The organism is Microcoleus sp. Z1_B2, assembly GCF_036700325.1.
Taxonomy (GTDB): domain Bacteria; phylum Cyanobacteriota; class Cyanobacteriia; order Cyanobacteriales; family Microcoleaceae; genus Microcoleus.
The window spans coordinates 5,448-63,118 of the sequence record NZ_JAUBOQ010000041.1 but is presented as its reverse complement, the minus strand read 5'-3'; the positions used below and the strand labels follow the sequence as shown (position 1 = coordinate 63,118).

Here is a 57,671-nt window from a genome sequence, read left to right as displayed (position 1 = left end):
TGCCACCGCCTAACCACGCCGCCACACCAGACATACCGAGTTGAGAAACAGCTACATTGGTACTAAACAAGCCAAAAAATTGAGGAACTGCAACTGTCCCAAAAGTTTGGGCCACGCCTACTGCTGTAGCACCAGCCGCCGCGCCTGCCCCTGCGGATGAAGTCACACCTTGGAATACTTCCTGACCTTCCAGCGCGACAGTTTTGTATTCTTTTAGCTGCTGAATTGATATGCCTTCTAGTCCCGCTAAAAATTTCATATCACTTTGGGAAGCTTTCTGGCCAATGCGTTCGATGAAAGCCACAAACCGCCCAATAGTACGATGCCTTACACGAATTTGCAGTTGACCGTAAACTTCTGCTAATCTGTTGGCTGCTTCCCAGTCTACTTTTAGATCGCTGACTGCTTTCTCGTGTCGATGTTGGGATCGTTCTCCTATTTCCTTGGCTTGATTGATGTTACCAAAGCCTTCAGTACCTTTCACAGCGCCATACGCAGCAGTAGCTAAAACAGCAGCGCCCATAATAAACGGAATTACAAAAATCATAAACTACTCCTTTTCTTCCCAGTAAATCAATCACCCAAAGACACGTTTAGCTCCCAGTTTTTATCCTCCATCTCTTGATATGAATATGTCAAATCGCCTCGCCTACCGATCTGAATTGTGTAAAACTCTGCTTTTCTTATACCATTCACTTCGATAGAAAATTGGCAGTGGTTATCAGATATTATTTTACCTATGCCTAACTCTCCAGTCGCAATGGTTTCTCCTTTATGATCTTTTACTAGCACCTGCCTACCACTTTTAATATCCCCGTAACCTCCTTTTCCATTACAAAACTGACCCACTCCACCGAAGAAGTCATCCTTGAGTGTTAGTGAGCCTTTAATATTGTGATTGAAGCCTAAAAAAGGTATTCCTTTAAAGGTTAGAGTTGCTAAGACAATAACTCCTACTACAATCAAACGTTTTTGACGATCTGGATTTTCATTAATATAATTTTGACCGATGTCTAACAATTCTTTAAATTTTCGTTCTCTAAGCAGCTCAATAATCGGAGTCAATAGATCAGTCAAATTTGCAAATTTATCTGTTGATAATTTTTTTGAATCTGAACTAACCTCTGCCTTTAGCTCAAACTCTCGATTCCAAGCCGGAAAATCCTCACCCGCCTGCTGCCCGTAAACCTTCACAGAAGCGATCGCCCCCGCCTTCAAATTCATCAACTCCCTGCGGACAATCCTGATAGAAGCCTCCTCATCAGGAACCCGATCGCCCTCCAGCATCACCTGCAAACAACCATCTTGCAAACTCGCAGTCGCACTAATCCCCTTATTCTGTAACGGAAAATTTAACAGAGATGCGATCGCCTCCACATCCCCAAGCTTAGCCCGTTCCTTCAAACTAAGCTGATTTGACTCCGTATTTTCACTAGAAATTGCCCGCCCCTCTGTAACATCCGTAACAGGCAACTTTTGCCCCGCCACTTCAAACTCTTGACTCCACGCCGGCACCTTCGCACCTGTCTGTCGCCCGTAAACCTTGACTTTCTCAATCGATGCAGCCCCCAAACCAGCGATCGACTTACTCACCCACACGGCCAAGACTTGCTGACTAGGCGCTTCAGCCGATTCCAGCATCACCTGTAAACAACCATCCTTAAGGGAAGCTGCGGCGGTGATGCCCTTGGCTTGTAGCTGGCGGTTCAGCAGAAGCGCGATCGCCTTTGCATCTCCCTGTTTCGCGAGTTCCAAAATATTCGGTTGTGTCATAACAGGTAGATACAACTAGCGCTGAGCCTAACATTTTCTGCTTTAAGTATAAATTATTTCCTAATTGCCCAAAATTTTCAAGCCATATAAAGTCATATTTAGTAGTTTTTTCCATCCCAAGGAGGTCATAAAAAGTCATATTTAGTTGGTTGCTACTAAAAAAGTCATATTTAGTTGGGTTATAATCTGGTCAACCCCTTGCATATACGTGACCGATGGACGTTGAAGAAGCCTTAAAATTTACAGACCATCTAGCTTTAACTACTACAGGAAAACACTTAGATAGTCTGCAAAAAGCTATACTGCGCGGCGCTTGGGACAATCAGAAATATAAAGAAATTGCACAGCATCACAACCGTTCAGAGAAATATGTTAAAGAAGTTGGCTTTAAATTGTGGAAGCTTATGTCAGTTGCATTAGGTGAGGAACAAGTATGTAAAGCAAACTTTAGAGCTAAATTGGAAAATTTACAAGCTTCTAATATTGTCTCACTTGTCGGGAATGGCTGCATCCATATTGGCAACATCTCTGCTGAAAGTTTGCACTCCCCAGAAGCCTCACAATCTGAACCGCAAGACCAGGATAAATTTAACGAAAAAATAAGCAATTCCGAACCTATACAGCAATTAGACTTATCCGACGCACCCGAAATCTCGACATTTTTCGATCGCACATCCGAACTTTCCACCCTAGAAAACTGGATTTTAAGCCGCACCCGCCTCATCACCATCCTCGGCTTATCCGGTATTGGCAAAACCGCCCTTACCCTCCAACTAATCCCGCAAATTCAACACGAATTCGACTGCATCATCTGGCGAAGCCTCCGCAACGCGCCAGCCCTCCAAACACTCCAAACCGACATAATTCAATCCTGTAGGGGCGGTGCCCCCGTGCCAGCCCCCTCCGAAGAAGAAGGGGCAACCACGGGGGGATTGCCCCTACAATATTTACGATCGCACCGCTGTCTCATCATTCTCGATGATGTGCAAACAATTTTCAGCAGCCAACAACTAGCAGGAAACTACCAACCTGGCTATGAAAACTACGGCGCATTCTTCAAACAAATAGCAGAATCATGCCACAACAGTTGCCTAATTTTGATTAGTTGGGAAAAACCCAGAGAAATTGCTGCCTTAGAAAGCAACCCAAAAAATTGTCAAACCTTGCAACTCAATGGTTTAGGCGAACCAGCGCGAGAAATATTTATAGAAAAAGGTTTACTTGAATCGGAAAACTGGTCAAAATTGATAGACATTTACCGAGGAAATCCCTTGTGGTTAAATACCATAGCCGCTGCAATTCAAGACTTGTTTAGCGGCAATATTTCTGAATTTTTATCCTATGATAGCCTAGTCTTAGGAGACTTAGAATATTTATTGCACCAACATTTTCAGCGTTGGTCAGACAGCGAAAAACAAGTAATGTCCTGGTTGGCAAATCAAAACAAAGCAGTTGAAATTTCCAAAAAACCAGCCCTTCTGGAATTGTCCCCTTCAGAATTCCTCAAAGCCGTCGAATCCTTGAGACGGAGGTCATTAATTGAAAAAGTCGAAAAGGGCGATCGCACCCTCTTCCAACTCCAACCAGCGATCGCAGAATACATAAAAACCAACATCAAATAACTTCAAAACATCCAAATATAAAAACAATCGCCCTTCTACAAAAAAGAGCGATCGCCTGTTTTTTTGGGAAGGGCGATCGCTTCAAATCAATAATCAAGCAAACAGCAAGTTTTCTACTAGAGTTTTAGGTTCAGGGAGAGATTTACCATCTACCTGATATTCTTCAACTAAAAGCTCTAATACCTCTACTGCATTCTGCAAAGCTTCTTCGTAGGTATCTCCATGAGTGTGGAACTGCTGAGATGGAAAATCAGGTAAGTGAACTAGGTAGCAGTTATCTTCATCCGACCATTGAATAACAATTATATAAGGTAATTTCATGATTCAGGTTCCTCTTCTTCAATTGCTTTCAATATTCCAATTTTTCGATTAACTTCTCTCTCTAAATACAGTTTCGCATCATCGCCATCATTTCCAGCAATGGTAATTGGTTCATTAGGTAGTAAGGGATGAACCCATCTTGTATGGCTGCCTTTTGCCGAACGATAAGTAAACCCAGCTTTTAGTAGCAGGCTTTTGAGCTCTCGAATCTTTTTGGGCATAAGCAGACATTAAAATTGTGGCAACGTGACGGAAATACTTTAATCCTATTCCAGAAAGTAGGGTTTGTCAAAACGTACCCTACTACATGAATTTGAAGTAGTTTCAGCCTCAATCCGCGTAAAAACTCACATCTTATAGCAGTTTTAGGAACAGGCAAGATGCCTGTTTCACAACACATGAATAATTTGCTTGTGGGGTGGGCTTCTAGCCCGCCCTGAAAGGATTATTGAAAAATTAGCAAAACTTGCATCCAAACAGCCCCATTTAGCCTTAAAATTAAAAAGACTGACTAGCCAACAATGCCCTATGTTTGAAGCCCTTGCCGATCGACTCGAATCCACCTGGAAAAAACTGCGCGGACAAAATAAAATCTCCGAGTCCAACATCCAAGACGCGCTCAAAGAAGTCCGCCGCGCCCTCCTGGAAGCCGATGTCAACCTCCAAGTCGTCAAAAACTTCATCTCAGAGGTAGCGGCAAAAGCACAAGGCGCAGAAGTCGTTTCAGGCGTCCGTCCCGACCAACAATTCATCAAAATCGTCCACGACGAACTCGTGCGCGTCATGGGGGAAACCAACGTACCCCTAGCCACCGCCGAATCCGGGCCCACAGTTATCCTGATGGCTGGTTTGCAAGGAACCGGGAAAACCACAGCTACCGCCAAACTAGCACTCCACCTCCGCAAGCAAAATCGTACCGCACTGCTAGTCGCAACCGACATTTATCGACCAGCCGCGATCGACCAATTGCTAACCCTCGGCAAACAAATCGACGTACCAGTATTTGAATTAGGCAAAGACATTGACCCCGTAGAAATTGCCCGCCAAGGCATCGAACACGGCAAACAAATTGGCATTGATACCATCATCGTCGATACAGCAGGTCGCCTGCAAATCGACCAAGACATGATGGCAGAATTGGGCCGCATCAAACAAACAGTACAACCCCACGAAACACTGTTAGTTGTTGATGCCATGACCGGCCAAGAAGCAGCAAATTTAACCCGCACCTTTCACGAACAAATCGGCATTACCGGCGCAATCTTAACCAAATTAGACGGCGACAGCCGCGGCGGTGCAGCCTTATCCGTGCGGCAAATATCCGGCGCGCCGATTAAATTTGTCGGCGTCGGCGAAAAAGTGGAAGCCTTGCAACCATTTTATCCCGATCGCATGGCATCGAGAATACTAGGCATGGGCGATGTCTTGACGCTAGTAGAAAGGGCGCAAGAAGAATTCGACATCGCCGATGCCGAAAAAATGCAAGAGAAAATGCTCACGGCAAAGTTTGACTTTACCGACTTTCTCAAACAAACCAGACTGTTAAAAAATATGGGTTCCCTCGGCGGCATCATGAAAATGATTCCGGGGATGAACAAACTCTCAGACGAACAAATGCGGCAGGGAGAAGTGCAGCTAAAACGCACCGAAGCCATGATTAATTCCATGACAGTTGAAGAACGCCGCAATCCCGAACTTTTAGCAAGTTCTCCATCCCGCCGCCGCCGCATCGGCAAAGGCGCAGGCTACGCAGAAAACGACGTAACAAAGCTCGTCAGCGATTTCCAGAAAATGCGTACAATGATGCAGCAAATGAGTCAAGGCAACTTTACAGGAATGGGAGGATTGCCGGGAATGCCGGGAATGCCGGGAATGGGCGGCCCCGGAGGAATGCAGCCCGGTTCCCGTGGCTATATGGGTGCCCAGCAGAAGAAGAAAAAGAAAAAAGATAAGCCTAAAAAAGGTTTCGGACAGTTGTAAAAAGCATCTGATATATTGCAAAATTGTCAACAATTTAGGGGCGGGCTCACCAACCATCTTTGAAACAAATCAAACAATCTGATAAACCCGCCCTCCCCCGCACGATGTCAACAATGTAGGGGCGGGTTCACCAACCATCTTTGAAACAAATCAAACAATCTGATAAACCCGCCCTCCCCCGCCAGAATTTACATCCATATTTTAGCCAACAAATTCACGGTACATTTGTAATTTGGGTGGGCGGTACCTTGGTATTTTTGGTTGGGTTGGGGCGGGTTTATTATATTGATTGATGTTTGTCAGAGATGGTTCGTGAACCCGCCCCTACAGAATTTATGTCTATTAGTTTTAGGTTTTTTGTGACCGATTTCTACCTAAAAAAGCGAACAATTGAATATGGTACAAACATTTACTCAACCAGAAACTATCTCTATAGAATTGCCAAATGCGATCGCCCTTTTTGTCACAGGCGAACAATTCGATATCCTAGCATTGGCAAATCCCGACTTGAGATTAGAAAGAACCGCACAAGGAGAATTAATAGTGAATCCACCCACCGGAGGCGAATCAGGCAGCCGCAACCTCAGTATCAGTACGCAAGTAGGCAACTGGTGTGAAGCAAACGAAGATTTAGGAGAAGGCTTTGACTCTTCTACCGGATTCATCCTTCCTAACGGTGCTCGCCTTTCTCCCCACGCTTCCTGGGTGAGTCGAGCTCGCTGGGAAGCATTAACTGCAAAAGAAAGAAAAGGCTTTGTTCCGCTGTGTCCAGACTTTGTAGTAGAATTGCGTGAAGCGAAGCTATCCCGTAGGGAATCGGCCTCGGATTCTCTCTCAACCCTCCAAGAGAAGATGCGCGAATATATGGAAAATGGAGCGAGATTGGGCTGGTTAATTGACCCGCAAAATCGGCGGGTAGAGATTTACCGACAACAAGCAGAAGTAGAAATATCGATCCAGCCGAGTTGTCTGGCGAAGACGTACTGCCCGGATTTGTATTGAATTTGAGGCGAGTGTGGCGTTAAACAGCATTCATACAGCGTTCATGCGCTCATCTGCCAACATCTGCGGTTGCAATCCCATCTACTCTCCCAAAGTTCCCTGATACTCATCCGGTACAAATTCCGTAACCACTTGGCCGCCACCACCGTCGCCTTTAACAATCACAGTTTGATTTTTCAACTCTCCCGCCGCCCTCGGCCCAGTCAAATTAAACACCGGATTTAGCTGCCGATAAACCACATTTCCTTCTGCATCAAAAGTCTGATTAGTTAAATACCACGTTACGCGATCGGTATTTAATTGAGCTTGACGTTTTTCCCCAATTCCTACCACATTGCCCGTCAAATAAAAAACTTTTTTCTCTAAATCTCCCCGCCCCGTATCCCCAGTCATCGTCACCTTTTCCACGCGGTGAAAAACCTTCACAGGCCCAGGCGACACCACAGATTGCGCCGGAAAATTCCAACTCATCAAACTGCTTTCTATTTGCAGCGGCGGATCAGAAGGCATCAACTGAGCGTTTTTTGTCAGCGTCGCAATCTTGGTTTTTAAGTCTACATCTACTTGGTCGGCAAAACCGCTGTCTGTTACTATTTTATCTTTGTATCTGTCAATTTGAGTAGGTTTGGTGCTGTTTACCTTTTGTTGATCCATAAACCACACTAAGTGCTCGGTTCGCAATTGCAAAACCGGATCTTTAACATTCGCCACCACAGAGCCGAATAACTCCATCCTCTTAGCCCTAGTGAAAACCCGCGCTTCCTTCGCTGAAGCCGTCACCTGTTTGTTCTCTCCCGTCAAATTGTTGCGGACAACTAAAACATCCTCCTTTGGCCGCCACTCCAACTCATTTCCCCGCAATACCACTCCATTTTTAAGGTCAGTAGCGACTATGTTACCTTTGAGAAAAACTTGATTTCCTTCCTGAAATACCTGGCCAGTTTCTCCCTGAATATCGTAAATTTCTTTGCCATCTTGAAACAATTTGCCTACAGGTTTCTGAACGTTAACTATTTTTTTGTCTTTGCTGTAAACGGCATTTTGTGAGTTGACTTTCCAGAACGTCTCGCCCTTTTCGTTTGCTTGTTCTAGAGTTACTTTGTTTAAAGTTAAAGTGCTGTTTGACTGTTGAGCAGTTTGGAGATCCTCAGCTAATTTGTTCTTTTGAGTCTCTTGCGGAACTGCACAAGCACCAATCCCCAAAATCAGTGCTGCTAAAAATAGCAGCCTCAATTTTGGGGAGTTGAGATTGGGAATTTGGGATTGGAGATGAATCATTGGGAATAGGGAATTGATAATAGGTAATTGGGAATGGGAATGGGGAATTGGTAATTGATAATTGGGTCGTGAAAAACACTTAATCAAAAATTAAAAATGTGTCATGCTTTGTCTAAATTTTTAACTTCTAATTCTCAATGATTCAACCCATTAATCATCACCTATTAACCCTTACCAATTACCCATTACCAAATCCCTATCTGTCGTCGTGTTCCTCCATCAAGCTCAAACCAGACAAAGGGCGGTAAGCATAATTAGGGCGCGATGTTTTTTGGATGTCGTCCTTAATCATTTCCAAATCGATATAGCGATCGGCTACATTAATCAAACTGTCGCTCGTCATCGATCGCAAACTCACCACCTCTACCCGCACACCGCGATAGCTCACAGCGTCTACAGCATAAGCCAAATCGCCGTCACCGCTCACCAAAACCGCCGTGTCGTAAGACCCGACTAAAGCCATCATATCCACAGCGATTTCTACATCCAAATTCGCCTTCTTAGAACCATCTGGCAACTGTACCAAATCCTTAGAAATCACCCGGTAGCCGTTGCGGCGCATCCACAGCAAAAACCCCTGCTGTTTCTCGTTAGTGCGATCGACACCCGTGTAGAAGAAAGAGCGCAGCAGCCGCGATCCCGCAGTTAAACGGCACAGCAGCTTAGTGTAATCAATCTCAATTCCTAACTGCAAAGCCGCGTAAAAAAGGTTAGAACCGTCAATAAAAATTGCCACTCTACCACGATTTTCTAGTACCTGTTCCGGCGTAAAAAGGTCGTTGCTTTCTATTCTATTCAACATGATTGTTATGCCTCAATTTTTATGAAAGATTGGTAAGGAAATAACTGCTAATTCGTAGTCTGTCATCACACCCAGAGCGCTGGCTGCCAACTATGAAGGTACTGTTTACAGCAGTTCGATCCGCTTAAAAACAGGTTGGGGTTCCCCCAGAGTTTGGTTTGCAGGCAAAGCGCCCCAGGCAGCATGAGCTGCAAAATTCGCTAAACTGTTAACTGTAACCCGATCGTTAAAGTCAATTGAAAAACCTAGCTGTTGATAGATAGCGCTGCTGATATTGGGAATAATGGGCGATAAAAGGTAAGATGCTAGTCTAACAGATTCCAGAACAGAATATAGCACTTGTTCAACACTTTCGATCTGTCCCTGCTTGTACAAACTCCAAGGTGCTTGCACGTCAATAAACTTGTTCCCGGCTCGCACTAATGCAAGCACGGCTTCGCAAGCCTTGCTAAAAGCCAACTCTTCGTAAAAACCCGCTACTCGATCGCCCAAATCCAGGCTCATAGCCTTGAGAAGGTTATCGCCCTCAATGTTTTCTCCCAACACATTTGGTACGCAGGCACCGCAATATTTGCGAGCCATGTTTAGGGTACGATTAAGCAAATTCCCCAAATCATTTGCTAGCTCAGCATTCAATATATTGATAAACCGAGTTTCGTTAAAATCGCCGTCCTCTCCGAACTCAATTTCTTTAAGGAAATAGTAACGTACTGCGTCAGCGCCGTATTTGTTGACCAATTCGACAGGGTTTAAAGTATTACCCTCCGTTTTCCCCATTTTTTTGCCGTCTTTGGTCAAAAACCCGTGTGCGAAAACGCGACCCGGCACCAGTAGATTCGCTGACATCAGCATTGCCGGCCAGTAAACTGCGTGGAAGCGAAGAATATCTTTGCCGATCAAGTGCAAGTCAACCGGCCACCATTTAGATAAAGCATTCTCCAAAATCGGGTCGCTGTCCGGATCTAGCAAGGCGGTGACGTATCCCAGCAAAGCGTCAAACCACACGTAGATGCTGTGACTGGGGTCAACTGGCATTGGCAGACCCCATGCGAGATTCACTCTAGAAATGGAAAAGTCTTGCAGTCCAGAGTTGACGAAACTGAGCACTTCGTTGCGTCGGCTTTCCGGCGCGATGAAGTCGGGACGTTCTGCGTACAATGCCAGCAGTTGGTCTTGATACCGTGACAGACGGAAAAAGTAATTTTCCTCGTCGCGCCACTCAACTTCCTTGGTGGTGTGGACAGAGCACCGATTTCCCGGCAACAATTCCCGTTCATCCTTAAATTCTTCACAGGAGACGCAGTACCAGCCTTGTTGCTGGTTCAAGTAGATGTCGCCGGAGTTCCAGACGCGCTGGAAAAATTCTTTGACAATGTACTCGTGACGCCGCGAAGTTGTGCGAATGAACCGATCGTACTGGATATCGAGTTGCTCCCAAAGCGTCTCAAACGCCGGAACCACTGAATCGCAGTGAGCTTGGGGCGATCGTCCCAAACTCTCGGCTGTCCGCTGAATTTTCTGCCCGTGTTCATCCGTCCCCGTAACCAGCAAAACAGATTTTCCCCGCAGCCGCTCAAATCGCGCTAGGGCATCCGCAGCCATAGTCGTATAAGCGCTGCCAACGTGAGGTAAATCGTTTACATAATACAGAGGCGTTGTTATCGCAAAGGTATTCTTAGTTTTATCAGTCGATTTCATTGAATGCTAAAAGAAAATTCCCTAAATTTCGTTTCGATCTTAACTCAGCGGTTAAATTTTTTATGGAGTGGCAATCAAGCCAAATTCACTGCAAGTTATTTGCAATTGTCTAACCCGGGCTATTCCCAAAAGAAATATTGCTTTCCTATCCACACTAATCTTTTTTAGTTGTTTTTGACGAACTCTCTAAAATGTCTTAATATTTTGACATTCTGCTGCCTTGGGAATCGACGCTCCCAGGGTGGACGCCTCATCTATTCATTGGTCATAGCCGCTATCCCTAGAGCGGTTTTAGCAGCCCACCCGGTTGGCAACAAAACTCGTCAGTTGGGCTGCTAAACCCGCCGTTCGACTAACGATCCGCGGCCACTTTCTGCGAAGGCCCGATCGCTCACCATCGCCATCTCTTTCTCGCGATCGCTGGAAAGTCGATCGCCCGCAACTCCTGCCACTTTCCGAGCCACTCATGGACACAGAAACCGGGTTGTTTACAAAACTCTCTTGTCAACTGCCAAGCTTTAGTTTCTTGCCCCAAAAAGAGTATAAAAGCCTAGTTTTTTTGTCACCAAACCCGGTTTTTAAAGGTTGTGAGTACATCCACAGACAATAAAACCCCAAGCCAATTAAGCTTGGGGCTATCAAATTAGGGTGCATCTAACAAAGGATTATCCGATCGCCCTCGATCCCCATCAGGAAAACCAACTCGATTTCCGCCAATAGCTTCTGACAAATAATCCGCCGCAGCTTCCACAACCGCGATCGCATTTTCGTAAACCATCCGCGTCGGCCCCAAAACCCCAACACTACCCACCGGCACCGATCCCCGGCGGTAAGTCGAAGAAATCAGAGTACAGCCACGAATCGGTTCTAAAGAATTTTCCGAACCAATACGCACCGTTACCCGCTTCCCTGGCGTGTCTAACTCCGGCGATTCAAAAATCAAAGGCCAAAGCAGTTCCTGCTCTTGTTCGAGCAATTGCACCAGGGTTTGAACTTGCTGCAACTGCGAAAACTCAGGCAAGCGCAGCGCTTCTGCTAAACCGCCGATCAGAATCCGCGTGTAGGTTGGATTGCTTTGGCGGCTGCTCAAAGCAGTCAGCATAGTTCCCATCCACTCAGCGTACAGCTCAAAGTCCCGGCCTAACTCGCTCCAGTCTACAGCCGAGAGTTCCGAGAGCGATCGTCCCCGCAACTTGCTGTTCAAAAAATTCGACAAAATCTGCAACTGGCGATCGACAATTTCGGCATCAGGCGTGTTACCTTCTGCATCCCTCGGCAACTGCACCAAAACCGACTGAGTTTCGTAGGCATCCGTCACCACTATCAGCATCACCTTTCCCGGCTCTAGCTGCACCAGTTGCAAGTGGCGCAAGCAAGCCATATTGGTTTGCGGTATGGTGATCATGGCTATGTAACCGCTGATAGTTGCCAGGATTTGAGCAGCGCCGCGGAGTGCCGCGTCCATGCGACCGTCCGACCAATTGAGTTGGTCTAGTACCTGTTCCACCTTGCGGGCCAGCGTATCAGACGGCTGAATCAACTGGTCTACATAAATTCGGTAGCCGGAGTCAGAGGGGACTCGTCCTGCCGAAGTGTGGGGCTGATAAAGCAGTCCAGCTTTTTCAAGAGTCCCCATCGCATTGCGAATTGTAGCTGGGCTGACGCTGAGGTTGAATTCGTCAGCCAAAGCTTTTGAGCCAACGGGTTCCGCTGTTGCTATGTAGTGGCGAACCGTTGCCCAAAGGATGTGTTGTTGCCGATCGGTGAGGTTAACGCGCACAGATATTTAAGCAGAATTAGAATTTAGAGTTGAAAGTCGCTATATTAATCGAAACGTCTGTACCAAAATGGCGATCGGGCAGACTTACCTCTTTAAACATAACAGATTTTAGGTTAAGGAAGAAGTCAGTTGTTATTGGTTATTGGTTATTGGTTATTGGTTATTTGTAAGTTTTAACGCCCCATGCCCCATGCCCCATGCCCCATGCCCCATGCCATCTAATCATGTTCTTTCAGAATATTTTGCAGGTAACTAGCCACTGCATCCGGCTGTTCCACCATTGCCAAATGGCCACAATCGGGAAGCTGAAGGACATTCTCGCCGCAACCTTGGAACATCCAGTGAAAGCTAGCCAAATGCAGCACGTATTTTGGTTCCATAATTTTGTCTTTAGTGCCAGCAATAAAATAAACAGGCTGCTTGAGTTGGGACACAATTTGTGGCAAGAGGTGAATCTGGGCTTCTGTGGTGGAGTCCAACAAAGCCCCCAAAGCTGCATCTGGATGAGCTCCCACGAAATCTATTAAGCGCTGCCGTCCCCAGGATCTGCCGATCGAGCGGGCTACAGAATCGCGGGCAAACACGTAATCTGCTAACGGCAACCGAGGCAGCCAGCCGGGACGCATTGTCACTAGCTGCTTGCCTACCGCTCGAAACCGCTCGAATTCTTCCTTAAGATAGATGCCGCCCCCTGCATTGATGCAGACCACGCCTTTAACGCGATCGGAGAATTTGCTGGCTCCCCAAAGGGCGATCGTACCGCCCAGAGAGTGTCCCACCAGCCAAGCAGAAGATATATCGAGTTTTTCGAGTAAAATTTCCAAATCGCGAGCGTAAGCTGCCGGAGTGTAGCAGGAATTTAGCGGTTCGGAATGCCCATGATGAAGGCCACCGTCGGATTGAGAATCGCCAAACCCCCGCAAATCGTAGGTAAGGCACTGATAGTTTGATGCCAAGCGATCGGTCAAAGGTTGCCAGTAGTGGCGGCTTAACAGCCAGCCGTGGACAAATACCAGAACCGGGGAAGTTGAAGTCGGAGCCGTCAAATCGTAAGCGTGCCGAACCCCTAGGATGTCGATTGTTGCCATACTTTTATCCTACCCGCTCCATAAGACCGATGTAAACCTATGTATAGCCTTTCTCAGAAAGAGAGAGTACGCCGAAATCCTGTGTTCTCAAGCTTTTTCAGTTCAATTGTTTACCTCATCTACCCAACAAGCGCTATAAGTTAAGTCAAAAATACTCAACTTTATCGATTTACCGCTTACTTCCTGGTGCAACGCGCGGTCGCTGACGCTACTTTTGTCCACTGCACGGGCAATCTTGGCATAGCTTGCCCTTTTATGCGATCGGCCGAGAATAAATATTCCTTCAAACCAGCGTTCTATGTTTTTTGCAGTATTCAAATTTCTCTCTGCTGTATGAGCGCAATTGCGACATAAATCAACGCGATTTTTTAAGGGTATTTTGTGGCAATAATTTTCCCAAAATTGGTCGATTTGAAAGTTGTTAACTCTCGGTGTTCCAGTGTCAAATTATATTTTTTTTGTAGGTTGCTTACAAAAAAAAATCGTACTTTCTACCTTCAACTATTCAACCAACTAAATTTTTAGCATACAACAATTTATTTAATCTCTTAATTCTCTAGCTAGCGTTACCTATCGCTAGTTTTGGGCGAGGTGATACATAATTTTATGGAGCGCATTTTTGCGGATATTTGCGACTTTTGCCTGTAGTCCCGCGATCTTATTTAAGTAAATAGGCGCTGTAAAACTTAAAAAGATTGACAACATCGTTTCGGCGTGTCCCATGTTTATGAGAACTGCTATCTACACTCGTTTGTACGAAAAATGTTGCCGAGCTTTTTATCCTATCTCACTGGAAAACGTCTGCAAACTAATGTCTATAGCAATCCTAAATGATTCGTGTAATTCTTGTAGGGGCTCTCCCCACGCCCGGTTGCCCCGATGCAGGCTGGGGTAGGCACGGGGAGGAGGGGTAGCACTACCCCTACATATTTTTACAAATGATGCGAGGATTGCTATACTTATAGAAATCGAGTTATTTAGGGAGCATCGGCAGCTTGCCCTAAAATCGCTCGCCTAGCAATCTTTGTCGCACCCCCTCAGCGATTTTCTGCCCCAGATATTCGGGAATTAAACTTTCATTGGGCCCCAACAAATAGAGAATTAGGCGAGTTCGCCCCCGCCAAACTAGCAAATTAGCATTTACGACCAACAAATCCTCTTGCCAGATGGCATACATAACTTTGTAAAAAAGTCCAGGTTGATTATCGGCTTCAATCAGCAAAGCTGGCAAGTGGAAAACCGGATCGACGTAGAATTCAGTTGCCACATCTTCTAAACCCGCGTCTAAATTAAATTCCACCGCCAACATCTCTTCAACCTCAAAATGCCCCGCCAATGCCTCTCGAACCGCCCTACAGACGTTTTCTGCTGTTTTATCTGCCAGTACCTTGCCACCGCGAGATACGACCAATTTGATAAATACCAGCATGGGCGGGTAAATTTGACCGTACAGACTCAGACTGTGAATTGTCAGCCCGTAGGCCGCGAGCACTCCAAAAATATCGCTCAGTAGAAAAGACTGGTTCCGGTAAGCAAAATGCAGGGCACTTTTGTTACCTTCGGCTCGGATTTCGATGACTGCTTGCCGAGTTTTGTAAAGCTGGTAAGCTAATTTGAGGTTTTGCAACTGGATTTCGCTGCTGACAAATTGCTCATAAAACTGCGGAAACGCTCGGTTAAAGCGCTTGAGAAGTTCTAGTGTAGATGGTTTTAAACCCGAAGCCATAATTGAGGAGAAGGTGCGGGAGATATACTAGGTATTGACTCTTCCATGCCTTATGGCAATGGGATTTTCGATTCGACGATTCGACTTAAATTGTGCCCGTCTCCTCACTAAAAGCAAAAGTCAAATCTGTCAATCGATTTTAGATTTTAGATTTTAGATTTTAGAGGCGACCCCACGGATAAATGCGGGGGCTTGAGGATTTTCGATTTTCGATTTTGGATTGATTCCACGGATAAATCCGGGGGCTTGTACCACCTTTGAAATTCGTGGTCAGAGAACTTATCACGAGAATGTCACCGTTGCGCCATTCCAGTGGTATTTTCCACCAAGGGTATAAGTTCCGGCGCGATCGGCGGCACTCAAAAGAAGCATTTCCCAAAATGCCTCTGTCCTGGTTCGGCAACAAATTTTACCTTAAAAGCGGGTTGTCTGGGCACTGGCTAGCAGAACAGTTCTACCAGACTTGACAGAATAAAAAAAGCGCAGACTCAATGTTGGACGACAAATCCCTGTTTTCGGCGTAAGATGAGTGTACCGTAAACTGTTCCTCAAGAGGCTACCGGCAATTGATCCTACGCCGATCGGAGTGGGTTTATCTGTCTGGTTCTCTTTCTCGTCGTCCAACTTCTACTACCTTAACCGCGCCTGCATGGGTTTTTGGAAAAACTTATTTAGTAGTTCTGAGTCTGCCTCTGTACCCCAAACAGCGGATTTTGAGGAAGATGTGGCTGTTGGGTTAGGCGATCCGCTTTCCCCAACGTTTCGCAAGCCCGCCAGCGGAAACGCTCGCATCTTTTTCAGTTGCGATCGGGACATTGACCTCTACGAACTCGAAGAACTTTGTAATGCAGTGGGTTGGTCCCGCCGTCCCCTGCGTAAAGTCAAAAAAGCTATTGTGCACAGCTTCCTAGTCGTCTCTATGTGGGAGATGCGGGGCAGCCAGCGACGGCTGGTGGGTTTCGCCAGAGCGACTTCAGACCATGCTTTTAATGCCACGCTTTGGGATGTGGTAGTTCATCCCGACTACCAGGGCAAGGGCATGGGCAAGGCGCTGATGAAATACATCATTAAAAAACTCCGCAGTGAAGATATCAGCAACATTACCTTATTTGCTGACCCTCATGTGGTGGATTTTTACCGCAATTTGGGCTTTATGTCCGATCCAGAGGGGATTAAAGGTATGTTTTGGTATCCTGATTAGCGAGCGAGGTGCAGGTCGGCGTTGATTTGTTGAGGATCTACAATACAATATTGACGCTGCCAACACCGACTGCACCTGTGCGCTGCCCTCAGTTACGCTTGGATGTATCCCGGCATCAGGGCAGTTATAAAGCTGTGCAAGTATTGTCAGTCGATTTGAGCAGATCGCGATAGGAGTCAGGGGCTGGTATCGATTTTTGGGTGGCGTCAAACCGCACAACCTGAAAAAAACTTCGCCTTAGCTCCATCGAGAGCTAAATATTTAATAAAGCTTGACAAGCAAGCGGTTTTGTGTGTTAATGGTTAGAGGTTAGCTAACTATAACACCGGGATGTAGCGCAGCTTGGTAGCGCGCCTGCTTTGGGAGCAGGATGTCGCAGGTTCAAATCCTGTCATCCCGATCGCACAATGTTAAATAATAGATTGAAGCATAACTGTCTCTGATGTTTACATTTCGTCAAAATGAAAACAAATTGAGGCAGTTTTTGCCGATCGTGTGAAAGCGCGAGTCTTTGCGTTAATGTGTTTCAGGATCGCTCCTGATGGAAAAAACATGAAATCATTAGTTCGTTTGGGCGCAATATTGGGAATTGTCGGCAGCACTCTGCTGGGCCCCTCCCCAATTGGCAAGATGTCTGCACTGGCACTGCCGGAGCCGCAAATTTTGGAAAAATTGCGCTCGGTGCCGGTATTTACGATTACAGACGCTCAGGGTGCGCCCCTGATCGCTTCTGTTCCCAAGCAGGGTGAGGGTCAAACTGGTAATGCTTCTGTGGCGGGAATTTTCATCAGCCAGAAAGACGCTCAAGCTTTTGTCGATCAACTGAAAACCAGAAATCCTCAGTTGGCGGCCACGGTGCGCGTGATGCCGGTGTCGCTGGGGGAAATTTATCAGCTCACTCAAGCAAATAAAGGTAAGCCGGAGGAAGTGCAATTTGCTTTCGTTCCCGCTCCGCAGCAGGTGCAGTCGGCTAAAACTGTACTTCAGCAGACTGGTCAACAAGTTAATGAGTTCAACGGTGTACCTCTGTTTTTGGCAAGAGGCGGCGCAGAAAATGGTTATTTGACGATTCAGCGGGGTCAGCAAGAGGTGATTCCCTTGTTTTTTAACAAGGAGGATTTACAGGGAATGGTCGATCGTTTTAAGCAGCAGCAGCCCAACGTGACAGCCACAATTAAGATTGAGGTGGTGAACTTGGAGAGCGTTTTGGAAGCTTTGCGTACTGAAAACGACCCGTTTTTGACCCAAATGATTTTGGTTCCGTCGCGGGAGTCCCTGGAATTTGTCCGATCGCTCCAACCTGCCGGTGCGGGCCAAAATCCACAGGTTGCTCCGGCTCCAGCTCGGCCGGCTCCAGCTCCGGCTCGCTAATAGTTAGTCAGCAGTCATTAGTCATCAGTCATCAGTTATTAATTAGTAGGTTGGGTTTCTCGACTCAGCCTACTATTTACTAATTACTAATTACCAGTTAGCAATTAACAATTACCCCTTCCAAAAAAGTATTATGTTTGTTTCTGGTTTAGAGCTTTGGCAGTGGGTGAATCAAGCTAAAACAGAGGCGATCGCCCATGACATTCCCCTAGCAGAAATCGACTGGCTGCTGCAAGAGCTGGCTGGTTTGGATAGGTTGGCTCTGCGTTTGGAGTCGTTTAAAGATTTGCCAAAAATTGAATTAAAGTTGTCTTTATCGGAACTTGCTCAATTGTGGCAGCGGCGCTTGCAGGAACGGGTGCCGGTGCAGTATTTAACGGGAGTTGCACATTGGCGGCATTTTTCGCTCAAAGTAACGCCGGCGGTGCTAATTCCGCGTCCTGAAACGGAATTGCTGATCGATTTGGCTGTGGAAGCTGTGAAAAGCCGTTTAGAAGCAGAAAATATCAATCAAAAATCTACTCCCCCCAACCCCCCCTTACTAAGGGGGGGAGAAGATTTAAACTTCTCCCAGCTTCGGGGGGGAGAATTTGCCAAATCGGATTGGGTGGATTTGGGAACGGGCAGCGGGGCGATCGCGATCGGCTTGGCTTCTGCGTTGACAAATGCTAGGGTTTATGCGGTAGATTGCAGTTCGGAAGCTTTGGCAGTGGCTCGACTGAATGCTGAGAATTTGGGTTTTGCATCGCGAATTAATTTTTATCAAGGTTTGTGGTGGGAACCGCTAGAATTTCTCAAAGGTCAAGTCAGCGGCATGGTTTCTAACCCCCCTTACATTCCCAGCAGCACGGTACTGACTCTGCAACCGGAAGTTTTGAAGCACGAACCTCATCTGGCATTAGACGGCGGTTTTGACGGGTTAGAGTGCATCCGGCATTTGGTAGAAACGGCTCCCGATTATTTAGAATCGGGGGGAGTTTGGCTGGTTGAGATGATGGCGGGACAGGCTGAGGCGGTAGCTGATATGCTGGAAAGTCATGGGAGTTATGGCAAAGTTCAAATATTTTCTGATTTAGCAGGGATCGATCGGTTTGCTTTAGCGTATCGACGTTAGGTTTCAAGAATATGTCGTACTTCTAAAATCTAAAATCTAAAATCTAAAATCTAAAATCTAAAATCTAAAATCTAAAATGGCATGACACAAGTTTCGATCGACTCCCTAGTTCAAGGGGCAATTTCTGGTAATCATATCGTCAGTTTTCCTACAGATACTGTACCCGCTTTGGCTGCGCGTCCCGATCGCTCGGAGTTGATTTTTGCAGCTAAACGTCGCAGTCAAGACAAACCCCTGATTTTGATGGCGGCATCGGCGAGGGCCTTGTGGCCCTACGTGCAGGGAAGTCCAGCAGAGTTAAAGTTGTGGCAGCAAGTAGCCGAATCCTATTGGCCGGGGGCGTTAACTTTGGTACTGCCGGCTTCGCCAAAAGTCCCGGCGGCCATGAATTCGATCGACCCAACTACAATCGGAGTACGAGTGCCTAACTTTCCCCTTGCCCTAAAGATTCTAGAGCAGACAGGCCCTTTGGCTACTACCAGTGCTAATTTATCCGGCCAGCCGCCTCTGGAGTCGGTGGCAGAAATTGAGGCTCAGTTTCCCGAAGTCTTGACATTAGTTCCTTCTGAATTAGCAACAGCGACAACAGCTTCGAGTTTGCCTTCGACTGTGGCTAAATGGACGGGCAGCGAGTGGGAAATATTGCGACAAGGCGCGATCGAGTTAGAATGCTAAAAGCTAAACTCCAAGGCAAAGCAATATGGCGCCGATCGGCTGGAGCAACTTTATATATTTAGGTATGGGACTGGGGCTGGGTTTGGGAAGCAGTTTGATTTGGCGCCTGCGGCAAAAAAGCTCGCAACAGCCCGAACCGGCGCCCAAAGTGGCCCCACCTCCTCAAGAAATTCACTTAGAGAAGTTTGATGCCCTTTCCGAGCAACTTAAGCAAACTCAATTGGCTTATCAGATGGCATCGGAGATGAGCCAATTTAAGGCGGGTTTTTTGGCTCGGACTTCTCACGAGTTGCGATCGCCCCTGAGCACTATGATTGGTACGCTGCAATTAATTCTCTCGGATTTGTGCGACGATCCTGCTGAGGAACGAGAGTTTGTCGAGCAAGCTCACGCCGCGGCACTCAAGCTGGTGAAATTAATAGATGAAATTATCTCTGTTGCTAAAACTGAACACGGCACTGAAAGGATGGATATTGAGCCGATTCAGTTAGCTAAGGTTTTTGACGAGGTTGATGATTTAACTTACTTGCAAGCTGCTAATCGCGGCATTCGTTTGGAGATATTGCCGCCAGATCCGGGGATTTATGTATTGGCAGATTTGCCGAGGTTTAGGCAAGTTTTAGTCAATTTGGTAGATACTGCTGTTGCTCAGATGGAGGAGGGGAGTATTTCTGTTTCGGCCCATGCTTCGCCGGAATCTGGATGCGTTCACATTTGGGTGGACGATCAGCGTTCAGTGAGTGCTTGGAGCGAGTCTTGGGATTTGCTGAAGCACAATTTGGAGTGTGATATTACCAAGAGCAGCGATAATTCTCAGGTGTCTTCTGGAATGAGGTTATTGATGAATCAGACTCTTTTAAGTTTGATGAGCGGAAAGTTGGAGGTTCTGGCTGTGCCTTCTGAGTCCGAAGAGTGCAATTTTAACCGGACTCAGTGTTCTATTCCTTTGGCAACTTTGTGATGAAGGAAGTTCGGCCACGGGCATCTCAATGAAAGCACCCAAGCTAGAAATTTGAGGCAGGAGTCAGGAGGCAGGAGTCAGGAGGAAAGAGGAAGAAGGAAGGAGCCAGAAGAAGTGTTTTTACAAATATGAGATGCTCCCGTTCGGCCACGAGCAATTACGGGATGTAACTGAGATATTGCACCATTGTAAGTAACAGGCTGGACGGCCTGTTCCACAAGAGATGAATTTTATTGTGGAACAGGCCGTCCAGCCTGTTCCTAAAAGGCTAATTGAGAATGGTGCAACATATGAAATGTAACGGAGGTGGGGAAGAGGGCAAAGGATTTAACAGATTTAACCGAGGTGTGGAAGAGGGAAGAGGGAATATGAAACAAGGAAATTATTTATAGGGAGTAAGGTGCGCCGAAGAGCACCCTACATATTATAGATTTTGGTGCCAATCTTGTGAGTATTTAACAATTAGCAGTTAGCAATTCGCCGTTGCTAATTTCTAATTCGAGATTCTCTTCGAGAAGCTGATTTTCAAGTACCATGGTGGTGCTAGCGTTTTGCTGAAAACCGATGCGCTCGTAGAAGCTTTGCTTGTAAGTTGTCATCAGGTAAACTCGCTCTACTCGGCACATCCGAGGGTGACTCAAGACGGTTTGCACTAATTTGCGGCCGAGTCCTGCACCTTGGTAATCCGGGTGAATGGCGACATCCCAGATGGTGGCTCGATAGATGCCATCTGAGGTGGCTCTGGCAAAGCCGATCGCCCGTGAGCCGTCCCACACTGTAACAACTGGTTCGCTGTTGGCGATCGCAATTTCCCAATCTTCTATCTTGCGTTCCCTCGCCCAAAAGGCGGCGGCTTTAAATAGTTCTTGGATCTGTACGATGTCGGCGCGATCGCGACCTATACAAAATTGAATGTGACTGGAATCCCTAGTCGTTGATGTCATGCTCAATCTGCCTTGAAGTTGTATCTCAACTGTGTTACTTTTACTGTTTTACACGAGTGAAAGTTAATTTTGCTTGGGAACGATCAATGGTTGAATTCCCCATTTACAAAACTATTTTTATTCATACATATTTTCTAACTAATTTCGGTGATCGTTAATACTTTTTGGGGTAAATTTTGAAAAAAAGTCTTTGACTCAAAATTCCCAACTTAGAACTCATACCATTTGATATTTGAGATTAGAGATTTTAGATGGGAATGACTGATTTTTAAGGGGTTGGGAGTTTGTCTACAGAGAAACCGGGTTTTTTCATAGCAATACTTCGTTACAACAGAAATGTTGTACCATTGTCAATAAGCTTTTTATGAACAGGCTTTCCGGCCTGTTCCACAAGAAAATTCACTCTTTGTGGAACAGGCCGGAAAGCCTGTTCTTGAGAATGGTACAATATCTCAGTTACAGCCCAGTGAAACGGTAAAAACCCGGTTTCGAGGCGTCGTTTATAGGTAAGCGATAGCTTGTGTCTTGCCTAATTGCTCAAAAATCATCTATCGAGAGAGGTGTTGACTCCACAAGAACACCCGAAGATTGTGCTGTGGAGTCAATTCTTTAATCTCTAATCTCAAATCAAATGAATCAGTTTTGCAGCCAGCGGGCGGCGTCTTTGGCGTGATAAGTCAAAATCAAATCACAACCAGCACGCTTGAATCCTGTCAAAGTTTCCATCACTACTCTTTCTTCATCTATCCAACCGTTGAGGGCGGCGGCTTTCACCATCGCATATTCCCCAGAAACGTTGTAAGCAGCAACTGGCAGGTTAGTTGCTTCCTTCACGCGCCAGATGATGTCCATGTAAGCTAAAGCGGGTTTAACCATGAGCATATCTGCGCCTTCGGCAATGTCGAGAGCAATTTCTTTCAGAGCTTCGCGGCCGTTTCCGGGGTCCATTTGATAGGTGCGTCGATCGCCAAATTGCGGGGCAGACTCTGCTGCATCTCGGAATGGGCCATAATAAGCTGAGGCGTATTTTGCCGCGTAAGACATGATGGGAATATCTTCAAATCCAGCGGAGTCCAATCCTTCGCGAATTGCTCCGACAAAACCGTCCATCATTCCCGAAGGGGCGATAATATCTGCACCGGCTTTAGCTTGAGCAACAGCGGTTTTCTTCAGCAATTCTAGTGTGGGATCGTTCAATACGCGACCGCTTAAATCTCCGACTTCCAAATAGCCACAGTGACCGTGAGTGGTATATTCGCACAGACAAGTATCGACCATGACGATTAAATCTGGTACGGCTTTTTTAACTGCTTCCGTCGCTTTTTGGACGATGCCGCAGTCGTGCCAAGCACCTGTCGCGTCGGTATCTTTGTCTGCGGGAATGCCGAATAAAATAATAGCCGGAATGCCGAGGTCGTAGACTTCTTTTGCTTCTTCTACTATTTTGTCTACCGATAGCTGGAAAACTCCGGGCATCGATGTGACTTCTTTAGCAAAAGCTTCCCCCGGTACGGCAAATAGGGGGTAAATTAAATCGCTGGTTGTCAAGATATTTTCGCGCACCATCCGGCGGAGTTGGGGATGGTTGCGGAGGCGGCGGGGGCGGTGAGTTGGAAACATAATGTTTTTTTTACGGTAGATAAAGCCCTGTTTTCTAGGACTCGTGGCGCTTCTTTAAAAGTCTAGAGCTTATTGTTGGCCGATCGCCCTTTACATAAGTAAACTTCTGTAAAACCCGCGATGTCCTTTGTTCGCAGTCAGGAATGCCAGTCCTTTCTAGCTTTTCTCGTTTGCAGACTCAGGCCTAACTGTGGTTGGATCGGTTGGTACGGATATCTCGCTGGCTTCATACCTATAACCAGGCTGCCCATTCGCGAGGATAGACTGTAAATTATAAATGTATCGAATAGTAACGGTCTTATGTACAAGCAACTAATTTCAAAGATGAAACCGCTTTTGAAATCACTATTTGCGATCGGTCTGGTACTGACGCTAGCCCTCGGTAACGCTGATGGAGCTCTGGCTGCCCGCAGCGGAGGACGCATCGGGGGCGGATCTTTTAGTGCTCCGGCGCGCAGTTACTCGTCTCCTAGTCGCACTTACGCGCCGTCGGGAGGGGGCTACTATCCGGGTGGTGGCTTTGGAGGTGGCTTTGGTTTCCCGTTCTTGCTGCCGTTTTTTGGCTTTGGGGGCGGGTTTGGCGGCCTGTTCTCGATTTTGATTTTTATTTCGATCGCTAATTTCCTCGTCCAAAGCTTCCGCCGCGCCGGGGGCGGAACTGACGAACTCGGCAACAGCGCCGCCACTACCACCGTATCTGTCGCCCGCTTGCAAGTTGGTTTGCTAGCAGAGGCCCGCGGTTTGCAAGCTGAACTCGACGCCCTCGCGCAAAAAGCGGATACCGATACAGCAGCCGGTCGCGCTCAAGTGCTGCAAGAATCTACTCTGGCGCTGTTGCGGCATCCTGAATACTGGGTTTACGCGGGCGCTGAATCTGTGCAAACTCGCTTGGAAGCAGCCGAAGCTAAGTTTAATCAATTTTCTTTGGCAGAACGCAGTAAATTTACTGAAGAAACGCTCTCGAATTATAACAATCAGCTCCGCCAAGCAGGGAGCAGCAATATCCTGCCAGGTTTGCAGGAAAATGGGGCGCTGGTTGCTTCTGATTTGAATTCAGAGCCTGGGGAATTTATTGTGGTGACGGTGATTGTCGGTACTCAAGGTAAATTGCAATTGCCAGCAGTGAAAAACTCTGAAGATTTGCGCCAAGCTTTGCGCCAGATTGGGGGAGTATCGAGCGAGCAGTTGCTGGCGGTTGAGGTGCTGTGGACTCCTCAAGCCAACGGGGACACTCTGACTGCTGACGATATGTTGGCCGGCTATCCTGATTTGCGATCGATTTAGTGAGCAAGACTGGGCGCGGAGCATTGTCTGCCGCGCCCCATCCCGCAGCAAAGCTGGGCGGGTTAACCCAATTGCTTTTGAGACGGGAATTTCGCGGGAGGTTGGGGAGGTCGATCGAATTAAAAAAGATTGTTTAACAAATGCTAGTATTGAGAGATCATGCTTGAGCATGATTTATCTGCTATTGGCAAAGCCTGCCCGATATGGGTTTTGCGAGGAAGTTAGGCAAGATAAAAAAAACTCTATTGAGCGAGGACTGCTTCGGAAGAAGTTGCGATCGCACGCCATCTAAATTTTATATAAAGAAGAAGCGATCGAGAGCTAAAACTTATGGCCGACAGCAGCAGAAAAAAAGCACTTTTTATTTTGAGCCAGTTAAATAATGACGATATCAACTGGATCGTTCAAAAAGGCAAAAAGGAAGTTCTAGATCCGGGGGGGATTTTGATCCATGAAGGGAGGCAGATAGATGCGCTCTACATTGTTTTGAAGGGGAGTTTGAGCGTTTTAATCGAGGCTGAGCGGACTAGAGAACTCGCTAAAATAGCCAGCGGAGAACTGGTGGGAGAAGTCTCTTTCATTGACGCTCGCCCTCCTTTAGCAACGGTAAAGGCAATAGAAGAAACTCACTTGCTGGCAATTCCTAGGCGGCAGTTAGTCATCAAACTTCAAAACGATATGGGCTTTGCTTCCCGGTTTTATTATGGAATTTCACTGTGTCTGGCAGACAGGATGCGCGGTACGATCCGACATATAGAATATGGTCGCAATATTGAATTAGATCAACCAGAATTTGAACGCGAGGATATCAATCCTAACGTTCTGGAAAATTTGGCGCTAGCTGAGGCTAAGTTTAATTGGCTGAGGGAAAATGTTAAAGCTTGAGGAATTTTAAGGGGTTTTTGCGCTGGGTGTGAAAACTGGCCGATTGAGAGGGTAATTGAGAGATGTACGATGTAACTCACATCTTGCACCATTCTGAAGAACAGGCAAGATGCCTGTTCCACAAAAAATGAGTTTTCTTGTGGGGAGTAGGGGTTGGGCATCCTGCCCGCCCAAAAAAGGATTATTGAGATTGGTGCAAGATGTAAGATGTAACATCTCAACTCAAAAAACAGATGTGGAAAACAAAATAGGGGCGGGTTTTACCGGAAATATCGATCGATAATTGCCGGAACTATAAAAACCCGCCTCTGTGCTTTGCAGTAGTTGCAACCTCGCGCGCTGAAACGCAACTACCAACCACACAATCTAGATAATGCCCGGCCCTTTGCCACGGGTGTCTGCATCCATTGTCAGTTTTCCTTCCTCGCCTTTTTTATCTTTGATTTCTGCGAGAATTCGAGCGCGTTCTGCGGCTTCGGCTTCTTCTTTTGCTCTCAAATCGCCCGGTTCGTTGATGTACATTTCCGGTTCGATCGCGTAATTGTTAACTAGACCTTCTTTGTCTACTGTATAACCATCTGTAGTGTGAATGCTTTCGTCATCGGTTTGGTCATCAGTTTTTGCACTTTTCTGCTTCGCTTCGGTGGTTGTGTGCATGAAGTTAGCGCCTTCCCGTTCTTGCCGCGCTGCTGTCTCCGCAGGAGTAATGCCCCTGTCGTAGTGGGGGGCTTCCATATTGGCTTCGATTTGTTCGTCGGCCGGTGTTGATTTGCTAACTTCTTCTTTGGGGGGTATTGGTTGGCGATTAGTCATGATTTATTCCTGAGTTATCTTTTCAAAAAAGGTCTTTGGCTTATGTTTAAATATTAATCCCAAGCTAGCTCATTCACAAACTATCTTTGGTTATAGTTTGCGAAAAATTGCTGTTAGGGAAAATACCTTTATTGCATCTTCCTGAAGACTGACTAAATTGTGTTTTTATTAAAACTTTAACTATCTGCAACTATTTGGCATCTATCTAAAGATAGGGAATTTTCAATTGGGCATCGGGCATCGGGCATTGGTAACTAATGACAACAGTCAACAGACAACTGTCAACTGTCAACTATCAACTATCAACAGACTTTACGATTCTTTAAAGAAGCGGATGATTTCGCGGACGTGGTTGAGAAATTGTCCGTCATCGGTGAGTTGGGCGATCGCACTTTCTGCATCTCTTCTCAGTTTAGTGTGCTCTGCCTGATTTGTCGCTTGCAAAGATTGTAGAGATGCGGATACAGTAGTTAGTTCTCTTCTGATAGCTTCCCGTTCCCGATTTTGGACAGCCACCCACGAATTCGGATTGTCGGAACTTAATTGATCGGTCAAGTCTCTAACTGTAGATTCTAATTGTGCAAAGCGGCTGCGGAGTTCGACAATATCTTCGCGGGGGTGCAAAAATTGGCGGCGGATACTTGTCAGCCGCTGGGCTAAATACTGATAACCTCGGATAGCTGGACGCAGTACAGTTAACAGCAGTGCAGCAGCGGAACTGAGATAGCCAATAGCACTAATTCCGGCGGCGGCTAGGGCGTAAAGTGCGATCGCGCTAAACAGGTGAAGTGCGATCGCCACAAAGAGCGATCGGCTAACTAATACAGTAACGTATTGGAGTTGTTCCCGATCGACAGCAATGTTTTTTTTAGTCGATTCTGCGGCTTGCGCTAAAACTTCTTTAGCTTCAAAATGGATATTCCAGGGAACTGTAACTATCAGCAACAGCCATTCAAAAATAGCAATGGCAATTACCCAATCAATAAAACTGCCGGCGGAGACGTGCAGCCATTGCAGAATGGCAAAAACTAGCAGCAAAAATATGCCTGTGGCGGCACCAAAACCTGCGAAAGTGTAATACATAGCGATCGCCTTGGTGGAATGTTGTTTTGATTGTGGGTAGGTGGTTTAGGTATGGAGGAATAAACTGTGACAGTTAAGTGAGCGTCCTATTAATCCCGGTTCATTAGTTATGAGTAACAATGCAGGGCAAGAGTGGCGAAAAACCTGTTTTTTCCCACAAATACTTGCTCTACCTCAATCGTGGAATGTTGTTTTGATTGTGGGTATGTTGTTTAGGTTTGGAGGAATAAGCTGTGACAGTTAAGAAATCGTCCTATTGAACCCAGTTTATTAGTGATTAGTAATACTCTGGGACACAAGGGTTTCCAAACGCCTGGTTTGTTCCAAGAACATACACGGGATTGAACCAATCCATAATAGTTAAAGGAAACGGTTTGTTGGTTTGGGAGCGATTAAAAGGGCGGGTTTTTGAGATTGTCAATTATTGGCAGATATTGTTCGTGAACCCGCCCCTACGGTATTAGGGATAATCGATCGGACATGATATAAGTCCTCAATAATTACTCATTGGCGATTAAGTAGAGCGACACAAACAAACTTGAAAATGTAACAAAATGTAAACAAATCACAACCTTTGGGATTGCTTCATTTCACTGGCAATGACATACTTATGTTTTTCGCAGTTCATCTAGTTAGGATCGCGAATTAAATAACTTACAATTTTAGTTGTTATTGTGGGATGGGCGTCCCGCCCGTCATGAGTGGACGGGCGGGACGCCCATCCCACTTTCAAGAGTGGAAGTTATTTAACTCTCATTCCTTAGTAATCAGGATGAAATCACATTCTCCCCAACTCATACCATTTGAGATTTGAGATTTGAGATGGGGAATAGTTGATTATGTATGGGTTTCCAGCTTGTCTACAGTTGCATTCATTTTTTGAACTGGTATCGCTAACGGCGTTACGCGGTGCTAGTGCTAGAAAAGCAGGAATCTCAAAACGCTCCCCTCTATCTATTTTTATTTTCTAGAGCTGCGAAATCACCTGTGGCTGAGATAAACTGATTTGGAAGTAGAGCGCGCGTTTTGCAAGTTGCCTCTGTGTAACCGAGACACTGATACTGCAACCTGCCCTCAGCCACAGCAAAATAGATGCCTAAATTAACTCTACATTCTCCGATTTCCATTAACAGGGCGTCTAAAATCTAAAATCAAAAGTGAGCAGCAAGGACAAACCAATGGCGAACTCAACTCTTGGCCTAGAACATCAACTTTACGATTATCTGTTATCTATTTCTCTGCGGGAGCCAGATATTCTCGCTTCACTACGGGAAGAAACGGCTAAACATCCTATGGGGATGATGCAGATTGCTCCCGAACAAGGTCAGTTTATGGAGCTCATGGTGCAGCTTATGGGAGCGACCAAAACCTTAGAAATTGGCGTTTTTACTGGTTATAGTGCGCTGTGCGTAGCTTTAGCACTGCCTCCTAACGGTCAAATTATTGCCTGCGATGTCAGCGAGGAATATACTACGATCGCACGACGCTATTGGGAAGCAGCAGGCGTGGCTAATAAGATTTCTTTGCAGTTGGGCCCAGCAATAAATACTCTCGACAAACTAATAGCCGAGGGACAAGCTGGAACCTTTGATTTTGCCTTCATCGACGCCGATAAAGAAAATTATGAGGCTTATTTTGAGCGATCGCTGCAACTTGTACGAAATGGCGGTTTAATTGTAATTGACAATGTTCTGTGGTCTGGACGAGTTGCCGATCCTCAAGTACAAGACGAAAGCACCCTCGCCATTCGTAGTTTCAACGACAAATTGCGTAACGATCCCAGAGTTACTCTCAGTGTTGTCCCCATTGCTGACGGGCTGACTTTGGCCCTGAAGCGCCGTTGGGCTACTCTGATGGAACCTGAACAGAATAATTAAAGAGTTATTTGCGGTTTGTGGTGGATTTCTAAGGATTTATACAAAAGCTATGAAGAAACCCGATTTCTGAGTGAAGCTTCTGAGATAAAACGGATATTTTTTTTCATAAACCCCGTTTATGCGTTCAGAACTGTTTTTATTTGCTGCAAACCGCGAAGAAATAACAATTTAAGAATATTATATCTAAACAACGTAATTAATTGATTTGAGGCGTAACTTCGGGTGTCTAATTTACAACTAAAATTACCAATTCACGAAACTTTTCAGTGTACTGTTCAAGGCGAAGGTTACTGGACGGGGACTTTAGTTGATTTTATCAGATTGGCCGGTTGCCCTGTGCGGTGTCCTTGGTGTGACACAGGCTACGAAAATGGGGGCAAAGGTTTGCCATCGGTGCCGCAGTCGATCGCCCAATTGCTCGCTCAATTGCAGTCTCCGAGGGTGGTCATTACTGGCGGCGAACCTTTTATACACCGGGATTTGCCTGAGTTAGTTGAAGCTTTGTTAGAAGCTGACAAACAGGTGAGTATTGAAACTTCGGGTGCTTGCTGGCAGGATGTTTCCCCGCAGGCTTGGATTACTCTTTCTCCGAAGGAACACGTCAATCCTAAATATCCGGTGCAAGAGCTTTTTTGGACTAGAGCTAATGAAATTAAGTTGGTGGTTAGCACTGGCGAAGAAGTTGCATTTTATCACAAGCATTTGGCAAGTAATGTGAATATTCCGATTTTCTTGCAACCAGAATGGAACTCAAAAAGTTCAGCGATTCCAATTATTTTGGAATTGCTGAAACAAAATCCTAGTTACAGGCTATCTTTGCAAACTCACAAATTTATTGGTGTGCAATAATTTGATATTTTAGCCAGAATTATTCGTCAGGTGGGCGGTGCAGAAGGGGGAGTGCATCGCCCTACAATATGTGGAAATATGTGCTAAAATTAAAGCAGCAATTTATGATAATTTGAACGTAATGGAAACAACTACGGAAACCCTAATGGGAAAAGTTATCACAACCCTAGTAATTACGAATCGGCTGGATGAAGGGAAAGCAGAAGATAATCTGATTCCCATCGAGCAAGTCAGGTCTGTTACTCTAGAAAATGTTTTGGTGGATACGGGCGCGACAACTTTGTGTTTGCCTAAAGATGTCATTGCCCGACTGGGTTTGAAAATCCTCAAGCAAGTGGTTGTTGAGACTGCAACGGGTATTAGTGAGGCGAGGATTTTTCAAGATGCCAAGATTTCTCTGTGCGGCCGCGAAGGGACTTTTGAGTGTTTGGAATTGCCAGAGGGGAAAACTCCACTTTTAGGGGTGATTCCGATGGAAGCGCTGGGAATTGAAGTGGATTTGAAAAATCAAAGATTGAAGGTTTTGCCCGACGGGCCGACGGAAACTTATTTGACAATTCTTTGATATTCTTGAGTTTGGATGCCAGCTATTCGATCGGCAGCGCTAAGATGGTTAAGCACTGTTTTGCACTACTCTCATGTCCCAACGCGCCGAAACCTCAAACAGCCAGCCAAGTGCATCCCGCAACGGGCATAATGTGACGAATTCTCACTCTCACAACCAAAATACGATTCGGGTTCGCGGTGCGAGACAGCACAACCTGAAAAATATCGATCTGGAACTCCCGCGCGATCGCCTGATCGTTTTTACTGGCGTCTCCGGTTCTGGTAAGTCTTCCCTGGCTTTCGATACAATTTTTGCCGAGGGACAGCGCCGCTACGTGGAGTCTCTCAGCGCCTACGCGCGCCAGTTTTTGGGACAGTTGGACAAACCGGATGTGGACGCGATCGAAGGCTTGAGTCCGGCTATTTCGATCGACCAAAAGTCAACTTCTCACAACCCGCGATCGACTGTTGGCACTGTTACAGAAATTTACGATTATCTCAGATTACTCTACGGCAGAGCCGGCGAACCGCACTGTCCGATTTGCGATCGCTGCATTGCGCCGCAGACAATTGATGAAATGTGCGATCGAGTCATGGCACTTCCCGACGGCACTCGCTTTCACCTTCTGGCACCAGTTGTGCGCGGAAAAAAAGGCACTCACCGCAAATTATTGTCGAGTTTAGCTGCGGAAGGATTTATCCGCGTCAAAGTTAACGGAGAAATTTTAGAACTTTCGGAAAATATCGAATTAGATAAAAATCATACGCACAATATCGAGATAGTTGTCGATCGGTTAATTAAAAAACCCGGTTTAGAAGAACGTTTAGTTGATTCTCTGGCAACTTGTTTGCGCCATTCTGAGGGAATTGCGATAGTTGAAGAGTTACCGAGTGATGAAAATTCCGAACCACAGGGGCCGATCGTATTTTCCGAAAACTTTGCTTGTCCCGAACACGGCGCAGTAATGGAAGAACTTTCACCCAGGTTATTTTCTTTTAATTCGCCCTACGGCGCGTGTCCGAACTGCCACGGTTTGGGGAGTTTGCGGACTTTTGCGCCGGAGTTGGTAGTTCCCGATGAGAAAGCACCTCTTTATTGTGCGATCGCGCCTTGGTCAGACAAAGACAATTCCTATTATCTCTCTTTGCTTTGCAGTATTGCTGATACTTGCGGGTTTGATATCGACACTCCTTGGTATCGATTAAAGCCCGAACACCAGCGGGTAATTTTGTACGGCAATGAACAAAAGCGCAGCGGAGAAAGTAAAAAGCGCGACGGCAACACTGATTTTAGGAGAGATTTTAATGGCGTAATTTCCATGTTGCAGCGCCAGTACGACGATACTGGTTCTGATTTGATTAAGCAGAAATTGGAACAGTATCGGGTCGATCGCTCTTGCGAGGTTTGTCACGGCAAACGCTTGAAACCAGAGGCGCTTTCGGTGCGGTTGGGACAGTACGGAATTGTAGATTTAACCAGTATTTCGATTCGCGAATGTCGCGAACGAGTAAATAATTTGGGATTGAGCGATCGGCAATTCCAAATATCCGATTTAGCCCTGAGAGAAATCAAAGCAAGGCTGCAATTTTTGCTCGATGTCGGGTTAGATTACCTGACTTTAGACCGCGCCGCAATGACGCTTTCTGGCGGAGAAGCCCAGCGAATTCGGCTGGCGACTCAAATCGGTTCTGGTTTGACGGGCGTGCTCTACGTTTTGGACGAACCCAGCATCGGACTCCACCAAAGGGACAACTTTCGCCTGCTGCAAACCTTAACAAAATTGCGCGATTTAGGCAATACTTTGATTGTCGTAGAACACGATGAAGAGACCATGCGAGCGGCCGACCATATTGTCGATATCGGGCCCGGTGCCGGCGTGCACGGCGGCAAAATTATCTCGCAAGGAAGTTTAGAAAATTTGCTAGCCGCCGAGGAATCTTTGACTGGTGCTTATTTGTCGGGAAAGCGAGTAATTGAAACCCCTAATGAAAGGAGAAAAGGCAACGGCAAAGCTCTCTCAATCATAAATGCGACGCGCAACAATTTAAAAAATATTGATGTGGAAATTCCCCTCGGAAAACTCGTCTGCGTGACGGGGGTTTCCGGTTCGGGAAAATCAACTTTAATCAATGAATTGTTGTACCCGTCGCTGCAACACTATATCACCAAAAAAGTGCCTTTACCACCCGATATGGACGCCCTAAAAACTAAAGGGGAACGCTCTCTCGATGATGTGGTTGATAAGGTAATTGTCATCGATCAATCTCCCATCGGTCGTACTCCGCGCTCTAATCCCGCTACTTACACGGGAGTCTTTGATGTGATTCGGGATTTGTTTGCCGAAAGCATTGAAGCGAAGGCAAGAGGTTACAAAGCGGGCCAGTTTTCTTTTAACGTGAAAGGGGGAAGGTGCGAAGCTTGTGGCGGCCAGGGCGTGAACGTGATTTCGATGAATTTTCTGCCGGATGTTTACGTGCAGTGTGAGGTTTGCAAGGGTGCACGGTACAACCGAGAAACACTGCAAGTTAAGTACAAAGGCAAGTCGATTTCTGATGTTTTGAACATGACTGTCGAGGAATCTTTGGAAATGTTTAAAAATATTCCCAGGGCGGGCGTCAGACTGCAAACTTTGGTTGATGTGGGTTTGGGTTACATTCAGTTGGGACAGCCGGCGCCGACGCTTTCTGGAGGGGAAGCGCAGCGGGTAAAATTGGCAACGGAACTGTCGCGCCGCGCTACTGGGAAGACGCTTTATTTAATCGATGAACCGACGACTGGTTTGTCGTTTTATGATGTTCACCATTTGTTAAATGTGCTGCAAAGGTTGGTGGATAAGGGTAATTCAATTTTGGTAATCGAACACAATTTAGATGTGATTCGGTGCTGCGATTGGGCGATCGATTTGGGGCCTGAAGGGGGAGATAAGGGCGGCGAAATTATTGTGGCGGGAACGCCGGAGGATGTGGCGGCAAATCAGAGGTCTTATACTGGGAAGTATTTGCGATCGGTTTTGCAGCAGCATCCTTTGGGAGGCTGTAGCCGTTAGTTAATTCTCACTAAAGCACCTAACCTTCGATGAAGGGAAATGCTGATGGGGAGTAAGAAAGATGTAGGCGATCGCCCTCCACCCCAAAACGCTGCGATCGCAACCCCCATAATCGAAAATCAAGGTAAAATCCAAAATTGCGTTAAGAGGCGATAATGGAACCTCTGAGCTACCGCCCCTGAGCTACCTATGGTGGAACTATGAATGCAGTCGAAATCGAAGAAGCAGTTTCCAGGCTCGCTGAAGCGCCCTTTGACTCGGAAGAGTTCCCCTTTGCCTTCCTCGAAGCCTTTGGTAACAAGCCGACGACTCTCAAGCGGCTCAAAAGCAAAAGCGGTGGCTCCAACCAATCGGATCTCGGTGGCTTGCTCCAGCGTAACAATATCCATGTGAAGGTTTGCCCCGAAGGCGAGGTGACAAACACCCTCACGGCGTTGCGGGATAGTGCGGCGACGGCTCGGTATAAGGTTAAGTTTATCCTGGCCACCGATGGCAAAAGTTTTGAGGCGGAAAACCTCGCTGATGGGGAGATAGTCGCTTGCGATTACCCCGACTTTCACAACCATTTCGGTTTTTTCCTGCCCTTGGCGGGCATTACGACAGTCAAGCAGATCCGGGAGAATGCCTTTGATATCAAGGCTACGGGGCGCCTCAACCGCTTGTATGTCGAGCTGCTGAAGGAGAACTCGGAGTGGGACAAGGCCGATCGCCGGGAAGCGTTAAATCACTTCATGGCGCGACTAATCTTCTGTTTTTTTGCGGAAGATACTAATATCTTTCACAGCAATGCCCTCTTCACTGCCACGATCGAACAAATGAGTGCCAGTGATTCCTCGAATACGCACGAGGTGCTGTCGGAGATGTTTCGGGCGATGTGTACGCCACTTAAGGATCGGGAGGCGGCGAAGATTCGCAATTGGGCAGATAGATTCCCCTATGTGAATGGAGGGCTGTTTTCGGGTGGGGTGGCGGTGCCGCGTTTTAGCAAGATTGCCCGATCGTACTTACTTCATGTTGGCAATCTGGACTGGACAAAGATTAATCCCGATATTTTCGGCTCGATGATTCAGGCGGTGGCGGATGATGAGGAGCGGGGTGCGTTGGGGATGCACTATACGAGTGTACCGAATATCCTCAAGGTGTTGAATCCGCTGTTTTTGGATGATTTGCGGGAGCAATTGGAGGCAGCGGGGGAGAATGCCCGCAAGCTGCTGAATTTGCGGCAACGGATAGCGCGAATTCGGGTTTTCGATCCGGCTTGTGGATCGGGGAATTTTCTGGTGATTGCGTATAAGAAGATGAGGGAAATTGAGGCGGAGATTAATCGTCTTCGGGGTGAGCCCGATCGCAAATCTGAGATTCCGCTGACGAATTTTCGGGGAATTGAATTGCGTCACTTTTCCTGTGAGATTGCGCGGTTGGCCTTGATTATTGCCGAGTATCAATGTGATGTGATGTATCGAGGGCCAAAGCTGGCGCTGGCGGAGTTTTTGCCGCTCAAAAATGATAACTGGATTACCTGTGGAAATGCGTTGCGGCTGGATTGGTTGAGTCTTTGTCCGCCGACAGGAACGGGGGTGAAGGTGCAGCGCGAGGATTTGGATTTGTTTGGGGAGATGCGGGAAGTGGCGGAGATTGATTTTGAGAATGAGGGAGGGGAGACTTATATTTGCGGGAATCCACCGTATCTTGGCTCCAAGTGGCAAACCGACGAGCAGAAAGCCGAACTAGGAGCCATTTTGGGTGACCGCACAAAGAGCTGGAAATCTCTTGATTACGTCGCTGGTTGGTTTATGAAGGCGGCGGATTACGGAACGCAAACAAATTCTGCTGCTGCTTTTGTATCTACGAATTCAATCTGTCAGGGGCAACAAGTACCGATCTTATGGCCGCTAATTTTTGAAACCGGACATGAGATCGCCTTTGCTTATACTTCTTTTAAGTGGTCAAATCTAGCCAGTAATAATGCAGGAGTAACAGTCTCGATTATTGGAATTACGAGTGAGTCTGGATCTACACGGCGTTTATTCTCTCTCACTGAAGAAGGAACCCTTGTTGAGCGCAGTGTGGAATACATCAATGCGTATCTTATCGGTGGCTCAAACTCTACTGTTGAACAGATACGAAATCCACTATCAGAGTTATCGCCTATGCTGTTTGGTAATATGCCAAGGGATGATGGGAATTTCATATTAAATGGGGATAAACGAGCAACTTTATTAAAAAATAATCCTGAGCTTAAAAGGTTTATTCGACCCTACCTTGGTTCAGAAGAAATGATACAGGGTAAGCGTAGATGGTGCATTTGGATAGAGGATTCAGATTTAGCCATTGCAAATGAACAACCATATTTGAAAGAAGTCCAAGAAAAAGTTAAACAATTTCGTCTTGCTAGTAGAGCAGAATCTACACGCGATTTTGCTTCACGCTCTTATCGGTTCGTACAAATCGCAGGTACTGCAAGAAATCATTCTCTCGTAGTTGCAAAAGTCTCATCAGAAAGAAGGTACTACATTCCAATAGACTTATTAGATGGTAATGCAATTGCAAGTGATCTTCTATTTGCCCTCTACGATGCCCCACTCTGGAATATGGCACTGATCGCCTCGCGCCTTCACCTAGTCTGGATCGCCACCGTCTGCGGCAAGCTAGAAACCCGATATCGCTACTCCAACACCCTCGGCTGGAACACCTTCCCCGTCCCCACCCTCACCGATCAAAACAAAGCCGACCTCACCCGCTGCGCCGAAGATATCCTGCTAGCGCGAGAGCACTATTTCCCCGCCACGATCGCCGATATGTACGATCGCGATCGCATGGATACCGAATTCCCTCTGGTTAGGGAAGCGCACGATCGCAATGACGAAATTCTGGAACGAATCTACATTGGTCGCCGCTTCAAAAACGACACCGAACGCCTGGAAAAACTGTTTGAATTGTACACCAAAATGACCACCCAGCAAACGCCCCAAAAAAAGTCTGCCAAACGTAAAATCTAGCCATCAAAACCGACAAAGAACAATATGGTTACTCTTGAAAATCTAGAGCAATGGTTGCTCGCTCCCGCTGAAACAGAGAGGCTTGAATTTAAGGAAGCTAAACAGCAATATGACACAACCAAACTTTTGCGTTACTGCATAGCTTTAGCCAATGAGGGTGGTGGTCATCTCGTCTTCGGTGTCACCAATAAACCGCCTCGAAATGTAGTCGGGACGCAAGCGTTTCCATCTGCAACTTCTCTTAATGATATTAAAGCTTTAATAGTTGAGAAGCTGAGATTTCGGGTAGAAGTTACAGAGTTAAACCATTCCAATGGTCGGGTATTGGTTTTTGAAATACCCACCCGTCCCGTAGGGCAAGCATTCACGTTTGAGGGTGCATATTTAATGCGGGCGGGTGAAGATTTGGTGCCAATGACACCCGATATGCTCAAACGCATTTTTGCGGAAGATCAACAGGACTGGTTTTCCCAATGCGCTCGATCGGATGCCAGCCCTGATGATATCATTGCGCTCCTCGATACCCAAACATACTTTGAGCTGCTAGACATACCCTACCCAACCAGTCGCGATGCGGTCTTGGAACGATTGCAGAGTCAAGATTTAATCAAACAAACCTCTCAAGGTTGGACAATCACAAATCTCGCTGCTATTCTTCTGGCGAAAAAGCTGGATGCCTTCTCCTCTGCCTTAGCTCGTAAAGCCCCCCGTGTCGTTATTTATGAGGGGATAAACAAGCTCCAAACCCGCGACGATAAGACAGACAATCGTGGCTATGCAGTTGGCTTTGAAGGCTTAGTCGATTTCGTCCATTCAGCAGCGCCGCAAAATCGATTCATTGAAGAAGTCATGCGGGAAGAAATTAAGATGTTCCCAAAACAGGCACTCAGAGAGTTGATTGCTAATGCTCTAGTGCATCAGGAGTTTCTAGCCACAGGCGCTTCAGTGATGATCGAGATGTATAACGATCGGATTGAAATTTCTAATCCCGGCATCCCACCCATTCAAGTAGAACGCTTTATTGACGAATATCGTTCGCGCAATGAGCAACTTGCCGACCTCATGCGTCGTTTTGGCATTTGCGAAGAAAAGGGTAGTGGTATTGACAAAGTAGTGAGTGCGGCAGAGGTCTTTCAACTACCTGCGCCAGATTTTCGGGTCGGGGAGACACGCACAATATCCATCCTATTCGCTTACCAAGATTTTTCTGACATGAGTAAATCCGATCGAATTCGAGCCTGCTATCAGCATTGCTGCCTGCTATACGTCAGCAACCGACAGATGTCGAACCAGACCCTACGAGAGCGCTTTGGGTTTGACGAGTCAAAGAATGTCTTGGTCTCTCAAGTGATTGGTGCTACCAAGGAAGCGGGGTTAATCAAAGCAGATGACTCTGCTTCTACCTCGACTCGCTATGCTCGTTACCTCCCTTTTTGGGCATGAAAGTGCTTAAACGCAAATCCACATAACGAAGATCCAAAGCTTAAAACCCTGATAAATCAAGGATTTAAGTGCTTAAAAGCAAATGGGAGTCACCCTGAAACCATGCCCCCCAACCTCCGCGCAGACCACGCTACTCCACAGAAGTCGCTGCTAGATCGCATCTACCTCGATCGCCACTTCAAAACGACACCGAACGCCTCGAAAAACTGTTTGAATTGTATACAAAGATGACCAGTCAGCAGGCATCATCGAAAAAATCTGCCAAACCTAAAGGAGGTAAATGAGGAGAAGTGCGATGGCTGCGCCCCGGCTTGCGCCTACGAGCTACCAAAATGACCCGTTAAATACAAAATGTTAAAATCAGACTAGCCTCTTATAGCCAAACGAGCCAATGCTAACCCTAGACCAACTCATTTCAGAAGCAACTGCATTACCAGATGCAGCCAAGGCTATCCTCATTGACAAAATTGTGGAGAGCATGGAAAGACAAATCGATCGAGATATTTTATTAGAAGGCGTGCAGAAAGCTCAAGAACGCATTGCCGAAATTGATAGCGGCGCAGTTCAAACTATTCCCGGAGATATTGCCTTAGCCCAAATACGGCAACTTGCACAGCAATGAAATATGAATTTCACCCAGTAGCCCTGCAAGAATATGCAGAGGCTGTGCAATCTAGACTTGAAGGGTTTTACGAATATCGTCGATTTAACTAACTGGCTTCAGCAAAAGAATTAAAAATTCTCAACTATCTCATAATCAAGCCGACCATATTCCCGCCTAGACTGAATGAAGCGAATTCTTGAGAACATACTAAGTAAATAAGTACATGGACATTAATGCATCTATCATTGACCAACGATTAGCATCAGTCGTTAACGATATTCGTCAAAAGTCCGCCGAAGAATTGCACATCCAAGATGAAGGTAAAATCAAGTCCCTCGCATTTGTATACCTATGTGTTAGAACCATCTTGGATTTAGAAGATGACGACGCTTTCGAGTGCCTGACCGAAGGATCTGGTGACTTTGGCGTAGATGCCATGCACATTTCCGAAGAGTATGATGGTGAATTTACAGTTAGCTTGTTTCAAGCAAAATACAAAAACAAGCTAGCAGGAGATTCTAACTTTCCCCAAGAAGGCATTGAAAGTTTAATCAACGCAATTCAATACTTATTTAATCCAGCAGCTAGACTAGAACATATTAATCAACGACTGCTCGCAAAAGTCGAAGAAGCTCGTAGTTTGATTCGGGATGGTTACATCCCACAGGTTCGGGCATTAGCCTGTAACAATGGCCTAAATTGGAATGCGTCTGCACAGGAAGCTATTGAACGCACTGGCTTCGGCAGTCAAGTTACGTGGGAGCATATTAATCACGAACGCTTGGTCAAAATTCTGCAAGCTTCCAAACCCGTAAAAGATTCTTTGCAACTAAGTGGCAAGGCGATCGTTGAAGATATGGAATTTAGCCGAGTATTAGTTGGCAGAATTTCCGTCACCGAAATCGCAGCACTAATTGAACGACATGGTGAACGATTATTAGAGCGGAATATTCGTCGTTACTTAGGCTTGCAAGGTAATCGCGTCAATGAGGCTATTAGAAACACTTTAACCAGCGATGAGAAGAACAATTTCTACTTTTACAATAATGGGATAACCCTAACTTGTGAAAACTTTTCGTACAACGCTTTGCAAGATGGTAATTATCAGGTGCGTGTCGAAAATTTACAAATTATCAATGGAGGCCAAACCTGTCTGACCATATTCAAAACTTTGCGTGACAACAATTTGCTTCATGAAAATGCCCAAGCTTATGTTCTGCTTCGACTTTATCAATTACCTCATGAAAACGAAAGTTTAGTTCAAAGAATCACTTATGCTACTAATAGTCAAAATCCAGTAGATCTTAAAGATTTACGCGCTAATGACGAACTCCAGCAAAGACTGGAAATAGATATTCAGCAATTAGGATTCAATTACCGCCGGAAGCGTTATGATTCTAGTACCCGTCCGATAGATATTACTTCAGGAGTAGCTGCTGAAGCCATACTATCTGTTTGGCGAGAAAAGCCTCATCAAGCAAAATTCTTCTCGCGCGAGCATTTCGGAAAACTTTATGACGCAATCTTCACCGACCAATTGAGCGGATCGCAAGTTGTAATTGCCGTTCAGCTTTACAGAATTGCAGAAAATCGTCGCAAAAGACCAAATCCTGCCGATCCAGATGTTGTTCGCTATGCTTCATGCTTTATTGCCATGCAGATGGGACGCAAGCTTCTTGCTGATTTGAATATTCAGATGAAAGACATTAGCCATCAGAATTTTCAATCGGCACAGCATCTGATTGAACAAAATAGCGAAGCCTATTTCGATGCCTCAGTACAGGATATTCAACGTGCGCTGCAAGATCTTTATGGCGAACAAGAGATTTCCTTACAGCAGCTATCTGCAACCTTTCGGCGTGGCGATTTAATCAGTAGACTTTGACTTACCAAAATGAATGTCCGATAAGTGCTACCGAACAGCCTGTCAATCGCAAAACCAAAGTTTACCACCCATGAGCAAACCGATCGCGATTCCCTCAGTTTCCGTCACCTACGCCCAGGATGGCACCTCCACCCGCCCCAACGCCCTCGGTATGCGCCCCATGCAAGAACGCGCCTACCAAAAGCGCGGCGAACAATACCTCCTGATCAAATCGCCTCCCGCCTCCGGCAAAAGTCGGGCATTGATGTTCATCGCCTTGGACAAACTAGAGAACCAGAACCTCAAACAAGCCATCATCGTAGTACCAGAAAAGGCGATCGGCTCCAGCTTCCACGATGAGCCGCTGAGTCAGTTTGGCTTTTGGGCCGATTGGCAAGTTGAGCCGAAGTGGAATCTCTGCGACGCACCGGGAAACGACGGCGGCAAAGTGGGCGCGGTGCAGAAGTTTCTAGCCAGCAATGCCAAGATTCTGGTCTGCACTCACGCCACATTCCGCTTTGCCGTGGACAAATTCGGTATCGAAATCTTAGACGATCGCCTAATCGCCATAGACGAATTTCATCATGTTTCGTCCAACCCAGACAACAAGCTGGGCGATCGTGTCCGCCAGCTCATGGCCCGCGACAAAACCCACATCATAGCCATGACCGGCTCCTACTTTCGTGGCGATGCCGAAGCTGTGTTGCACCCCGAAGACGAATCCCGATTCGATACCGTCACCTACACCTACTACGAACAGCTCAACGGCTACCAATACCTGAAGCAACTCGACATCGGCTACTACTTCTACGCGGGCAGCTACACCGACGAAATCGTGCAGGTGCTAAACCCGAAAGAGAAAACCATCCTGCACATTCCCAACGTCAACTCCCGCGAAAGCACCAAGGACAAGATCCGCGAGGTGGAGCACATCATCGAGGAACTGGGCGAATGGCAAGGCACCGATCCCAACACGGGATTTCAACTCGTCAAAACCGCCGACGGCACGATCCTCAAAATCGCCGATCTCGTAGACGACGACCCCACCAAACGGGATAAAGTCGCCACCGCCCTAAAAGACCCCACCCAGAAGAACAATCGCGATCGTGTGGACATCATCATCGCCCTCGGCATGGCGAAAGAGGGCTTCGATTGGATCTGGTGCGAGCACGCCCTGACGATCGGCTACCGCTCCAGTTTGACAGAGATTATTCAGATTATCGGTCGCGCCACCCGCGATGCACCAGGGAAAACCCGCGCTCGGTTCACCAACCTGATTGCCGAGCCGGATGCCGCCGAATCTGCCGTCACCGAGGCAGTGAACGACACGCTCAAAGCCATTGCGGCCAGCCTACTGATGGAGCAGGTGCTCGCGCCGCGCTTCGAGTTCAAACCCAAGCGCCCCGACAATCAACCAACACCGGGTTTCGACTACGGGGAAGATGGTTACAATCCTGGCAAGTGCAACGTAGGCATCAATCCAGAGAGAGGCCTGATTCAAATGGAAATTAAGGGATTAGCCGAACCCAAGAGCCCGGAAGCCGAACGCATCTGCCGCGAAGACTTGACCGAACTGGTGACGGCTTTTGTCCAAGATAAGCCAACGATCGAGCGCGGCCTATTTGATGAAGAACTGGTGCCGGAAGAACTCACCCAAGTTCGCATGGGCAAAATCGTCAAAGAGAAGTTCCCAAATCTAGAAGCGGAAGATCGAGAAGCCGTCCGCCAACACGCGATCGCCGCCCTAACCCTCGTCCAACAAGCTAAAAAAACCATGAACGAAAGTGGTGGGCAGTACGCCACAAATCCTGGTGGTGGGGAAGCAGCGAAAAACACCTCACTCCTCGATGGGGTGAGGAAGTTCGCCCTATCGGTAACAGACCTCGATATGGATCTGATCGATCGCATCAATCCCTTTGGCGAAGCCTATGCCATTCTGGCTAAGTCCATGAGCGAAGAACGGCTGAAGCAGGTGGCAGAAGTCATTGCGGCTAAGCGAGTAACCCTTAGCGTGGAAGAAGCGCGGGAATTAGCCAAACGGGCGCTGCGGTTCAAGCAAGAAAAAGGCAGGTTGCCCTCTCTCACAGCAGTCGATCCCTGGGAAAAACGGATGGCAGAAGGAGTTGCCTTCCTGCAACGCAAAGTGAAGGAGGAAACTAATGCCTAAGTACACCACCGATGATGATTTGGAATTGCTCGGTGAATTGGGCATGGACATGACCCCCGAACCCTCCGGCCAGCGTTCTGCCAGAGAAGAGCGGATCGTCGCAGGCTTTGAGGAGATCGAGCGGTTTGTGGAAGAATATGGCAGACTGCCCCAGCATGGGGAAGATCGCGATATCTTCGAGCGGCTTTATGCAGTACGGCTCGATCGCCTGCGAGAATCGGAGGAATGTCGTGCAGTCTTGGAACCCCTAGACTCACGCAGACTGTTAGATGCTGAGACTGATGCCAGCCCGATCACAGAAAGCAATCTGACAGATGAAGCACTGCTGGCCTCCCTGGGAGTCGATGCAGCCTCAGAGAACGACGTTACCCAGCTTACTCATGTGCGATCGCGCAGCGAAATCAAAGCAGCCGAGGAAATCGCCCAACGTACTCCCTGTCAGGACTTTGATGAATTCAAACCCATCTTTGACAAAGTGCAACGGCAATTGCAGTCGGGGGAACGGCAAACCATCAAATATCAAGACTATGCAGCCGTCAAGGAAGGTGATTTGTTCATCCTTGATGGGCAGAAGGTGATGGTGGTCGATATGGGTGAGCCGTTTGTCAGCGACTATGGTCGATCGGACTGCCGGTTGAGGGTGGTTTATGACAATGCCACCGAGAGCGATTTGCTGTTGCGATCGCTCCAGCGTGCTTTAAATAAAGACAAGGCCAGCCGCCGCATCACCACCCCAGATTTCGGCCCCCTATTTTCTCACATTGAAGCAGCAGACGACTTACCAACTGGGTACATTTACGTGCTCAGGAGCCAATCGGATCACCCCTTCATTGCGGAGAATCGGTCTATTATTCACAAGATCGGCGTCACCGGAGGAGACGTAAAAAGCCGAATTGCCAACGCCAAGAAAGACCCCACCTATCTACTAGCAGATGTGGAAATCGTCGCAAAATTCAAACTGGCAAATATGAACCGGAAGCGACTTGAGGCACTCCTTCAGAAGTTCTTCGCCAGTGCTCGATTGGATTTGGAATTACAGGATCGCTTCGGTATACCAGTGCAGCCAAGGGAGTGGTTCCTCGTTCCACTAGAAGTCATTGAGGAGGCGATCGAAAAAATCAAGGAAGGAACCCTCGATCAATTCCGGTACGATCGGGAGACAGCAAGTCTTACTCGATCGTAATGCTATCTAAGGGGAATACGTCCAATTAGAACCCAAACTAAAAATGGCAAAGGATCTCTTCCACAACAGGGTCAAAATCGCCCTACAAAAAGATGGCTGGAAGATTACCCACGATCCCTACCAGTTACGCTATGGTGTTGCTGATGTCTACATCGATCTTGCAGCCGAAGAAGCGATCGCCGCTGAAAAAGAAGGACGTAAAATAGCTGTAGAAGTCAAAAGTTTCGTAGGTGGCTCCACCATTTCTGAATTCCACACTGCCCTCGGTCAATTCCTCAACTATCGCGTTGCCCTCGAAGTCTCTAGCGAACCCGAACGTATACTCTATCTGGCAGTGCCCACCGATACCTACCAAATGTTTCTCAGGTTTGAACCCGCAAAAACTGTCATCGAACGTTATGAAATTCGACTAATTGTTTATAATCCAACTCGTGAGGCGATCGACCAATGGATAGACTAAACGAATACCGCAAAATTGTTTGTGACTTTCTCGAAGACTTTTCTAAAAATGACGCAAATGCTCAGCTAATATTCGATTTCGCCCGCGATCGATACCTCGTTATGCACAACGAATGGCGCGACGAATATCGCATCTATGGCTGTGCCATGCAGCTCGATATCATCGAAAATCAAATCTGGATTCAACACAACAGTACCGAAATCTATATCGATCGAGAACTGATTCAACGCGGCGTGTCTCCTCAAGATATCATTCTTGGGTTTCGCTCCCCCAGCATCCGAAAACTCCTTGCCACCAACTATTCCTAGAGACCAAGGTTTGGAACAGTTAGATGGATAAGTAGTTAGACAGAATTAATTACACAAAATAGAATCTGAAATTCTCTTCCCGTAAGCTTTGCAACATTATATATGTGTAAATATTTCTGTCTCGGTTTTCGCATATATATTTTATGCTCGATACCCCAACTGTCACCAAGCAGAATCTGGGATTAAATATTAACTATCTTGAATTGTGGGAGACATTGCCATATTTTGTGCTTGTTGCTGCATGAATTCAATGTCCGATCGCGACCAAGTGCGGGGCCCGCTGCACTGATGAGCAATTAACAGCCCCCACAGTCCTTTGTTTGTTAAAATTGGCACGACTAAATTGGCGCGAACTTTCAGGCTAAGCAGAAAATCTCGGTGACATGGGTTAATTGGTTCTACTTCAATATCTGCAATTGCTTTAACTCTGCCCGCTTCGTACAAAGCAGCGTATTCGCCGCTAAAACATTCGTCTGGCCCCGTTGAACCCAAGATTGAGAGTTCGATCGCACTTAACATCTCGTAAGTCACTCGACCTTGCCACTGTTTGTAAAAATGATAAAGCACCGCGCGATCGCTCTGCAAAACTTCTCGAATGTCGTAGAGGGATTTTTCAACTAATACATCGCGCTTTAGACGATCTGTCAAGCGGTTAACAATGTTTTGCAGGCGATCGCCCGACATAGTATTAACTCCTTTAGTTCCTAGTACACTCGCCCGATCTTAATTATTGAACTGGCGCTATCAACAAAACTCAATTTCTTGCGCTTCGAGATTTTCGCGCGCTCTAAAATGAGTAATTTTTGGCTTAACAGTTGTCTGGATGCCAGCAACATTATACTATTATTTTGACAGAGATAGCAATCTTTTTGGGAAACGGGCAATGGCGTCGGGCCCCGCAAGCTACGGCTTTTTTTCGCGAAGAACCACCGATGGGACGCCTGTTCCACAAATGAAGAGAAAAGGAAGAGTTTACAAGTGCTGGGAGAATTGCTAGATCGGCCTAAAGTTGGTTCCTCTTAAAGAGAGGAACTGCTAGGCTATCTCGATAGCTAGAGGAAGCATCAAATATGTCTGTGCTAGAAGGAAGCTGCTTGGAAACACGAATTTATCGCTACGAACGGCATTAAACTGCACTATGTCACTCAAGGTTCTGGGCCGCTGATGCTGATGCTGCACGGATTTCCTGAATTTTGGTATTCTTGGCGGCATCAAATCCCAGAATTTGCATCAGATTATAAAGTTGTCGCTGTGGATCTCAGGGGTTACAACGACAGCGACAAACCTCGCGATCGATCTGCTTACGTTATGGCAGAGTTTGTGCAAGATGTCAAGGGCATTATTCAGGGTTTGGGATACGAAAGTTGCGTCTTAGTTGGTCACGACTGGGGAGGCGCGATCGCCTGGAATTTTGCTTATGCTTATCCCGAAATGGTGGATAAATTAATTGTGATGAATCTACCGCATCCGGCCAAGTTTGCTGAAGGGTTACGCACTCCCCAACAATTGCTGAAAAGTTGGTACATCTTTTTATTTCAGTTGCCAGTTTTGCCGGAGTTGTTAATTCAGTGGGACGACTATCAAGCAATTTCGGCTGCTTTGGAAGGTATGGCAGTTGACAAAAGCACCTTTAGTCCCTCAGATATCGAAGCTTACAAAGATGCCGCTGCCAAACGGGGCGCTCTGACTGCTACTATCAATTATTACCGCAATATTGCTCGCGGATTTCTCGATCGCCAGAATTGGAGCGTGCTGGAAGTTCCGACGCTGATGATTTGGGGAGAAAAAGATGCGGCCCTCGGCAAAGAGTTAACCTATGGAACCGCAGATTACGTGCGGGATTTTCAGATTCATTACATTCCTAATTGCAGCCACTGGGTGCAGCAGGAACAGCCGCAGTTAGTGAATCGGTACATGAGAGATTTTTTGGCAAGCAAAGCTGTTTGAGCTGATATTTGGCACTATTTTCTCCGGCCGCACTTTTTTGTAATTTCTAGTGTTGGAGGCGCTCTGACGATCGTAAACCGGGTTTTTTACCGAGATTGAAAATCTTAATTAAGTATTTTCGTAAAAAACCCGGTAACAAGTGAGTCTCGACGTTCACCGACTGCTGATTCCCTCCGTCGTGCGCCCGCTCATTTCCCAGGGCTGAATGCGGTAAATTGCGATGGTCTCCGCACGCCCTTGCGAGTCAATCCAGGTGCGATTGATGGCGGGCGAAAGTTTGGGGTTGTGTTCTTTGACCAATTCCATCGCGCGATCGATGTCTTCCTGCTGCGTAAGGCGTTCTGCTCGCCCGTTCACGACAACGCTGCGCCAGTGTTCCATATCGCGGACTTCTTCCACTTGCAAGCAGACTTCTGGATTGCCGTCGATATACTTCGTTTTCATCCCGACTGTTGTGAAAATGTATATGTCCGAATCTTGGAGATAATAGTGCATTGGCACAACGTAGGGAAGCCCTTCAAATACACAGCCGAGGTGTCCGTGTCCTACTTGCTGCAAAAGTTCTTGTATTTCTTTTGAACTCATTTCATCAATATCTAACATTTTTATGCTCCTTTAAGACTTACTCTAGAGAAATCCATCGATGTTTTAGGTTGCTTCACGAGTGGGGCTTTGGGTCTAATTATTGCATTTTTGATGCGCCTGTTTTGTAGCTATAAACAAGTATAGAAGTTCTCCGAGCATAACCTAGGTTGGTCACCAATATCATCTACCTTTAGACCGATATATTTTTTGTGGGGAAAATTGTAGGATTTGGGAAATAAACCCTCGGCAATTGCTGAGGGTTTAATGTTTTTATTAAATGGCGATCGTCTAATTAATTAATAAAAGCGTTTTTTCCTAACGGGACTTAAACAAATTTTCAGCCCAGATCAAGCCCAAACTCACTTTATCTGCAGCTTGGGCGTCCATGTTTTGTTGTTACCCGCGAACAAAAGGCGATCGTCCCTTGGAATGCTCTGACCTATCTTTTTTAACACAAGTCGATCAAATATGAGGCCTGGCTGGCTTTCCGGCGGCGTTGTCACCCCGCCAGATATTTAACGCAATTTATAGGGTTAATTGTTATACCCAAATATTTTACTGTGGTTGTTCGAGGTGAACCTTCACTTTTGACTGCTACCTGTGCTATTTTACTTTATGTGTTAATTCGGGAAATTGGTATAGTTAATGCTTTTTTATTACAATAGCTAACAAACTCGATCGCCCGTTAAGTTAGATTAGCGATGGGTATATTTACCTCGAACATAAAATAACCTAAATTAGTAGTTAATAATCACGTGTTATCAAAAACTAGAATTCTGATTTTTTTTCTAGGTGTTTTAATTGCCATCAGCCTAGGGTTGTTCATCGGAATGACAACTTTTGCTCAAAACATCGAAACAATTAAAATTTCCGGCACTGCTGCGGGTGTCAGCACTCGCTACATCGGTGCAGTCGAAGGCAATATCAATTTCGACATCAAAGATTTGCAAGATTTGGGAATTAATACCTACCGCATTTACGGGGGTATGTCTCGATGGGAAGCTGAAGATGATGATGGTAAATACGGTTGGCCATCTATTGACGAAATTAAGACAAATCCCAATATAATTAATTGGGCACATTGGGATCAGATGATGACTAATCCGCCCCAGGGTAGCGATTATTGGTGGTCGGGACGACCAGGTAGGGTTTGGCAAGGCAATGCCAGGACTATTTTTAATAGTCTCAAACAAGCAAATATTCGCCCGGTTGTGAGTATTCGTAATGTTGATAATAACTGGAATCCCAGTTGGGCACTGCAACTGAATCCGCCGCGCACAGGAGAAGATTGGAACGAGTGGTGGGAACACGTTTTTGCTACGGTTTATTGGCTGAATGTTCGCAATGATTACCGCGTTGATGATTGGGAAATTCACAACGAACCGGACAATCGCGATCAGGGTTGGGGCGGGACTAGGGCTGACTATTTTGAATTGGTTAAGGTGGCAAAAGATGCGATCGACTTTGTTTATAAAACTTATTTGCCTTCGCGCACTTACCGCATCCACGGCCCGAAAACCATAGGCGGCAGCAATTGGCCGGCTAGTGCTTTGCAGGAAATACCGAATTATTTCGATACAGTCAATGTCCACAACTACGATGCAGATATTTCTAGCTACACCCGCAAAGTGCGCGGCTGGATGAACGGTACTGTCCGCGCTAACTCGCAGCTTTGGGTAGGAGAATGGGGAACTTACAACATGAGCTACGGTGATTTATCTTTAGCTTTAAATTTGATTAAGAATTTGATTCGAGGTTCTCAACCGGGGGATAATTATATTGACGGCAGTCACATATTCTGTTTGTACGACTGGGGCAAGCCCGCAGGGGCGGAAGGTTTGCTAGGGGACGGGGGAAAACGGCGCGCAGGCTACTATGCTTTACGGATGGGAATTAGGGCTTTGCAGGGCGGGAAAGCTACCTTTTTTCCTATCACTAATAGTTCGGATTTAATGGCAGTTGCAACTCTTGATGCTAGCAAGAATGTTTACTTGCTGGTTGTCAATGACCGAGCAACATCTTACACTGTTAATGCTGATATTTCGGAGCTGATAAAAACTGGTAATGGCACGGTGCGGGAGTTCAGTTCTAAAACAATGGATGAGGTTGTTGGTAGCTTAAGGCTCAAGGGTGGCAATGCGAGTTTTACACTGGCAGGGAACAGCGCTATTCTCATCAAGTTCGATCGCCAGAATTGAAGCTCAAATCCTCTGGGCCATAATTGGGATAAGATAGAATTAGTTATGCTCAAAATTATTTATTTTCTGCCTGCTTGGCCTTGGAACCCTGGAACCCTCGAACCCTCGAACCCCCAATTGCACAGTTGCAATACCTAAATGTCATGTTGTGATTCCCCTCCTGTCGCTGGTAAATTGGTAGGGTGCAGGTATCTGGCCTCAAACAGAATGTGAGCGAGAGTTCCGTTGAGGGGCAGAAAGTAGGGTGCAGTCTAGACAATCGCAGAAATTCTTGCTCGTAAACCCGCAGCAGTTAGGCTAGGCGAGGAATTACCCGCCCGCCTTCATGTCCGCCCTCTGGCAGATAGCATTGGTTCTGGAAGTCAGAAGCCGTCAATTATCAGGATATGGCACGGAATTAATTTTAAATGCCAAGATGCTGGAAGTATGGGTGAGTTGAATCGTACAGAAACTTTGAGCGCGCTTGGAAATCTCGCGGGTAAAGCCTCTCAATCAACCTGCTGCTCGCGATCGGCTTTTTCCAACAAATATCACTTTTATGCCCCCTGATGTTTATTCCCTCCCTCAGTCAGGTCATCAACCGCAATCCCCTCACCGTCACCCCTGAGACGCCCGTAGAAAAGGCGATCGAGCTGATGAGTAGCACAGGAGCCAGTTACGTCCTCGTGGTAGAACCGCGCGGGAATTATCAACTCGGAAATCCCACGAACGGGACTTCCCCACAATCGCGGGAACAGTCGGGTTTCTACAACGGTGTACCGCGTGCGCTACACGCAGGAGGCAACGGGCGGCCTCTCAACGGCTCAAAAGCTCCCTATCCTAGCAGCCAGACAGTGCTGGGGATTTTTACAGCGCGAGATATCGTACAGCTAAATTCGATCGGCGCTGCTTTGAGGGGATTTGCGATCGAGCAAATCATGATCAGAACCGTAACTGTAGCCAGAGAATCGGAAATTCCCGACTTTTTTGCCTTAGCCAATCTGCTGGATAAAAATCAGATCAGCCATTTGCCCGTCGTCAGCGAGGCTGAAGAACTTGTCGGTTTAATTAGCTCTCAAAGCTTGGTGCAAGTGTTGCAGGAAATTGGGGAATCGACACCAAAAGCAATTAGCAGCGCTTCGCTACCTGCGGCTTTCGCGTTCCCTCCGCCGCTGCCAATTGTGCATCAAAAATTAGAGCTGCCCGCAAGTTTAATTAAACTTTATCAAATCCCTCAAATAGCAGCTTCACGAATAATTCACGCTCCTTCTAATTCTTCGGTTCGCTACTTGGCGCAACTGATGTTTAGACACAATGTTAGTTATGTATTAATCACTGAAACCCCCGATCAACACTCGACTGGTGCTGCTCACAATTCCAAATTTACAAATCCCAACATTCACAAACTGGTTGGGGTGGTAAGTTCGCGGGATATCGTGCAGTTGCAGGCCCTGGGAAGAGACTCTAACAAAATTAAAGCGGGAGCAATTTGCAGCAGTTCGCCGCCACTGGTGCGATCGCACTCTAGCCTCGAAGCAGCCGTGGCGCTGCTGCAAAAACACTACTGCCAGTTGCCTTTATTAGTCATCAACGAAACAAATCACCCGATCGGGATTATTAATCCTAAAACTATCCTTTTACAAGCGCTGGATTCCAAATCTCTGCATTCTGGCTTAATTGCTTTGCAGCGCCAGCTAGAATCTAGCAACGCTCAATACAAAAAACTCTCAGCAGAAATACAGCGGACAGCAGCAAATAGCCACGAGATGGCTGAAATTTCTCACCACAGTTTCGTAGAGCGGCCAAATCTCCCCCCTGCAGTCAACAATCAGGGGATTTGGGACTGGAATCTCGAAACAGATGAGTTTTTTTATTCGGCGCGGTGGCAAGAAATGCTGGGCTACCAAGAAGGGGAAATCTCGAATCGCCGATCGGAATGGTGGAGTCGCATCCACCGAGATGATATTGACTCGGTAAAGGCAGCTTTAGAAGAACACTTCGCCCAAAAGACACCGGATTTTGCAGCCGAATATCGGATGTACTGTAAAGACGGCAGCACTGTCTGGGTGCTGAACCGAGGTCAAGTTTTACGCAGCGCTACTGGCAAACCGCTGCGGGTAGTAGGAACTCATACAGATATTACTCTAAACAAGCAGTTTGAAGTCAAAAACCGCGAGCACGATCGAGAACAATTCCATCTATTTGACTCTTTGAAAGCAACAGTAATTTTCCACATAGATGCGGCGGGGGTTTGGAAATTCCTCAACCGCGCTTGGACGGAAATTACTAATTATGCGGTTTCCGAAAGTTTGCAAACTAATTTTTTAGAGTGGGTGCATCCAGATGAGCGCGAGCAATGTGCAAATTTATTGGAGTCTTTGCTGTCCGGGAAGTCGGAATTTGAACGGCGAGAACTGCGATTTAAGTCCAAGTCGGTTTCGGAAAAAAACTCCTTGGGAATTCACAGTAATTCCGGCTTTGTTTCCGTAGAATTATTTGCCCAAGTCCGCCGGAATTCGCAAGGCGAAATAGCGGGAATTTTCGGGACTTTGCACGATGTCTGCAACCGCCTCGAAGGAGTTGAGGAACTGCGGGAAAGTGAGCGGGCAATTCGATCGCTCTACGAGGTAATGGTGAGCTCGGAAGGCTCTTTTGACGATCGAACGATCCGGTTGCTGGCGATGGGCTGTAGTCAGTTTGGGATGGATATCGGGCTGTTGGGCAGGGTTTTGGGCGATCGCTACGAAGTGATTTCGGCTTATGTACCGGAAGATTTTCCCTTTGGATTTGCTAAAGGAGACGGTTTTGCTTTGAGCAGAACCTTTGAGCGAGAGGTTTTGCGATCGAGCGAACCTATTTCTGTCGAATCAGCCGGCACTACTCAGTGGCGCAACCACCCCGCTTACAGCGTCCGCAAGTTGGAGGCTTTTGTGGGGACGAGGGTAATAGTGCAAGGGCGAATTTATGGCACTTTGAGCTTTACTTCTCGCACCACTAAATCTCCTTTTAAACCGCTGAATTTTGAAATTTTAAAGTTGATGGGCAATTACATCGGCGCAGAAATTGCCCGCGAAGAGCGAGAGCGAACTTTGCAACGTCAGTACCAGCGCGTTTTACTACTCAAACAAATTACTCAAAAAGTGCGATCGACTTTAGACACTCAAGAAATTTTTCAAACTACCGCCACCCAAATCGGCCGCGTATTTGGTGTCAATCGCTGTACAATTCACACCTATCTTTCGGAACCTTATCCCCACCTTCCTTGCGTCGCGGAATACTTAGAACCCGGTCACGAATCGGCTTTAGATTTAGAACTTTCTGTCACTTATAACCCCTACACAGAAAAACTTCTCGCTGAAGATATAGCCCTGGCATCTCCCGATGTGTTTGCCGATCCTTTGCTGGAATCTTCGGGGCCGATGTGCCGCCGCATCGGATTAAAATCTATGTTGGCTGTTCGCACTTCCTATCAAGGAGAACCGAATGGAATTATTACTTTGCACCAGTGCGATGCAACTCGCCAGTGGAATCCAGACGAAATTGAACTGTTAGAAGATGTTGCCGCTCAAGTTGGCATTACCTTAGCTCAAGCACAACTTTTAGAAACCGAAGTTCAGCGACAGCGACAGTTAGCAGAGCAAAATGAAGCTTTGGATCAAGCACGACAAGCGGCGGAAGTTGCTAATAGAGCTAAGAGCGAATTTTTAGCAACGATGAGTCACGAAATCCGCACTCCGATGAATGCGGTCATCGGGATGACGGGCTTGCTGCTGGATATGGAACTAACTCCAGAACAGCGGGATTTTGTGGAGACAATTCGTACCAGCGGCGATGCTTTGCTGACTATTATTAACGATATTCTCGACTTTTCCAAGATTGAATCTGGAAAATTGGATTTGGAACGCAGCCCCTTCGAGCTGCAAAACTGTATAGAAGAATCTCTAGAATTACTGGCTCCTAGAGCCTCAGAAAAAGGTTTAGAGTTGGCTTATTTTATTGATGATTCTGTGCCAAAAAACATTTTAGGAGATGTCACGAGACTGCGCCAAATTTTGGTAAATTTGCTGGGCAATGCAGTTAAGTTTACAGAATCTGGAGAAATTGTGGTGTGCTGTACGGCTAGGCAAATTGAACCGGTAGCTGCTAAGAGTTCGCCGGAAAAAATTAATATTCTAGATCCACAACCGCTAGCAATTAACCAGGGAGAGTTGGCACGTAGCAAACAATACGAGATTCAATTTGCTGTCCAAGATACGGGAATTGGTATTCCGCCAGACCGGATGGATCGCCTGTTTAAAGCTTTTTCGCAGGTGGATGCTTCGACAACACGACATTACGGCGGGACGGGTTTGGGACTGGCTATCAGCCAGCGTTTGAGCGATATGATGGGCGGTACAATGTGGGTTGTCAGCCAGGTTGATCCCCGAAGTTCTAAGTCTCAACCGGGAGTTTCTGCCGGACAAAGTATCGCTGGAAGGTCGCCAGAAGAATTTACTCCGCCCTTGATATCGGGTTCGGGTTCGATTTTTTATTTCACGGTGACTGCTGAAGCGAATGACATCCGGGCTGAGGAAAAAAGACCGGAATTTGCCGCTGGTAAGCGCTTGTTAATTGTTGAGCATCATGCCATTAACCGGCAAGTTTTGATCCGGCAGGCAGAGTCTTGGGGAATGATACCCGTGGCTGTAACTTCGGGTGCTGAGGCTTTGGAAATCATCAAAGGAAACTCGCCGCTCGATTTAGCTATTTTGGCGATGAATCTACCAGATATGGACGGTGTGGCTTTGGCTGTGGAGATTCGGAAATTTGAGCAGAGCAATTTGTCTGGCGACGACGGCTTAAATCCGAATGTCATCGTTAAAAACCCTCGCAAAATAGCACTACCTTTGGTACTGTTTACTTATTTAAGTAAGGCGGAAGTTTGGAAAAAACTTGAAACTACAGAAGTACATTTTTCGGCTTTTTTAACTAAGCCTTTAAAACAGTCCCAGTTTTATAATGTGTTGCTGCAAGTTTTTGGATATGTTACTGGCAGAAGCGGCAGGGGAGAAGTTTCAAATGTGGTGACTTTGACTTCGGGATTGAAGTATTTTGAAAATTCTCAAGAACAACACCGCGCGCAGCGGACGCCTGCTGTTTTGAGGCAGGTTGCGACGAATTCTGCCGGACAGGATGGAGCTAATTCTAGTCAGATTCGGATCTTGCTGGCGGAGGACAATGTGGTGAATCAAAAAGTGGCTACGCATTTACTCGACAGGATAGGATATCGGGCTGATATTGCGGCTAATGGGTTGGAGGTTTTGGAGGCGCTGAAGCGGCAATCTTACGATGTTGTGCTGATGGATGTGCAGATGCCGAATATGGATGGGTTGGAAGCGACGCGCCGCATTTGTCAGGAATGGCCTGCTAACAAGAAGCCGAGAATTATTGCGATGACTGCTAATGCGATGCAGGGCGATCGCGAAAAGTGTCTGGAAGCAGGTATGGACGATTATATTACTAAGCCGGTACGCCGGGAAGAGTTGGCGATCGCCTTGAGCAAGTGCTCACCTCTGATTCGGGATGAATTGGATGCGGTAACAGAGGAAAACAATCAAGATATTTCTGATGACATTGACAGTGATGCTGCGGCATCTTCGAGCGTTCAACCGGGAGCCGATTCGCCGATTGATTTTCATATTTTGCAAAATCTCCGCGAGCTAGACGATGATGAAGATCCGGATTTTTTGGGGGAGCTGATCAAGATATATTTGGTAGACGCACCGCAACATTTAGAAACTATTAAGGAGGCTATTTTTCTCGGCGATGCTGATAGTTTGAAGCTGGCTTCTCACACGCTGAAGTCGAGCAGCGCCAATTTAGGAGCGGTGTCTTTTTCTGCTGTTTGCAAGGAGTTGGAATATATGGGTCGCTTGGCGGTTGAGTCGGGAGGGGAACAGGTTTTTGATGTGAGTACGGCGCGCGATCGCCTGTTGGAAGCCCAAGCGGAGTGGGAAAAGGTGCGGGCGGCTTTTGAGACGGAATTGGAAACGGGGAAGTTGCGATCGCAAATAGGGTAATTGCTAATTGGTAATTGGTAATTGCTGTTACCGATTACCCATTACCGATTACCAGAATAGTTATTTAACTTTCACCTAAATAGGCTTTGCGAACAGTTTCATTTGACTGCAAATCGCTAGCAGTACCGGCGACTACAACCTGACCGGTTTGGATGACATAGCCGCGGTGGGCTACACTTAAAGCCATACGGGCGTTTTGTTCCACCAGCAAAATAGTTGTTCCTTCAGCATTAATATCGCGGACGATCGCAAAAATTTGACTGACTAACATCGGTGCCAATCCCATACTCGGCTCGTCCAATAATAACAAGCGGGGGCGCGACATCAAAGCCCGGGCGATCGCCAACATTTGCTGTTCCCCGCCGCTGAGAGTTCCCCCTTTTTGACTAATTCTTTCTCGCAAACGAGGAAATAAATTTAATGCTTTTTCCATATCGGACTTGATACCTAGAGTATCGTTGCGGAGATAAGCACCCATTTCCAGGTTTTCTTGCACCGTCATTCGCGGAAAAATCAACCGCCCTTCGGGACTTTGAGAAATCCCCAAACGGACGATCGCCTCTGTAGATAGTGCTTCTAAAGGCTTTCCCTCAAATAATACAGTGCCGATTCGCGGGCGCAGCAGTCCTTGAATCGTGCGGAGAGTGGTCGTTTTCCCCGCCCCGTTGCTGCCGATTAATGTCACAACTTCTCCCTGCGAGACTGTTAGCGATACCCCTTTGAGAGCGTGGATATTTCCGTAGTAGGTGTGAATGTTTTTAATTTCTAGCATGATTACTCTTTCTGCTTTGTGCCTTTTTATATTATCCCGACTAATTATAAAATTTTATTGCATTTATTTAAAATCAAGCTTTTTTAGAGTAAACAGTAATTTTACTTAGATCAAGACCCGCCCTAGCTCCCATAGAATCTATTTTTAGTAGCTGTGGCGACCAACTTTACATAATTTTTACTTAAACACAAGATTTCTTGACAGTAGCTTTACAAAAATCTCTAAGTATATAGCTAGTATTGATACGTAAGCGCAACCAACCGCTACAAGTTACCAATAACAGCACTTAAAATGTTTCAAATTTAAGGAAATTTACCATGAAATTCAATCACTGTAGCGGAACGATCGCATTTTTATTAGCAACTCCTTTAGTAACCAGCTTGAGTGTAGGTATTGCGCCCAGCCGTGCTGCCACAATAGCCGGTTCTGCCGCAGCAGTAACGATTAACAACTTCCGTCACACCCCGACTGAGACAGGTACATCTACTAACACTAAAACTCAGACAATAGCTAACAGCGGTGCAGCCATTAGCCAAGCAAAAGCTGAGGCATTTTTTATATCTAACTGTCACGAATTGCTGGCAACAAATCTCTCGCAAAGTGAAGTCATAGGCAGCGGGACTAACTATTTCGGTGTAGCCCAAAGTCAAGCAGCAGTGCTCGGCGACTTCTCTATTAATGCGAGAGAAACTTTTTCCTTCACGGTTCAGACTATTTTACATCTTTTTACATCTGTTAGTAATCCCCAATCAGAACGGGCTAGCGCCCTAGGCAGTATATCTTTTTCATTAATTGATACTGTTTCTAACATTCTTTTAGAATCCTTTGAACTTGGGATCGGTTTGCACTCTTTTAAAGCCCCGGAATTGAGTGTGTCATACAACCTCGCTGGAAACTTTAATCCAACACAAATTAATTTTGCTTTTTTGGCTGAAGGTAATACAAAAAGCCTGAGTTTGTATACTTCGGGAGTGTATTCGCGGACTTTTGACAGCACCACTAATTTAAGATTAGTAGAAGTTAAGAACAATATGGCAGTGGCACAATCGCAACCACTTTCCGAAGCCGAACCAGTTCCAGAACCTACTACTATATTAGGCACTGCCCTATTTTTCTGTTTCCTGGCGAAGGGGAGAAAATTTAAGAATCAATTCTCTGAAGTTAAATCAAAAGTTTAGGAATGATGCAAAACATCTAAGGATCGTCAATTAAATAATTTCCCTTTTTTCTTGTGGGATGGGCGTCCCGCCCGCCCAGAAAGGACGGGCGGGACGCCCATCCCACAACAGTCATAGAAAGTGGATTTTATTTAATTCTCATCCCTTAGAATAGGAGTAGGATAATAATCTCTACCGAAAGTGACAGAAGAGGTTAATCCGGTTAGGGACGCTGCAGTACCGTGTCCTCTATTCATGTCGATCGTGCAACCGGAAAGGATATCAATCTGTCGAAGATGCGATCGCCCTCGGCATCAAACAGACGGCATAAAACAAACCCCAGCAACTTTTAGGATGCCGGGGCTTGTCTTATTTAAGTTGGTGGCGGGAAGTGGATTTGAACCACTGACCTTCGGGTTATGAGCCCGACGAGCTACCAGGCTGCTCTATCCCGCGTCGCTTTGTCTCTCTCTCGTGGTTTCCAAAAACAAAACCCTGAAACCTTAAAGATTACAGGGTTCGCTTGAATTTGGTGGCGGGAAGTGGATTTGAACCACTGACCTTCGGGTTATGAGCCCGACGAGCTACCAGGCTGCTCTATCCCGC

General features: G+C 46.5%; 44 protein-coding genes, 3 tRNA genes and 1 pseudogene (1 of these 48 only partly in view). 27 read left to right on the top strand and 21 right to left on the bottom strand.

From position 1 onward, the window contains the following. Both QT984_RS22300 and QT984_RS22295 read right to left on the bottom strand, forming a co-directional pair. Nucleotides 1-547: the 5' portion of a hypothetical protein gene (locus QT984_RS22300; protein WP_333208350.1), read on the bottom strand. The gene continues 416 nt to the left of window position 1, outside the view; only the first 547 of its 963 coding nucleotides appear in the window; it begins with the start codon at nt 545-547; its stop codon lies beyond the left edge, outside the window. A gap of 26 nt (nt 548-573) precedes the next feature. Next, a complete protein-coding gene (locus tag QT984_RS22295; RefSeq protein ID WP_333208349.1) occupies nt 574-1,773 on the bottom strand; it encodes a hypothetical protein in 1,200 nt (399 codons plus the stop codon). A gap of 215 nt (nt 1,774-1,988) precedes the next feature. Here QT984_RS22295 and QT984_RS22290 point away from each other — a divergent pair, with 215 nt between their 5' ends. Continuing rightward, a complete protein-coding gene (locus tag QT984_RS22290) occupies nt 1,989-3,395 on the top strand; it encodes an NB-ARC domain-containing protein (protein ID WP_333374964.1) in 1,407 nt (468 codons plus the stop codon). A 93-nt stretch (nt 3,396-3,488) separates the two neighbouring features. Here the strand turns inward: QT984_RS22290 and QT984_RS22285 are convergent, their stop codons facing one another. Continuing rightward, nucleotides 3,489-3,716: a type II toxin-antitoxin system HicB family antitoxin gene (locus tag QT984_RS22285; RefSeq protein ID WP_190739090.1), complete on the bottom strand. Its 228-nt coding sequence runs from the start codon at nt 3,714-3,716 to the stop codon at nt 3,489-3,491. Beyond that, complete coding sequence (locus tag QT984_RS22280; RefSeq protein WP_333208346.1) at nt 3,713-3,937, bottom strand: type II toxin-antitoxin system HicA family toxin; 225 nt, start codon at nt 3,935-3,937, stop codon at nt 3,713-3,715. The genes QT984_RS22285 and QT984_RS22280 overlap by 4 nt, the downstream gene beginning before the upstream one ends. A 307-nt stretch (nt 3,938-4,244) precedes the next feature. Here QT984_RS22280 and ffh point away from each other — a divergent pair, with 307 nt between their 5' ends. Continuing rightward, complete coding sequence (gene ffh / locus QT984_RS22275) at nt 4,245-5,696, top strand: signal recognition particle protein (RefSeq protein ID WP_333208345.1); 1,452 nt, start codon at nt 4,245-4,247, stop codon at nt 5,694-5,696. Nucleotides 5,697-6,092: 396 nt separating this feature from the next. Then, nucleotides 6,093-6,721, top strand: a pseudogene (locus QT984_RS22270) (Uma2 family endonuclease). Nucleotides 6,722-6,779: 58 nt separating this feature from the next. Here the strand turns inward: QT984_RS22270 and lptC are convergent. The 8 genes from lptC to QT984_RS22230 all read right to left on the bottom strand — a co-directional run bounded on the left by lptC (nt 6,780) and on the right by QT984_RS22230 (nt 15,070). Then, nucleotides 6,780-7,976: an LPS export ABC transporter periplasmic protein LptC gene (gene lptC, locus QT984_RS22265; RefSeq protein WP_333270436.1), complete on the bottom strand. Its 1,197-nt coding sequence runs from the start codon at nt 7,974-7,976 to the stop codon at nt 6,780-6,782. Between the two features lie 196 nt (nt 7,977-8,172). Then, on the bottom strand, nt 8,173-8,778 hold the full coding sequence (locus tag QT984_RS22260; protein WP_006631885.1) for a LabA-like NYN domain-containing protein: 606 nt from the start codon (nt 8,776-8,778) through the stop codon (nt 8,173-8,175). A gap of 105 nt (nt 8,779-8,883) precedes the next feature. Further along, a complete protein-coding gene (metG, locus tag QT984_RS22255) occupies nt 8,884-10,476 on the bottom strand; it encodes a methionine--tRNA ligase (RefSeq protein ID WP_333053297.1) in 1,593 nt (530 codons plus the stop codon). 335 nt (nt 10,477-10,811) lie between these two features. Then, complete coding sequence (locus QT984_RS22250; protein WP_333208343.1) at nt 10,812-10,940, bottom strand: hypothetical protein; 129 nt, start codon at nt 10,938-10,940, stop codon at nt 10,812-10,814. 179 nt (nt 10,941-11,119) lie between these two features. Next, nucleotides 11,120-12,262, bottom strand: coding sequence for a heat-inducible transcriptional repressor HrcA (gene hrcA, locus QT984_RS22245; RefSeq protein WP_445243000.1), 1,143 nt, complete (start codon nt 12,260-12,262; stop codon nt 11,120-11,122). 212 nt (nt 12,263-12,474) lie between these two features. After that, complete coding sequence (locus tag QT984_RS22240; RefSeq protein ID WP_333232403.1) at nt 12,475-13,344, bottom strand: alpha/beta hydrolase; 870 nt, start codon at nt 13,342-13,344, stop codon at nt 12,475-12,477. 102 nt (nt 13,345-13,446) lie between these two features. Then, nucleotides 13,447-13,662 carry a hypothetical protein gene (locus tag QT984_RS22235; RefSeq protein WP_333053293.1) on the bottom strand — a complete coding sequence of 72 codons (216 nt, stop codon included), beginning with the start codon at nt 13,660-13,662 and terminating at the stop codon, nt 13,447-13,449. Between the two features lie 682 nt (nt 13,663-14,344). Beyond that, a complete protein-coding gene (locus QT984_RS22230) occupies nt 14,345-15,070 on the bottom strand; it encodes a hypothetical protein (RefSeq protein WP_006631881.1) in 726 nt (241 codons plus the stop codon). A gap of 649 nt (nt 15,071-15,719) precedes the next feature. Between QT984_RS22230 and QT984_RS22225 the strand changes: the two genes are divergently transcribed. The 6 genes from QT984_RS22225 (at nt 15,720) to QT984_RS22200 (ending at nt 20,392) form a co-directional block, all read left to right on the top strand. Further along, nucleotides 15,720-16,271 carry a GNAT family N-acetyltransferase gene (locus QT984_RS22225; protein ID WP_333053326.1) on the top strand — a complete coding sequence of 184 codons (552 nt, stop codon included), beginning with the start codon at nt 15,720-15,722 and terminating at the stop codon, nt 16,269-16,271. Between the two features lie 326 nt (nt 16,272-16,597). After that, nucleotides 16,598-16,671 (top strand) — tRNA-Pro (locus QT984_RS22220). A gap of 152 nt (nt 16,672-16,823) precedes the next feature. Further along, nucleotides 16,824-17,642 carry a Tic22 family protein gene (locus QT984_RS22215; RefSeq protein ID WP_333053292.1) on the top strand — a complete coding sequence of 273 codons (819 nt, stop codon included), beginning with the start codon at nt 16,824-16,826 and terminating at the stop codon, nt 17,640-17,642. Nucleotides 17,643-17,775: 133 nt separating this feature from the next. Next, the gene (locus QT984_RS22210; protein WP_333053291.1) at nt 17,776-18,756 is read left to right on the top strand and encodes a HemK/PrmC family methyltransferase; all 981 of its coding nucleotides are present in this window, start codon (nt 17,776-17,778) and stop codon (nt 18,754-18,756) included. 81 nt (nt 18,757-18,837) lie between these two features. After that, nucleotides 18,838-19,431 (top strand): L-threonylcarbamoyladenylate synthase, encoded by a 594-nt coding sequence (locus tag QT984_RS22205; RefSeq protein ID WP_333053290.1) that lies wholly within the window; start codon nt 18,838-18,840, stop codon nt 19,429-19,431. 25 nt (nt 19,432-19,456) lie between these two features. Beyond that, nucleotides 19,457-20,392, top strand: a complete 936-nt coding sequence (locus QT984_RS22200) for a HAMP domain-containing sensor histidine kinase (RefSeq protein ID WP_333053289.1) — start codon at nt 19,457-19,459, stop codon at nt 20,390-20,392. Nucleotides 20,393-20,847: 455 nt separating this feature from the next. Here QT984_RS22200 and QT984_RS22195 read toward each other — a convergent pair whose 3' ends face one another. Both QT984_RS22195 and hemB read right to left on the bottom strand, forming a co-directional pair. After that, on the bottom strand, nt 20,848-21,336 hold the full coding sequence (locus tag QT984_RS22195; protein ID WP_333053288.1) for a GNAT family N-acetyltransferase: 489 nt from the start codon (nt 21,334-21,336) through the stop codon (nt 20,848-20,850). A gap of 636 nt (nt 21,337-21,972) precedes the next feature. Beyond that, nucleotides 21,973-22,956: a porphobilinogen synthase gene (gene hemB / locus QT984_RS22190; protein WP_333053287.1), complete on the bottom strand. Its 984-nt coding sequence runs from the start codon at nt 22,954-22,956 to the stop codon at nt 21,973-21,975. A 300-nt stretch (nt 22,957-23,256) separates the two neighbouring features. On the opposite strand from hemB, the gene QT984_RS22185 reads away from it, so the two are divergent. Beyond that, the gene (locus QT984_RS22185) at nt 23,257-24,240 is read left to right on the top strand and encodes a DUF1517 domain-containing protein (RefSeq protein WP_333053286.1); all 984 of its coding nucleotides are present in this window, start codon (nt 23,257-23,259) and stop codon (nt 24,238-24,240) included. Nucleotides 24,241-24,570: 330 nt separating this feature from the next. After that, nucleotides 24,571-25,125 carry a cyclic nucleotide-binding domain-containing protein gene (locus QT984_RS22180; protein WP_333053285.1) on the top strand — a complete coding sequence of 185 codons (555 nt, stop codon included), beginning with the start codon at nt 24,571-24,573 and terminating at the stop codon, nt 25,123-25,125. Between the two features lie 366 nt (nt 25,126-25,491). On the opposite strand, the gene QT984_RS22175 is transcribed toward QT984_RS22180, so the two are convergent. Both QT984_RS22175 and QT984_RS22170 read right to left on the bottom strand, forming a co-directional pair. Continuing rightward, on the bottom strand, nt 25,492-25,938 hold the full coding sequence (locus QT984_RS22175) for a hypothetical protein (protein ID WP_333053284.1): 447 nt from the start codon (nt 25,936-25,938) through the stop codon (nt 25,492-25,494). A gap of 312 nt (nt 25,939-26,250) precedes the next feature. Beyond that, a complete protein-coding gene (locus tag QT984_RS22170) occupies nt 26,251-27,021 on the bottom strand; it encodes a hypothetical protein (RefSeq protein WP_333053283.1) in 771 nt (256 codons plus the stop codon). A gap of 1,178 nt (nt 27,022-28,199) precedes the next feature. Here QT984_RS22170 and QT984_RS22165 point away from each other — a divergent pair. From QT984_RS22165 to QT984_RS22110, 12 genes are all read left to right on the top strand, one after another. Then, nucleotides 28,200-28,898, top strand: a complete 699-nt coding sequence (locus QT984_RS22165) for a class I SAM-dependent methyltransferase (protein WP_333053282.1) — start codon at nt 28,200-28,202, stop codon at nt 28,896-28,898. A 222-nt stretch (nt 28,899-29,120) separates the two neighbouring features. Continuing rightward, nucleotides 29,121-29,747: a 7-carboxy-7-deazaguanine synthase QueE gene (locus QT984_RS22160; RefSeq protein ID WP_333053281.1), complete on the top strand. Its 627-nt coding sequence runs from the start codon at nt 29,121-29,123 to the stop codon at nt 29,745-29,747. Between the two features lie 121 nt (nt 29,748-29,868). Next, the gene (locus QT984_RS22155; RefSeq protein ID WP_333178579.1) at nt 29,869-30,312 is read left to right on the top strand and encodes a retroviral-like aspartic protease family protein; all 444 of its coding nucleotides are present in this window, start codon (nt 29,869-29,871) and stop codon (nt 30,310-30,312) included. 73 nt (nt 30,313-30,385) lie between these two features. After that, nucleotides 30,386-33,340 (top strand): excinuclease ABC subunit UvrA, encoded by a 2,955-nt coding sequence (gene uvrA / locus QT984_RS22150; RefSeq protein WP_333374960.1) that lies wholly within the window; start codon nt 30,386-30,388, stop codon nt 33,338-33,340. 200 nt (nt 33,341-33,540) lie between these two features. Further along, entirely contained in the window at nt 33,541-36,339 is a 2,799-nt protein-coding gene (locus QT984_RS22145; protein WP_333374958.1) for a DNA methyltransferase, read from the top strand. A 24-nt stretch (nt 36,340-36,363) separates the two neighbouring features. Continuing rightward, nucleotides 36,364-37,782, top strand: a complete 1,419-nt coding sequence (locus QT984_RS22140; protein ID WP_333234015.1) for an ATP-binding protein — start codon at nt 36,364-36,366, stop codon at nt 37,780-37,782. Nucleotides 37,783-38,173: 391 nt separating this feature from the next. Next, nucleotides 38,174-38,404, top strand: coding sequence for an addiction module protein (locus QT984_RS22135; protein ID WP_333053276.1), 231 nt, complete (start codon nt 38,174-38,176; stop codon nt 38,402-38,404). A 205-nt stretch (nt 38,405-38,609) separates the two neighbouring features. Then, a complete protein-coding gene (locus tag QT984_RS22130; protein WP_333374956.1) occupies nt 38,610-40,271 on the top strand; it encodes an AIPR family protein in 1,662 nt (553 codons plus the stop codon). Between the two features lie 70 nt (nt 40,272-40,341). Further along, nucleotides 40,342-42,417: a DEAD/DEAH box helicase gene (locus QT984_RS22125; protein WP_333208337.1), complete on the top strand. Its 2,076-nt coding sequence runs from the start codon at nt 40,342-40,344 to the stop codon at nt 42,415-42,417. Next, nucleotides 42,410-43,600, top strand: coding sequence for a GIY-YIG nuclease family protein (locus QT984_RS22120; protein WP_333208336.1), 1,191 nt, complete (start codon nt 42,410-42,412; stop codon nt 43,598-43,600). The genes QT984_RS22125 and QT984_RS22120 overlap by 8 nt, the downstream gene beginning before the upstream one ends. 43 nt (nt 43,601-43,643) lie before the next feature. Further along, the gene (locus QT984_RS22115; protein WP_333262887.1) at nt 43,644-44,060 is read left to right on the top strand and encodes a XisH family protein; all 417 of its coding nucleotides are present in this window, start codon (nt 43,644-43,646) and stop codon (nt 44,058-44,060) included. Beyond that, nucleotides 44,048-44,368, top strand: a complete 321-nt coding sequence (locus QT984_RS22110; RefSeq protein WP_333053271.1) for a XisI protein — start codon at nt 44,048-44,050, stop codon at nt 44,366-44,368. The genes QT984_RS22115 and QT984_RS22110 overlap by 13 nt, the downstream gene beginning before the upstream one ends. Before the next feature lie 189 nt (nt 44,369-44,557). Here the strand turns inward: QT984_RS22110 and QT984_RS22105 are convergent, their stop codons facing one another. After that, the gene (locus QT984_RS22105; RefSeq protein ID WP_333053270.1) at nt 44,558-45,052 is read right to left on the bottom strand and encodes a GAF domain-containing protein; all 495 of its coding nucleotides are present in this window, start codon (nt 45,050-45,052) and stop codon (nt 44,558-44,560) included. A gap of 480 nt (nt 45,053-45,532) precedes the next feature. Here QT984_RS22105 and QT984_RS22100 point away from each other — a divergent pair, with 480 nt between their 5' ends. Continuing rightward, nucleotides 45,533-46,315 carry an alpha/beta hydrolase gene (locus tag QT984_RS22100; RefSeq protein WP_333374953.1) on the top strand — a complete coding sequence of 261 codons (783 nt, stop codon included), beginning with the start codon at nt 45,533-45,535 and terminating at the stop codon, nt 46,313-46,315. A gap of 153 nt (nt 46,316-46,468) precedes the next feature. Here the strand turns inward: QT984_RS22100 and QT984_RS22095 are convergent, their stop codons facing one another. Further along, nucleotides 46,469-46,918 carry a pyridoxamine 5'-phosphate oxidase family protein gene (locus QT984_RS22095; protein WP_333262890.1) on the bottom strand — a complete coding sequence of 150 codons (450 nt, stop codon included), beginning with the start codon at nt 46,916-46,918 and terminating at the stop codon, nt 46,469-46,471. Between the two features lie 812 nt (nt 46,919-47,730). On the opposite strand from QT984_RS22095, the gene QT984_RS22090 reads away from it, so the two are divergent. Beyond that, on the top strand, nt 47,731-49,098 hold the full coding sequence (locus tag QT984_RS22090) for a hypothetical protein (RefSeq protein ID WP_333208330.1): 1,368 nt from the start codon (nt 47,731-47,733) through the stop codon (nt 49,096-49,098). A gap of 548 nt (nt 49,099-49,646) precedes the next feature. Beyond that, nucleotides 49,647-55,136 (top strand): response regulator, encoded by a 5,490-nt coding sequence (locus tag QT984_RS22085; RefSeq protein ID WP_333340670.1) that lies wholly within the window; start codon nt 49,647-49,649, stop codon nt 55,134-55,136. Between the two features lie 64 nt (nt 55,137-55,200). Here the strand turns inward: QT984_RS22085 and QT984_RS22080 are convergent, their stop codons facing one another. Continuing rightward, nucleotides 55,201-55,908, bottom strand: coding sequence for an ABC transporter ATP-binding protein (locus tag QT984_RS22080; RefSeq protein ID WP_333053265.1), 708 nt, complete (start codon nt 55,906-55,908; stop codon nt 55,201-55,203). A 317-nt stretch (nt 55,909-56,225) separates the two neighbouring features. Here QT984_RS22080 and QT984_RS22075 point away from each other — a divergent pair, with 317 nt between their 5' ends. Next, nucleotides 56,226-57,086, top strand: a complete 861-nt coding sequence (locus tag QT984_RS22075; RefSeq protein WP_333374951.1) for a PEP-CTERM sorting domain-containing protein — start codon at nt 56,226-56,228, stop codon at nt 57,084-57,086. A gap of 358 nt (nt 57,087-57,444) precedes the next feature. On the opposite strand, the gene QT984_RS22070 is transcribed toward QT984_RS22075, so the two are convergent. Next, nucleotides 57,445-57,521, bottom strand: a tRNA-Met gene (locus tag QT984_RS22070). A gap of 74 nt (nt 57,522-57,595) precedes the next feature. Then, nucleotides 57,596-57,671 (bottom strand) — tRNA-Met (locus tag QT984_RS22065).

Coding starts and splice junctions, on each gene's coding strand:
- QT984_RS22295 (WP_333208349.1), bottom strand. CDS start 1,773: ATGACACAACCGAATATTTTGGAACTCGCGAAACAGGGAGATGCAAAG.
- QT984_RS22290 (WP_333374964.1), top strand. CDS start 1,989: ATGGACGTTGAAGAAGCCTTAAAATTTACAGACCATCTAGCTTTAACT.
- QT984_RS22285 (WP_190739090.1), bottom strand. CDS start 3,716: ATGAAATTACCTTATATAATTGTTATTCAATGGTCGGATGAAGATAAC.
- QT984_RS22280 (WP_333208346.1), bottom strand. CDS start 3,937: ATGCCCAAAAAGATTCGAGAGCTCAAAAGCCTGCTACTAAAAGCTGGG.
- ffh (WP_333208345.1), top strand. CDS start 4,245: ATGTTTGAAGCCCTTGCCGATCGACTCGAATCCACCTGGAAAAAACTG.
- lptC (WP_333270436.1), bottom strand. CDS start 7,976: ATGATTCATCTCCAATCCCAAATTCCCAATCTCAACTCCCCAAAATTG.
- QT984_RS22260 (WP_006631885.1), bottom strand. CDS start 8,778: ATGTTGAATAGAATAGAAAGCAACGACCTTTTTACGCCGGAACAGGTA.
- metG (WP_333053297.1), bottom strand. CDS start 10,476: ATGAAATCGACTGATAAAACTAAGAATACCTTTGCGATAACAACGCCT.
- QT984_RS22240 (WP_333232403.1), bottom strand. CDS start 13,344: ATGGCAACAATCGACATCCTAGGGGTTCGGCACGCTTACGATTTGACG.
- QT984_RS22230 (WP_006631881.1), bottom strand. CDS start 15,070: ATGGCTTCGGGTTTAAAACCATCTACACTAGAACTTCTCAAGCGCTTT.
- QT984_RS22225 (WP_333053326.1), top strand. CDS start 15,720: ATGGGTTTTTGGAAAAACTTATTTAGTAGTTCTGAGTCTGCCTCTGTA.
- QT984_RS22215 (WP_333053292.1), top strand. CDS start 16,824: ATGAAATCATTAGTTCGTTTGGGCGCAATATTGGGAATTGTCGGCAGC.
- QT984_RS22210 (WP_333053291.1), top strand. CDS start 17,776: ATGTTTGTTTCTGGTTTAGAGCTTTGGCAGTGGGTGAATCAAGCTAAA.
- QT984_RS22205 (WP_333053290.1), top strand. CDS start 18,838: ATGACACAAGTTTCGATCGACTCCCTAGTTCAAGGGGCAATTTCTGGT.
- QT984_RS22200 (WP_333053289.1), top strand. CDS start 19,457: ATGGCGCCGATCGGCTGGAGCAACTTTATATATTTAGGTATGGGACTG.
- QT984_RS22195 (WP_333053288.1), bottom strand. CDS start 21,336: ATGACATCAACGACTAGGGATTCCAGTCACATTCAATTTTGTATAGGT.
- hemB (WP_333053287.1), bottom strand. CDS start 22,956: ATGTTTCCAACTCACCGCCCCCGCCGCCTCCGCAACCATCCCCAACTC.
- QT984_RS22185 (WP_333053286.1), top strand. CDS start 23,257: ATGTACAAGCAACTAATTTCAAAGATGAAACCGCTTTTGAAATCACTA.
- QT984_RS22180 (WP_333053285.1), top strand. CDS start 24,571: ATGGCCGACAGCAGCAGAAAAAAAGCACTTTTTATTTTGAGCCAGTTA.
- QT984_RS22175 (WP_333053284.1), bottom strand. CDS start 25,938: ATGACTAATCGCCAACCAATACCCCCCAAAGAAGAAGTTAGCAAATCA.
- QT984_RS22170 (WP_333053283.1), bottom strand. CDS start 27,021: ATGTATTACACTTTCGCAGGTTTTGGTGCCGCCACAGGCATATTTTTG.
- QT984_RS22165 (WP_333053282.1), top strand. CDS start 28,200: ATGGCGAACTCAACTCTTGGCCTAGAACATCAACTTTACGATTATCTG.
- QT984_RS22155 (WP_333178579.1), top strand. CDS start 29,869: ATGGAAACAACTACGGAAACCCTAATGGGAAAAGTTATCACAACCCTA.
- uvrA (WP_333374960.1), top strand. CDS start 30,386: ATGTCCCAACGCGCCGAAACCTCAAACAGCCAGCCAAGTGCATCCCGC.
- QT984_RS22145 (WP_333374958.1), top strand. CDS start 33,541: ATGAATGCAGTCGAAATCGAAGAAGCAGTTTCCAGGCTCGCTGAAGCG.
- QT984_RS22140 (WP_333234015.1), top strand. CDS start 36,364: ATGGTTACTCTTGAAAATCTAGAGCAATGGTTGCTCGCTCCCGCTGAA.
- QT984_RS22135 (WP_333053276.1), top strand. CDS start 38,174: ATGCTAACCCTAGACCAACTCATTTCAGAAGCAACTGCATTACCAGAT.
- QT984_RS22130 (WP_333374956.1), top strand. CDS start 38,610: ATGGACATTAATGCATCTATCATTGACCAACGATTAGCATCAGTCGTT.
- QT984_RS22125 (WP_333208337.1), top strand. CDS start 40,342: ATGAGCAAACCGATCGCGATTCCCTCAGTTTCCGTCACCTACGCCCAG.
- QT984_RS22120 (WP_333208336.1), top strand. CDS start 42,410: ATGCCTAAGTACACCACCGATGATGATTTGGAATTGCTCGGTGAATTG.
- QT984_RS22115 (WP_333262887.1), top strand. CDS start 43,644: ATGGCAAAGGATCTCTTCCACAACAGGGTCAAAATCGCCCTACAAAAA.
- QT984_RS22110 (WP_333053271.1), top strand. CDS start 44,048: ATGGATAGACTAAACGAATACCGCAAAATTGTTTGTGACTTTCTCGAA.
- QT984_RS22105 (WP_333053270.1), bottom strand. CDS start 45,052: ATGTCGGGCGATCGCCTGCAAAACATTGTTAACCGCTTGACAGATCGT.
- QT984_RS22100 (WP_333374953.1), top strand. CDS start 45,533: ATGCTGATGCTGCACGGATTTCCTGAATTTTGGTATTCTTGGCGGCAT.
- QT984_RS22095 (WP_333262890.1), bottom strand. CDS start 46,918: ATGTTAGATATTGATGAAATGAGTTCAAAAGAAATACAAGAACTTTTG.
- QT984_RS22090 (WP_333208330.1), top strand. CDS start 47,731: ATGACAACTTTTGCTCAAAACATCGAAACAATTAAAATTTCCGGCACT.
- QT984_RS22085 (WP_333340670.1), top strand. CDS start 49,647: ATGTTTATTCCCTCCCTCAGTCAGGTCATCAACCGCAATCCCCTCACC.
- QT984_RS22080 (WP_333053265.1), bottom strand. CDS start 55,908: ATGCTAGAAATTAAAAACATTCACACCTACTACGGAAATATCCACGCT.
- QT984_RS22075 (WP_333374951.1), top strand. CDS start 56,226: ATGAAATTCAATCACTGTAGCGGAACGATCGCATTTTTATTAGCAACT.